The organism is Roseobacter sp. N2S, from assembly GCF_031454055.1.
GTDB lineage: Bacteria > Pseudomonadota > Alphaproteobacteria > Rhodobacterales > Rhodobacteraceae > Amylibacter.
The window spans coordinates 570,596-628,266 of record NZ_JAVDQB010000002.1; the positions used below are offsets into that span (position 1 = coordinate 570,596).

The window sequence follows — 57,671 nt, forward strand, 5'->3', positions numbered from 1 at the left end:
GGCAAATTGTTCGTCAGACGGGATGTGATGCAGATGCCCCAAATGGCCGATACACAGACCCGCCACTTCAAAAATAAAAATCGAATTTCCGTCTGGTTCCTGCCCTGTGAAAGCATTGCGAATGTCGGTTGTGACATTGCGCACCAGCATTTCACCCAGTTCCAATTCGTATTCCGCCACCCCGCCGTCCAGATCCCAGCCCCGCAGCACATGGGGAATGCGCGGGTCTGGGTGATCCGTGTAATGGCTGGAATGACCTTTGTTCATGGTCACCACATCGGGAATTTTTTCAACCTGTCCAATAAAGCCGTTATAATCCGTCACCACCCGCAATCCGCCAAGGGTATCAATGACATACATGGAATGATCGGCATAGGTGATCTGCACTTGGTCGTGGGTCAAAGCCGCCTTGTAAACCCGTGCGCCGCCATCCGCGAAGGCAAGGCAATGGCTTGGTGTGCGTGTTTGCGCAGGCGCGGCATCAGGTAAACTGCCCGCCCAAAACGCCAGACCTATCCCCAGAAATCGCCACATAGCACACCCCTTCGACTCGGTATCATGGGGTGAGTTTAACTTGAGAAACGGCTCTGTGGCGGGAAAATTCGCGTGAACGGCGGTACACGTGCCTTCACACGGCCGGCGCGCGCCCCTAGCCCGCGTCTGTTTTGCCCCGACGATCCCCGCGCAGGTTCGCATATAACACATGGGTCCGCCAGCGCCCTGCGATCTGCAAATAGCTTTGCGCCACGCCTTCATATTTGAAGCCGGTCTTTTCCAACAACCCGCGCGAGGCGGCGTTTTCAGGCAAAGTTGCGGCCTCTATCCGGCTAAGATCCAACTGGTGAAACGCATAATGCACCACCGCCTGAATCGCATCGGTCATATAGCCTGAACGGGCAAAATCAGAGCCGATCCAATAGCCCAAAGTCCCAGCCATCGCAGGCCCGCGCCGAATGTTATCCAGCGTAATAGCCCCAAGCAGAACCTGATCTTCACGGCGAATAATAAACAGGGGCAAGCCCTTACCGGATTCATAGGTTTTACGCGCCCAGAACACCCGATTGTTGAACGCACGGCGGGAAAAATGGTCAGGGGACCAGACAGGCTCCCATGGTTTTAGAAAGGTTTCGCCATCCTGTCGCAAGTGAACCCAAGGCAAATGGTCCGCCATGACCGGCATGCGCAGGGTCACATGCTCGGCTTCGATGATCACTTTAGGTCTGCGTTTAAACATGAATTCCCCAGCGTATTGCGCCTATAAACCGCGCGCTTTGGCGGGCGTCAAGAACGGCGCAGAAAGAGCTGCACATCTGCGACATTTGTACCAGTTCCCCCAACTGTCAGCAAATCGCCAGCCGCCTGTAGGCCGTGATAACTATCGTTATTGTCCAATATGGCCTGCGGGTCCAGTCCTGCCGCCTGCATCCGTTTGATGGTGCCCCGATCCACCAGACCGCCTGCGGCATCCGTCGGCCCGTCGCGCCCGTCGGTGCCGCCACTTAGAAACACCCAATCCCCGTCCAGATGCTGCGCCCCAAGGGCAACCCGCAGCGCCAGTTCCTGATTGCGCCCGCCAAGCCCGTCACCTTTGATCCGCACTGTGGTTTCGCCGCCAAAGATCAGGGTTTGGGGGCCGTCAGAAGCTTCCATCGCCTGCAAAACCCGCGCGGCTGCATCCGCCACATCCCCTGTCAGCTCATCCTCTACAATCTGCGCATCGGTGCAGGCCGCTGCCACGGCATCAAGGCTCACCCGATTTGACCCGACGATCTGGTTCTGCGCCTCTCGCGCTGCAGGGGGGGCCGTGTCCTGCTCCAGATGGTGGCGCACCGCTTCAGGTATGTCATCCCAGACACCTGCTTTATGCAGAACATCCCGCGCCTCGGCTGCCGAGCCGACGCGCCCTACGGTCGGCCCGCTGGCCACAACCCGCAGATCATCGCCGATCACATCGGACAGGATCAACGCGCGAACTTGCGCAGGGGCAGCAGCGGCCAATAGCCCACCGCCTTTGGTGCGACTTAGGCACTGGCGCACCAAATTCATCTGATTGATGTCCAACCCGCTGCCCAACAAAATCCCGTTGGCCTGCTGCTTTTCGGTAAGCGAAATCCCCGCAACAGGCGCAATTGCCAACGCCGACCCGCCGCCTGAAATCAACGCCAAAACCCGATCCTCGGGGCCAAGCCCAGAAACCGCATCCAACAACGCCGCCCCTGCCGCAGCACTGCCCGTAGACGGCACAGGATGTTCGCCAATCAACAGGTCCACCCCGTCTATGTCACGGGCGTTTTCGGCGTTTGTTATTGCAAGTGCGCGGGTTGGCGTGGGCAGATGGCGCAGGGCTTCTTCGATCATGGCACAGGCCGCTTTGCCAAGGGCAAGGACGATCAGCTTTCCCCCAAACGGCGCAATAGGGTCCGCTTTCAAAGCCCGCGCCACGGCGCCCGCGGGATCAGCGGCTTTCACGGCCACTTGGAACAGGTCCACCGCCTGCATGCGTAAGTCTTTGTCTGCCATGATCTTTCCCTATCTGTTCCACCGAACATACCGCCCCATAAAAAATCCGCAAACAGCAACTTGTACCCCCTTGAACATTCCCCAAAACTTGGCGCAAGGTGACGCTATGCCAGACCAAAATAAAATAGACCGCCTGAACGCAGAACTGGATCGTCGTCGTGATGATCTGATTGCGTTGACCCAAGATCTGATCCGGATTCCGACGCTGAACCCGCCGGGCGAAAACTATCGTTTGATCTGTGAATATCTGCGCGACAGGCTTGCCCCGCGTTATTTCCAATGTGAACTGATCCGCGCCCATGACACCCCCGGCGACAGCGAAAAATACCCCCGCTGGAACGTCGTCGCCCGCCGCGAAGGCGCGCGCGCTGGGGAGTGTGTGCATTTCAACAGCCACACCGATGTTGTAGAACTTGGCGAAGACTGGACCCGCGATCCATTTGGCGGGGAATTGGACGGCGACCGGATTTATGGCCGCGGGGCTTGTGACATGAAGGGCGGGCTGGCTGCATCTATTATCGCCGCCGAAGCCTTTGTCGACACCTTCCCTGATTTTGCCGGAGCCGTTGAAATATCGGGCACAGCCGATGAAGAAACCGGCGGCTTTGGCGGCGTGGCCTATCTGGCGGAAAAAGGGTTTTTCGCCCCGACCCGCGTGCAGCATGTGATCATTCCCGAACCTTTGGGGCTGGATTGTATCTGCCTTGGCCATCGGGGTGTGTGGTGGGCTGAAATCGAAACCAAAGGCAGAATTGCCCATGGGTCGATGCCGTTTTTAGGCGATTGCGCCGTGCGCCATATGGGGGCGGTTCTGAACGAAATGGAAACCGCGCTTTACCCCGCCTTGGCGCAAAAACGCACTGAAATGCCTGTGATTCCCAAAGGCGCGCGGCAATCTACGCTGAACATTAACTCGTTTCACGGGGGCCAAGACGAACCCGAGCCCGATTTCACCGGCCTGCCCAGCGCCATGGTCCCCCATAGTGCCAGAATGGTCATCGACCGCCGTTTCCTGATCGAGGAAAATATCGAGGATGTGCAAAAGGAAATCACCGATCTGTTGGAAAAGGTGAAATCCGAACGGGACGGGTTTTCTTATGGAATCCGTGAAATTCAGCGGGTTATTCCCACCATGACAGCCAAAGATGCGCCTGTGGTGACATCCGTGGCCAGCGCGATTCAGAATGTTCTGGGCAAGCCTGCGGAATATGTCATATCGCCCGGGTCATACGATCAGAAACACATTGACCGGATCGGACAGTTGAAAAACTGCATTGCCTATGGTCCGGGCATTCTGGAGCTGGCCCATCAGCCTGATGAATATGTCGAAGTTTCCGCCATGATCGACAGTGCCAAGATCATGGGGCAAAGTCTAATTGATTTGTTGGTAGACTAGGGCCAATCAAATCAGGGGGCGCTGCCCCCAAACCCCCGGGATATTTACCGAAAGAAGAAGCTGTTCAGGCTGAAATCGGCTCGGCTTTTGTGTCTTTGCAAAGAAATGCAGGACTCTCTTGACCCGTCGCGCCAATCCGCGTCAACTGAATCTGCAACTCACGTGCCATTCTATGGAGAGACTTCTAATGACTTTTTTTAAAGCTACAGTGACGGCCACCGCTGTCTTGCTGTCAACGACGGCTTTTGCGAAAACCGATGTAACTGTCGCTATCCAGCTGGAACCGCCCCATCTTGACCCCACATCAGCGGCTGCGGGTGCCATTGACAGTGTGTTGTATTCCAACGTTTTTGAAGGGCTCACCCGTTTTGGGTCTGATGGTTCGGTGAACCCCGGGCTGGCAGAGTCTTGGGATATTTCCGAGGATGGTTTGACCTATACCTTCCATTTGCACAGTGGCGTGAAATTTCATGACGGCACGGATATGGATGCGGAAGACGTTGTTTTCAGTCTGGACCGCGCCCGAGCCGAGGACAGTGCAAATGCGCAAAAGGCGCTCTACACTGATATTGCCTCGGTTGAAGCGGTTGATCCTGCCACGGTAAAAATCACGCTTTCTGTTCCGAACGGGGCGATGCTGTTCAATCTTGCTTGGGGGGATGCGGTAATTGTCGCACCTGAGAGCATTGAAAACATTAAACAAATGCCCATTGGCACCGGGGCTTTCAAATTTGTTGATTGGGTGCAAGGGGATAAGATTGACCTGACCCGCAACGAGGATTACTGGGGCGCGCCTGCCAAGCTGGACAAGGCAACCTTTAAGTTCATCTCGGACCCGACGGCTGGTTTTGCGGCGATGATGGCCGAAGATATTGACGCCTTTGTGGGCTATCCCGCGCCGGAAAACCTGCCACAATTTGAAAGCGATCCACGTTTTCAGGTCATTGTGGGCAATACCGAGGGGGAAACCATCCTTGGCACCAACAATAAACTGCCCCCGTTTGACAACGTAAAAGTCCGTGAGGCCGTGGCCCATGCCATTGACCGCCAAGCGATTATTGACGGGGCGATGTTCGGACTTGGCACGCCAATCGGGACCCATTTTGCACCGCACAATCCGGACTATGTGGATTTGACGGCGAACAGCGCCTATGATCCTGAGTTGTCCAAAAAACTGCTGGCCGAAGCCGGGTTTCCTGACGGGTTCAAAACCACTTTGAAATTGCCGCCCCCGTCCTATGCCCGTCGCGGCGGAGAGATCATTGCTGCCCAGTTGCGCGCTGTCGGAATTGAAGCCGAGATCAGCAATCTGGAATGGGCGCAATGGTTGGAACAGGTGTTCAAAGGCAAAGATTTCGGCCTGACCATCGTGTCACATACCGAACCTTTTGACATCGGAATCTATGCAAATCCTGATTATTACTTTCAGTATGACAACACAGACTTTCAAAAGCTGATTGTTGATCTGAACGGCGAAGCAGACCCTGAAAAGCGGTCTGCCATGATAAAAAAGGCAGAGACAATCATTTCAGAAGACTATGTGAACGCCTATTTGTTCCAACTGGCAATTCCAACAGTTGCAAAAGCGGGCCTGCAAGGGCTGTGGAAAGACGCCCCCACCCAAGCCACCGATCTGACAGGGGTGAGCTGGGCGGAATAACGTAGCATAGCATCTCGCAAAAACCGGAACGCCCTGACCAAAAGTCGGGGCGTTTTTTTTGGGGGGGATGCCGAAAATGAAAGGTGATTTATTTAGAGCGGCCAAATCCTCTGGGACGGGTCATCAACTGTGACACATCCCCAAGAACCGTCAAAGCACTGGGAAGGCTGACGCCAATCGACTCGGGTTTGGGCCGCAAAGTTGCGACCGCCTTATCCGCTTTTGCCACCATTTCTTTCAAGACCGCACTTTTTCGGGCGGTATCAATGCTTTTCAAACGGGTTTCAATGGATTGAGTATTGAGGGGTTTGGGATCGCCGCCCAAAATTTGCGCCACGCCACCAAAGCCCGATGCACTGGCAGATGCGGCCACGACAGGCGTCATTTCTGCAATGATTTGATCCGCTTTTACCTTGGTGATCGGACGGGGGACCATGGCCAGAAAATGGCCGTTGCCTTCATAGGCAATTAACGTGCCGCGCAGACCGATGGCCTTGTTAAAAACAGCTGCGGCTTCTGTGATAAAAGCGCGAAAGGCAGTCGCAGATAGCTTGTTAAACACTGCCTCAACATTGCAAATCCGAACCGCCATCAAACTGCCAGAAAACCCCGCGTCAGGGGATTTCATCAAGATGTTTTCCTGCGCCAAAGTATCAATTGCGCCGTCAAATCCTTGCACCACGAAACTGTCTTCAAGGGCCAATGCATTGAACTGATCCAGTTGCGCGCGCCATTGCAGGGCAATTGTTTCAAACTCTTTGTGATGGTTCACCTGTGCGCTTAAAATATCCGCGGCACGGATTCGCGCGCCCAATTCGAGCCCGTTAAAGGGTTTGGTGACAAAATCCGTGGCCCCTGCCCTATAGGCGCGGTCAATGGACACTTGATCCTTGAGGGCCGTAATCATCACGATCGGTGTGTTCAGATGCGCTTCCATTGCGCGAATACGGCTGCATAATTCCACGCCGTCAATTTCGGGCATCAGGATGTCCAGCAGGAAGCAATCGAAGGGACGGTCAACAGTTTCAATAAGATGCAGCGCGTCAGTCGCGTTTTCGGCGAGGGTCATTTCAGTATAGCCCCCTGCATTCAACGCAGCGCTTAACACGGCGAGGGCAAAGGGATCGTCGTCAACTGCCAGAATTTTCACAACAACGCTCCTTACTCGTGTACTATTTGCGCACCGAAAAAAGGTGATCCGCTCTTGGACAGCGGCGACCTTTTCGCAGTGGATTCAACTTTAAGAAAAGAATCGCCTAAAATTGTGCGGGAATTGTGTTGATATTGCGGTTATCGCGGATTTTTTGGCCGTGCTCGACTGTGAAATGGGCCGTATTGAAAAATGAAAACGGGCGTGCTGCACGTTACAAATCCCCCTTTGGCATCCCCGCTGGAAAAGGTTGCTTCGTCGTGCAATCGTCTCTTTACCACCAGCAAAACCGCCCTTAATCTCGGCCTATGCTGCGCTATACGTTTACCCGGCTTCAGTCCCTGATCCTTAGCTTGATCGTTGCATCCATTGTGATTTTTGCAACTGTAGAGATCGTTCCCGGTGACCCCGCAAGCTTTATGCTGGGGATGAACGCCCAAGAGGACACGGTCGCCGCCCTGCGCGAACAACTGGGCCTGAATGTGCCGGTTTGGCAGCGTTATCTGACATGGGTTGGCGGATTGCTGAGCGGGGATTTTGGTACCTCTTACACCTATCGCACGCCGATTGCGGATATGATTGGCGATCGGCTGTGGATCAGCCTGCCGCTGGCGCTCTACGCGTTGACCCTATCCACAGTTATTGCCTTTCCTGCGGGAATTCTGGCCGCCACACGGCGCGGATCGGCCAGTGATGTGACCGTGATGGGGTTCACCCAACTGGGTGTTGCGATCCCGAACTTCTGGTTTGCCATGCTGATGGTGCTGGCCTTTGCGATCAATCTGCGCTGGTTTTCCGCAGGCGGCTTCCCAGGCTGGGACAATCCGCTGCTGGCGATGAAAGCACTGACCCTGCCCGCCATTTCACTAGCCCTACCGCAGGCATCAATCCTTGCACGGGTGATGCGATCCGCCTTGCTGGATACGTTAAGCGAGGATTACATCCGCACGGCCCGTGCCAAGGGCCTGACCCGCCGCCAAACCCTGTGGCGCCACGCCCTGCGCAATGCGCTTATTCCGGTTCTGACCATCATCGGGTTGCAGTTTTCATTCCTCATCGCCGGTGCGATTATTATTGAAAATGTGTTCTTTCTGCCCGGCCTTGGGCGGTTGGTGTTCCAAGCCATCAGCCAACGGGATCTGATCGTGGTTGAAAGCGTTGTCATGCTGCTGGTTTTTGCCGTGATCCTTGTCAATTTCGCGGTGGATATCGCCTATGCAGTGGTAGACCCCAGATTGCGCGGTAGCCGATGAACGCCTTGTTTACCAACCGGAATTTCCTGATCGGCATGGCGCTGACAGCGGTGTTTGTGATCGGGGCTTTGGTTTCTTTTATCTGGACGCCTTATGACGTCACAGGTGTTGATATTGCCAATAAATTACAGAAACCGCTGACCACTGGGTATCTGCTGGGCACAGATCATTTCGGGCGGGATATACTGTCGATGATCATGGTGGGTGCACGCACATCCATTGCGGTGGCTTTTGTGGCGGTGGGCATCGGCATCCTTGCAGGCGTGCCCCTTGGCCTTGCGGCAGCCGCCAATAAAGGATCGCTTTGGGATGAGGTGATCATGCGCTCTAACGATCTTGTCTTTGCCTTTCCAAGTCTTGTGATCGCTATCCTCATCACCGCGATTTTCGGCCCCTCGGCGATCAATGCGATTATTGCGATTGGCATCTTTAACATTCCCGTTTTCGCTCGTCTGACCCGTGGTGCGGCCCTGTCCCTGTGGCAGCGGGATTATATCCTGTCTGCCCGCGTGGCTGGCAAAGGCCCCGCGCGAATTTCATTCGAACACATCCTGCCCAACGTCACTAACCTGTTGATTGTTCAGGGAACCATCCAGTTTTCTCTGGGTATTCTGGCCGAGGCTGGCTTGTCCTATGTGGGTCTTGGCGCGCAGCCGCCGATTCCGTCTTGGGGGCGCATGCTGGCGGAATCCCAGACGATGATTTCTTTCGCACCGCACATGGCGCTGTTTCCGGGGCTGGCAATTGTGTTCACCGTTTTGGGGCTGAACCTGATGGGCGACGGGCTGCGCGATGTGTTTGATCCGCGCATCAGACGGGGCACACGATGAGCTTGCTTTCAATCACAAACCTGCAACTGGCCATCGGCAAAGCACCAATCCTACAGGACGTGTCCCTTAGCGTGGATGCGGGTCAGATCGTCGGGATTATCGGGGAAAGCGGCTCTGGCAAATCCATGACCGCCTATTGTGTGACGCAACTGCTGCCCGATGGTCTGACGGCTACGGGGCAGATTGCATTTAATGGTACGGATATCCTGTCAGCAAGCGAGGCGCAGATGTGCGCCATTCGCGGCAATGATATTTCCATGGTGTTTCAGGAACCGATGACCGCACTGAACCCAGTGCATACCATCGGCGATCAGGTGGCGGAAACCATTTTGATCCACGAGCCCAACACTACCAAAGCCCAAGCACGGGCCCGTGCGCGCGATGCTTTGAACCGTGTGGAACTGCCCGAAGACCGCTTCCCGCTGTCCCGCTACCCCCATGAAATGTCAGGCGGTCAACGCCAGCGCGTGGTGATCGCCATGGCCATCGCCCTGCGCCCCAAACTGCTGATTGCAGATGAACCCACAACCGCGCTTGATGTGACCACACAGGCGGAGATCCTGACCCTGCTGACCCGTCTGGTGCGCGAAGACGGCATGGGCCTGATGATCATCACCCATGATCTGGCGGTGGTGGCGGATATGGCCGATTACATCCACATCATGCAGCAAGGGCGCATTGTGGAGCACGGGCCTGCGGACAGCCTGTTTCAGACCATGCAGCACCCCTATTCCAAGGCGCTTCTCGCGGCCTCAGCCCATGTGCCGGACCGCGCCCCGCCCGACAGTGACGTGCCGCTGTTACAGGTGAAAAACGTCCTGCGCGACTATGCGCTGCCCCGCACCACGCTGTTTGGCAAACCAGATCATTTTCGCGCGGTAAATGATGTGTCTTTCACCATTAAGAAAGGTGAGAGTCTTGGCCTTGTGGGCGAAAGCGGCTGTGGGAAATCCACGCTCACCCGCGCCATTCTGGGGTTGGAAGAAATCCAGGGCGGGCAGATTTTGCTGTCAGGCGAACCTGTCTTCACAGGCAAGACACCCAACCGCGCCGTGCGGCGCAAAATGCAGGTGGTTTTCCAAGACCCCTACGGCAGTTTCAACCCGCGCCACCGCGTAGATCGTCTGATTACCGAACCCTTCCACCTGCTGGATGCCCCCCCAACAGACCGCAAGGATCGTATCGCCGAGGCGTTGCGATCTGTCGGGCTATCCCCCGAAGACGCGACCAAATACCCCCACGAGTTTTCCGGCGGCCAGCGCCAGCGCATCGCCATCGCCCGTGCGCTGATCATAAAACCCGAGCTGATCATTCTGGACGAGGCCGTATCCGCCCTTGATGTCTCAATCCGCGCGCAAATCCTTGATTTACTTTCGGAACTATCAGAATCACACGGGTTGACCTACCTGTTTATCTCGCATGATCTGTCGGTTGTGCGATCCATCACCGACCGCGTTTTAGTGATGCAACACGGCAAGATCGTCGAACAAGGCGACACCCAAAGCGTGTTTGACAGCCCCGCCGATCCCTATACAAAAACCCTCATTGCTGCAGCGCCACAGCTGCCTGCTGATCTCAGGAATTTCTAATGCCCTTGCTCCCCGATCTCTGGTTTGACCCGACAAAATGTTTCATCAATGGCGCTTGGGTAGCGCCCCTTGGTGGCGATCAACTGGCCCTGACCGACCCGTCCACAGGGGAAGAAATCGGCACAATTGCGCGGGGCACAGCCGCCGATATAGACGCCGCCGTTGCCGCCGCAGACAAAGCCCGCAAAGGCGAATGGGGGCGGATGCCAGCTTTTGAGCGGGGGCGCATCCTAACCAAACTCGGCCAGTTGATCCTGACAAAAGTCGAAGAACTGGCACGGTTGGAATCAACCGACGTGGGCAAGCCCCTGACCCAAGCCCGTGCCGATGTGGTAGCCATGGCCCGCTACATGGAATTTTACGCAGGCGCTGCGGATAAAGTGCACGGTGAAACCCTGCCCTATCTGGATGGCTATACGGTCTATACCCTGCGTGAACCCCACGGGGTGACGGGGCATATTGTGCCGTGGAATTACCCCATGCAGATTATCGGGCGATCCGTTGGCGCGGCCCTGACCATGGGCAACACCTGTGTTCTAAAACCCGCCGAGGAAGCCTGCCTGACCGCCCTTGCCTTTGCCGATCTGGCCCATCAAGCGGGCCTGCCTGCGGGTGTGTTGAATGTGGTTCCAGGCCTTGGGGCCGAGGCAGGTGCGGCCCTATCCGCCCATAAAGGCGTGCATCACATGTCCTTCACAGGATCGGTTGGGACGGGCGTGCTGATCCAGACCGCTGCGGCGCAGAATGTGATTCCGGTGACGTTGGAACTGGGCGGGAAATCCCCGCAACTGGTGTTTGATGATGCGGATATTGATGCCGCCCTGCCGTTTTTGGTAAATGCGGGGATTCAGAACGCGGGGCAAACCTGTTCGGCGGCCTCGCGTATTTTGGTGCAGCGTGGCGTTTATGATCAGGTTTTGACAAAAATGGCGGCGAAATACAGCGCGTTACAGGTTGGGCCTGCCCTGTCAGACCTGAACGTCGGCCCGCTGATTTCGGCCCGCCAAAAACAGATCGTCAACGGCTTTCTGGACCAAGGCAGTGACCTGACAATAGCCGCACAGGGCCAAATCGTCAGCGACGCGCCTGCGGGGGGCCATTACGTGGCCCCGACCCTGTTTGCCGATGTCAGCCCCGATCATACGCTTGCCCAGAATGAGATTTTCGGCCCTGCCCAAGTGGTCATCCCTTTTGACACCGAAGACCAAGCCGTGGCCATTGCCAATGGTACGGATTACGGGCTGGTGGCCTCGGTCTGGTCGCAAAACGGGGCGCGTCAGATGCGTTTGGCCAAAGCGATTGATGCGGGTCAGGTGTTTTTGAACAACTACGGCGCGGGGGGCGGTGTGGAACTGCCCTTTGGCGGCGTTGGCAAATCGGGCCATGGTCGCGAAAAAGGCTTTGAGGCATTGTACGGGTTTTCAAAACTCAAAACCGTAGCGGCGTTACACGGCTGAAGCCGACCACAGAACACACCACTTTGACTGGAATGAACATGATCGACACCCACAGTTTTACCGTCCGCCCCTCTGATTGCGATTTTCTGGGGCATATGAATGTGGCACGCTATCTGGACGGCTGCTCGGACGCGGGGTTTTCCATTCAGGCGCTTTGGGGTCTGACGCCTGACGATGTGCTGAAAGGCCGCCAGATCGCCTTTGTGGTCCTGAACGCAAATTCCACGTTTCAGCGGGAATTGCGAGCCGGTGATTTTGTGCAGGTCAAATCGGAACTGATCAAACTTGGCACCAAATCCGCCAGCGTTACCCACCATTTCTTTCGCGGTGACACCAAAGTGTTTGAAAGCGCCTTTACGCTGGTCTTGATGGATTTGAAAACACGCAAAGCCATTGAAATCCCCGAAGATTTACGCACAACTATAACAGCAGCCCATGAAGCCCCTTAAAATCACGAACAAACAAGCCCGTGCGCTGTGGCTGCACACCAACGGCTTGTCAGCCAGCCCTACGGGACCGCTGAATGTGATGCAGATGATCCATGAACTGGGCTTTGTGCAGATCGACACCATCCGCAATGTTACCCGTGCGCACCACCATATTTTATGGTCGCGCAACCAGAATTATCGCGAAAAACTGCTGTGGCCGCTGTTGGGGAAGCACCGGCAGATTTTTGAACATTTCACCCATGATGCGTCCCTGATCCCGATGGAATTCTACCCCATGTGGGCGCGCCAGTTCCGCCGCTGGGGGGACCGCGTGGCCCGCGCGCCGTGGTATCAATCAGGACTGGCGAAATCCGCAAAGCAGGACATTCTGAAACGGATCGAAGCTGAGGGCGCCCTGTCCACCCACGCATTTGACACAAAAATCGAAGGCCCGCGTGAAATGTGGGCGCGACCGCCCCATAAAAAGGCGCTGGATCAAATGTGGTACGCGGGCGAGCTATCCACCTGTTTTCGTGCGAACTTCACCAAATATTACAACCTTACCCACCGCGTAGTGCCCGACCATCTGCGCGAGCCGACCTGCGATGATGCGGGACAAATCCACTGGCTCTGCCAAAACGCCATGACCCGTTTGTCTTTTGCCACGCAGGGAGAGATCCAGCGGTTTTGGGAGGCGATGGATGCCAAAGAGGCTAAAACTTGGCTGGAAACACAGCGCAATCTGGTGCCTGTGGAAATCGAACTGGCAGACGGTGCAGCATTTGCGGCCCTTGGCACGTCTGACATTGAAACCCGCCTTGCCAATGCGCCCGACCCCAGCAGCCGTTTGCGTATTTTAAACCCGTTTGATCCCGCCATCCGTGACCGCAATCGGCTGAAACGGCTGTTCGGCTTTGAATATGTGAATGAAATGTTCGTCCCCGCCGCCAAACGCCGCTGGGGCTATTACGTCTATCCGTTGCTGGAACGGGACCGCTTTGTCGGGCGGATTGAAGTCAAGGCAGACCGCAGCAAAGACTGGATGCAGGTCACCGGGTTCTGGCCTGAAACGGGTGTCAAATGGACCCCTGCCCGCCACGGAAAACTGGATAGTGAGCTGAACCGTTTTGCCCGTCTTGCCGGGATTTCAAATGTAGGATGGGCCGCGCAGCGTTAATGCGTCGCTTGCGCAGCCCCGTTTTAGTCAAGCGATTTCAATGTCGTCGCGCAACTGGTTCAGGTTCGCTACGCCTTCTAGGGTCAACTCGAACTTGCCGAAATCAAACACCGCGTCGCCGTCCACAACCTTGGCGAATGTGTTGATTAGTTTATTCACAGACAGGCCGCCGCCCCAAAGGGCGTCATCCAGTAAAATGGTGTCCTTATTGTTTTGAAAGTCGGTGATCGTGTCTTTGCCGCCCCTATTGCCAAAGACGAAAACATCCGCGCCACCGCCGCCAGTCAGCACGTCGTTGCCTTTTTGCCCGTCAAGCCGGTCACTGCCAGCGCCGCCAAACAAATGGTCGTTGCCGCCACCGCCCAACACCCTGTCGTTGCCGCCGTCACCTTGCAGAGTATCAGCCCCGCCGCCGCCCAGCAGCTTGTCTTTGCCACCGCCACCGATCAGATCATCGCCGCCACCCAGCCCTTTCAGCGTGTCATTTCCAGCCTTGCCATCTATCACATCCGCCTTTTTCGTTCCCGCCAAAACATCACGGCCTTTGGTGCCTTCAATAGGGTCCGAACCGCTGCTACCGCCACCACTTGCGCTGATTTCCTGAACGTTGCCATACCAGTCAATCATAAATCCCGTACCATCGGCAAAAATATGGCCGTAACCTGCGCCGCCATTGCCAACCACACCTGCGCCCAGTTCCAGCAGATCACCCACAGGTTTTCCATCCGAATCAAACAGTTGCGCATAGGCGCGGGGATCGGTGGCAGGGGCGAAATTCTGATCAAAGGTCACAACAAACCCGCCGCTGTCCAGCGCATGCACACGGGCGTGGTATTGTTCACCCGCCGTGTGGTTCACATTGGCCGTGGATTGGGATTTTGCCACTGTGCCATCCGCATTCAACAGGGTCAGCCAGACTTCTGTACTGTCAGAGCCGTCTGTGCTGTCACTCCAAACCACCGCAACCCGCCCGTCTGTCAGCACTTCGGCGTCGATCCCGCCGTCCAGCCAAACCGCTGCAAAACTGGAGTCGCCATGATCCCCCTGCGAGACAATGAATTCCCCACCGCCCGCTTCTGTGCCATCCAGTTTAAACAACTGCCCATATACCTTATCCGTGGCGGGATTGCGATACAGCGTCATAATCTTATTGCCGACCTGTAACACCTCTAGCCCGTCAACTCCTTGCGAGAATATTCCAACGTTATCAAAGGTTCCCGTCATTGCCGTTAAGGACAGCCGGACCCCTGCTGCATCCAGAATTTCCAGCTTTGTGGTTCGGGTTAACACATCCATATACAACAGCGCGCTTGTGCCGTTGGACAGGTTTGCAGTGTCAGACACTTCGTATTTCATATACCCCGTGCCGACCTCAACCGGATCACCCAACGCGCCCTTACCGTTCATTTTAATGGTCAGGCGATGCTCTTGATAAGGAACGACGGTGTCCCCGACAAACCCGCCATTTGCAAACTCTGACACATGAAACAACAGGCCGAACGGCCCGTCTGCAGACACGTGATACACGTTCTGGCCGAACCCGTTGGGGTAATCTTCAAACGTCAGATGCCCCCCAAGCGAAGTTTTTTCCTGCAACACCGATCCGGTTTTATCCAGGATAGAAAAAAACATCCGCTCGCCATAGATGAATCCAGTCTGTTCAACTTCTTGCCACAGATAAATAATCTTATCCTCAACAACAAAAGTTCTGGCGCGGCCGCCGCCGCCGATCGCAAATACGTCACCGATTTTACTAAGGGGCATTCGTGTCTCCTGCGCGGGCCACAACCAGACGTTTAATGCGGTGTGGCAAGGGTAAAATACTTAAAAAACATCCCCGATAATTCTGGGTGAATTCACCGTAATCAGTCCTATTCACAGGTCAAATGAAATTTGAAACGGCGCGAATTCACGGCAGACCCGCAGCAGAACAGTCGCGCGGGCCTATGTGACGCAACAGCAGGGCTTGCAATTTCCCCGGCACAGGCGGAACCATGTGCGAAAGGGAGTCTGTTATGATCAAAGTCCACCATCTAAACCGCTCGCGCAGTCTGCGCATTCTCTGGCTGCTTGAAGAACTGGGTCTGGATTACGAAGTGATCCGCTATGAACGGGATGCAAAAACCAACCTCGCACCGCCCGAATTGCTGGCCCTGCACCCGCTGGGCAAAAGCCCGATGATCGAAATGGATGGCCGCCTGATCGGTGAATCCGCCGCCATCGTCGAGGCGCTCTGCGCCGCTCATGGCCCGCATCTGGTTCCGGATCGCAACGCAGATGCCTACACCACCCATATGGAGCTGATGCATTTCGCCGAAGGCTCGGTGATGACGCCCATCCTGCTAAACCTCTACACAGGCAAACTTGGTGAAGCCGCAGCGCCCCTGCAACCACGGATTCAAGGCGAATTGACCAGCCATTTCGCCTATATGGACCAGATGCTACGCCCCTCGGGACATTACGTTCTGGATGATCTGTCGGCAGCCGATATCATGCTTAGTTTTCCGGCCACCGTCGCATTACGCATGGGGCGCGGCGCGGATTTCCCCAAACTTGCCGCCTTTGTGGACTGGATGAACGCCCGCCCCGCATTTCAGGCAGCTTTGGCCAAAGGCGGCGGGGATTAACCCGCTGTCAGGCTAACGCAACAGATGCAGCCACATTGGCGGTCAAACAGGCAATACCATTTCACTTTGGGGAGGTATAATTATGAAACTAAACGGTAAAACCGCAATCGTAACAGGTGCTGCATCCGGCTTTGGCACTGGCATCGCCGCCAAATTCATCGCCGAGGGCGCGCGTGTTCTGGTCGCTGACATCAATGGCACAGGGGCCGAAGCCGCGGCCAAATCCCTTGGCGAAAACGCGATTGCCTGTCAGGTGGATGTGGGGTCCGCTGCATCTATCAACGCTATGGCGGAACTGGCGATCACCACCTACGGCAAGCTGGATATTCTGGTGAATAACGCAGGTGTCACCCATCTGCCCATGCCGATGGAAACCGTGACCGAAGATGATTTTGACCGCGTTTATAACGTGAATATAAAATCCATCTATCTGGCAGCCAAAGCCTTTGTTCCCCATATGAAAGCCAATGGTGCAGGCGCAATTTTGAACGTGGCGTCCACCGCCGGGGTCAGCCCGCGCCCAAACCTGAACTGGTACAATGCGTCAAAGGGTTGGGTAATCACCGCCACCAAAGCAATGGCCGTGGAACTGGCCCCCTTTGGCATCCGCGTCAACGCGCTGAACCCTGTGGCGGGTGAAACCCCGCTGCTGAAATCTTTCATGGGGGAAGACACCCCCGAAATGCGCGCCAAATTCCTGTCTACCATCCCGATCGGCCGCTTTTCCACCCCCGAGGATATGGGCAATGCCGCCAGTTTTCTGTGTTCTGACGAAGCGTCAATGATCACAGGGGTCGCCATGGAAGTAGACGGCGGGCGTTGTATCTGATGCAGGTGGGACCGCGTAATCTGATCACTGACGTTCCGGGCCTGCGGGTCGGGAACGCACAGGATGACACCCTAAAATCGGGCGCAACCGTTCTGTTGGGGGATGCCCCCTTTGTGGCCTCTGTCGCGGTGATGGGCGGTGCGCCCGGAACGCGGGAAACCGACCTGTTGGAGCCCGACAAAATGGTTGATCAGATCGACGCGCTGGTGCTGGCGGGCGGCTCTGCTTACGGGCTAGATGCAGCCACCGGCGTGCAAGAACGCCTACGCCAGAACAAGCGCGGGTTTACCATCGGCCCTGCGGTGATCCCCATCGTTCCTGCCGCAATCATCTTTGATCTGTTGAACAACGGTGCCAAGGATTGGGATCGCAACCCTTATTACGATCTTGGCCTGCAAGCCTATGATAGCGCATCTCGAAAATTTGACATCGGCACAGCGGGGGCTGGCACTGGCGCGCTGTCGGCCATGCACAAAGGCGGGCTGGGATCAGCGTCATTCGTGCTCGACAGCGGGTATACCGTCGGGGCGCTGGTTGCCGCCAACCCGATTGGCGCTGTCACCCAACCCAACAGCCGCCATTTTTGGGCCGCACCTTTTGAAATCGACGGCGAATTCGGCGGGCTTGGCCCGAGCCCGCAATCGGGCATCACCAGCCCTGAACCCAGCCTTAAAGTCGCGGCCATGTCGCGCTTTGGCCCGGTCCCACACGCGGCCCCGACCAATACCACCATTGCAATCGTCGCCACCGATGCCCCTTTGACCAAGGCCGAGTGTAAACGGCTGGCAACAGCGGCCCATGACGGCATGGCCCGCGCGATCATGCCCAGCCACACCCCCCATGACGGCGACCTGATTTTCGCGCTGTCCACCAGCAAACGTACAGCCGAACCGCCCGCCGATCTGATGAGCCTTGGCAATGCCGCCGCCCACTGCCTGTCCCGCGCCATCGCCCGCGCGATCTACCACGCAACCCCCGCTGCGGGCGACCTGTTGCCCTGCTGGTCAAAGGAAACCTGATGCCCACTCTGCCGCGCCCAGACGTTGATCTTTATTACGAAATCTCGGGCGAAGGCCCACCCCTGCTGCTAATCCCCGGCATGTTGTCCGACAGCGCCAGTTGGCTGCCCGTCATCCCGCTGCTCTCCCCTCATTTCACCCTGATCCGCGTGGACAATCGCGCCACAGGACGGATGCAAAATTGCGGCCCCTTCACCCTAACAGATTGCGTCAAAGACATCGCGGCCCTACTCGATCACCTAGACCTGAAGGATGTGCATGTGGCAGGGCATTCCATGGGTGGATACCTTTCACTGATGCTGGCCGAACATGCAGCGGACCGGCTTGCCTCGATCAGTCTGATGACATCCGCAGCCACCAACGGCCCACGAAATTTTCTACTGTTTGAACAGGCCCTTAGCCTACGCCAAAACACCAACCTCCCCACGGGATTCTGGCTGCGCAATATGTTCCCCTGGTTCATGTCGCCAAGCTTTTTCACCGATCCCAGCCTGTTAGACGGGGCAATCACCGCGTCGCAAGCCTACCCGTTTGCGCAAAGCGTTGACGCCATGCAGCTGCAAATCAAGGCCCTGACGGGATTTGACGCAGCAGATCACTGCAATCCCCTGCCCTGTCGCGCCCAAGCGATCCTAGGCGCAAATGACCTGCTATTTCCCGAAACCGATGCCAGAAAAGCCCTCGCCGCGATACCTGATCTGACAATCAAGACGATCCCGGACGCTGCCCACTCGATCCATTGGGAACAGCCCCAAAAACTGGCAGAGGCGCTCAAGACTTTTGCCCTGAACGCCCCTTAACTTCTTTTTTCTAAAAATATCCCCGCGCGGAGCGCTGGAAAACCTTAGACACCCAGATTAAACACCCAAACAGTGCCGCATAACGGCCTTTTGGGCATGCAGACGGTTTTCCGCCTCGTCAAAGATTACCGATTGCGGGCCGTCCATCACAACACTGGTGACTTCTTCGTCGCGGTGGGCAGGCAGACAGTGCATGAACAATGCATCAGTCTTGGCCTGCGCCATCAGCGCCTCGTTTACCTGATAGGGGCGCAGCAAGTTATGGCGGCGCTGGCGCGAAGACTGGTCGTCATGCATGGACAACCACGTATCCGCCACAATCAAATCCGCCCCTTCAACCGCTTTGGCCGCGTCCCGTTCGACATTAACCGTGACACCCTGTTCACGGGCCAGCCCGATGAATTCTGCTTCAGGGTCCAACCGTTCCGGTCCTGCAAAGGTGAAATCAAAGCCGAACTGCCCAGCCGCATGCAGGAACGAGGCACAAACATTGTTGCCATCGCCCATCCAGACCACTTTTTTGCCTTTGATCGGGCCGCGATGCTCTTCATAGGTCATCACATCGGCCATGATCTGGCAGGGATGGGTGCGGTCGGTCAGCCCGTTGATCACCGGCACATCCGCATGTTCGGCCAGTTCCAGCAGGATGCTTTCGTCAAAGGTGCGGATCATGATCATATCCACATAGCGCGACATGACTTTTGCGGTGTCCCCGATGGTTTCACCGTGGCCCAACTGCATTTCCGTCCCTGACAGAACAAGCGTCTGCCCGCCCATCTGACGCACCCCCACATCAAAGGAAACACGGGTCCGCGTTGAAGGCTTTTCAAAGATCAACGCGACCATTTTACCGTCCAGCGGCAGGTCGGCATCAGGCGTGCCCTTGGGTTTGCCCAGACGGGCCTGTTTCATCGCTTTGGCTTGATCCAGAATGCTGCGCAAGTCATTGGCACTGGTTTTGTGAATGTCTAGGAAATGGGTCATTGTGCTGCCTCGATTGCTGTTGCCGCTTGGTCCAGCAGATCAACCGCCTGTCCGATGTCCGCGTCCGAAATATTTAAGGGGGGCAGAACGCGGATAACATTATCCCCGCCCGGCACCGTTAGAATGCCCGCGTCATAGCCCGCACGCACCACATCGGTGTTGGTGACTTTGCATTTGATACCGATCATCAGGCCAAGGCCACGGACCTCTTCAAACACATCGGGATGACTGGCGACCAGACCTTCGAGTTTCTGGCGCAACAGGCCGGATTTGCCCGCCACTTCGGCCAAAAACTCAGGCTGCGCAATGATGTCCATTACGGCACCGCCGACGGCGCAGGCCATCGGGTTTCCGCCATAGGTGGACCCGTGGGTGCCTGCAACCATGCCACTGGCAGCGTCTTCTGTTGCCAGACAAGCGCCCAGCGGAAAGCCCCCGCCGATGCCCTTGGCCACGGCCATAATATCAGGCGTCACGCCAGACCATTCATGGGCGAACAGCTTGCCCGTACGCCCCATACCACATTGAATTTCATCAAAAATCAGCAGCAACCCGTGTTCATCACACAGCGCACGCATGGCTTTCATCTTTTCGTCAGAAACCGGCACAATGCCACCTTCGCCCTGTACAGGCTCGATCAGGATCGCGGCGGTTTCGTCGTCAATAGCCGCCGACAGTGCCGCGTCATCCTTAACGTTGACATGCACAAACCCGGGCAACATCGGACCAAAGCCTTTGGTTAGTTTTTCCGCACCAGCAGCCGAGATCATCCCCAGAGAGCGCCCGTGAAAACTGTCGTTAAAAGCGATGATTTTATGCCGTTCAGGCTGGCCCTTATGGCTGAAATACTTGCGCGCCATCTTCACCGCACATTCCATGCTTTCCGTGCCGGAATTGGTAAAAAATACCGTATCCGCAAAGGTCGCATCCACCAGTTTATCCGCCAGCGCCTGCTGGTTGGGGATCTGGTACAGGTTCGATGTGTGCCACAATTGCGTCGCCTGATGCTGCAATACCTCGACCAGTTTGGGATGGGCATGCCCTAGCGCATTCACCGCGATGCCAGCGCCCATATCCAAATAGCGTCGGCCCTGTTCGTCCACCAGCCAGCTTCCTTCGCCTTTGACGAACGTCAAGGGCGCGCGCGCATAAGTGGGCAGAATTGCAGGGATCATCAGGATATTCCTTTTGTTAAAAAACGAAGCCAATCCGTGCAGGATTGAAAGCGTCGAGTCAATTGTGGATAGGGGGTTGGTTCAAACAAACGAAAGCTGGCCCTGAACGGGGCCTGAAAATCAGCGTCGGCGTCGCGACGAAAGGATTTTGTTTGTTTTGAACATGGCACTGCGTTTAGGGCAGCTTTGCCGTTATGTCCAGCCTGTGTTTGCCCCGCTCTGTTCAAAATGGCTGCCCTGTTCAAAATAACTATCGGACGGAATAAACCGCGCCAGCTTGCCCGCCATCGCCAAGTCCCGTTCAACCTCACGGGTGCCGATCAGAACCACTGCCCCGCTGGGCACTTTGATCGGGTCCAACACAGCACGAACGGCTCTGCGGGCTTCGGGCCAGTTTAACACCCGCTCAGGTTCTGGCGCACTGCTTTTAAAGGTCAGCCCGGTCTGTTCCGTCAATTCAGCACGAAACATATCCGGAGACTCTCCGGATGGTGCAAAGGCAAACAAATCCGCGCCCTTCAAGCCTTGCAACTTTTCCTGCACAGGCTCCGGCATGGAAAGCTGCTTTTGCAGGCGCAGGTGCAGCCCGTCTACGGTGAACAAAAAACCCACAATATCCCGCCCGCTGCCCAGCAAGATCGATGCATATTGCGGATAGGCCAGACCCAGTTCTTTGGCCCGCCGCACCCGCGTGCGTACCACCTCTATAGGCAGGGTCTTGCCCAGCAAATCCTTACGCGCCTGTTTCCAGCAATGCGCGTGCCAGCCGCGCCCCTGACGCAAACGCGGCCCGTTGTTATGTCCGATGCCTGCCATTTCAGCCCTCTGCACTGGTTTGAAATCATTACAAACACTATTTCGCGCTGTAAAAGAACTGTCAACGACCGCCAGCCCTTGCGGCCTCTGCCATACAAGGTTAGGCCCTGTTGTGACCCGTTTTTAGGCACGTTTCATGTCCCCCACTGTTCACAATCCCAAACGCGCGGCGGTGATGATTTTGCTGGCCAGTTCGCTTTATGCGGCCACCACAATCATCGCCAAATACCTTGGCACCACAGAAAACCCGCTGCACCCGTTTCAGGTTTCGGCGGGGCGGTTTGTGTTTGCCTTTGCCGCGCTACTGATATTTTCCGCCATCACCCGCCCCAAGATTTCAAATCCACATATTGCCTTGCATGTTGGACGGTCCCTGACCGGCTGGATCGGTGTGACATTGATGTTCACTGCCGTGGCCCGCATTCCCATTTCCGATGCCACAGCCATCAGCTTTTTGAACCCTGTGTTCGGTATGCTGCTGGCCATCCCCATTCTGGGTGAAAAAGTCGGCAAATGGCGTTGGTCCGCTGCCGTGATTGCGTTGATAGGCGCGGTGATCCTGCTGCGACCGGGCACGGGCAGCTTTGAACCTGCCGCCCTATTTGCCTTGGGCGCCGCCTGTGTTTTCGGGCTAGAGGTCACGCTGATCAAACTTTTGTCGGGGCGTGAACCGCCCATGCAAATTCTGTTGTTCAACAACGCAATCGGCGCAACGCTGGCGGCTGTCGCGGCCTGTTTTGTCTGGACCACACCGTCCTTGGTGCAGTGGGGCGGGCTGGCGGCCATCGGGTTAATCATGGTCTGCGGCCAAGCCCTGTTCATCCAAGCCATGCGCAATGCCGAGGCATCTTATGTATTACCCTTTTCCTATGCCACACTGGTCTTTGCCACTTTTTACGATTTCTGGGTGTTTTCCACCCACCCCGACGGGGTTTCCGTGCTCGGCGCTTTGGTCATTCTGGGAGGGGCGGCCCTACTGGCGTGGCGCGAATTAAAGGTCAAAGGTTAGAATGCCCTGTACTTTCGCCCCGATCGACACAGTTTAGCAGTGAAATTGGTCTAGATCGGCCATAAAACACCCAGCACCTGCCTTTCGGCTTGTCACCGACCTGTGACAAGTTAGAATAGCGTCTGATCATGAAAACAGTGCTGGCCTTGGCTTGCGCGGGGGGCGTGCCCCCGAAACATACTCTGGAGTACCACGATGTCCTGGACAGACGACCGCGTCGAAATGCTGAAAACCATGTGGGGTGAAGGCAAAAGTGCTAGCCAGATCGCCAAGGAATTGGGCGGTGTAACCCGCAATGCTGTAATTGGTAAAGTCCATCGCCTGGGCCTGTCCAACCGTGCAGCTCCGGCGAAAACAGCCAAGGAAAAACCTGCTCCTAAAGAGGCGGTAAAGCCAAAAGTCGTGCCAAAGCCCGCAGCAGAAACCGCAACAGCGGCGCCAAAACCTGCGGAACGGCCCGCCAATCTGCCTATGCGCAAACCAATCATCACGGCTGGCCAACCTCTTCCACCACAGCCATCAAATTCGGAAATCAGCGCCGAGGCTTTGGCCACCGTTGCCGAAGTTGAAAAGAAGGCCAAAAAGCTGGTTCTGATGGAATTGACCGAAAAGACCTGCAAGTGGCCAATCGGTGATCCGGCAACTGATGACTTCTGGTTCTGCGGGCTGGGCGTGCAACAGGGCAAACCCTATTGCGAGGCGCATAACGCCGTTGCCTTCCAACCGATGTCTGCCCGCCGCGACCGTCGCGCACGCTAAGACATACAATCCCAAGAATACCCTGCCCCCGCCTGACAGCGTTATCGGGGGCAGGACACATCGGCAGGACTTCCGGGAATCTTCCCTTAAAACTGCTGCCGCCAAGACTTCATAACTTGTTAACCGAAGATTGACAGTTCCTGTGCATCATGGGCATTGTTGACACCGTAGCTGCATTTTTCCTGCACGTACGAACAAGCAAAATACGATCCAATGATTAACTATACGCTAAAATGTGAACACAATCATACGTTTGACAGTTGGTTCCAATCTGCCGAAGCGTTTGACAAGCTCTTGGCCGCTGGCATGGTGACATGCGCTGTCTGCGGCGCTTTGGGTGTGGAAAAGGCAATTATGGCCCCCCGTGTGCGCACGGGACGCACAACGGACCGCACCGCTGCTCACACCGATCACACCCCTGCCCCCACATCGCCTAAACCTGCGGGTCCACTGACAGCGCCGGCCTCTGCCGCAGAGCAAGCATTGGTTGAAATGCGGCGCATGGTGGAAAAACACTCTGAAAACGTCGGGGATGATTTCGCCACCGAAGCGCGCAAAATGCACGAGGGTGAAACCCCGGAACGCTCTATCTACGGGCGCGCCAAACCGGATGAGGCAAAGGCCCTGATTGACGAAGGTATCCCCGTGACCCCGCTGCCGTGGGGAAATCGGCGTACCAACTAGACCAAACGCCTTTCCTCTTTCCCTTGACGGCCAACCCGCGTAAAAGACGCGCGAATTGTTAATAGCCGTGGAACCATCCCGATATGCCCCGTTTGGTAATGAAATTTGGCGGAACATCCGTGGCCGATCTGGCCCGTATCGCAAACGCCGCAGATAAAGTCCGCCAAGAAGTTGAAAACGGCTATGAAGTCGTCGTCATTGTTTCTGCCATGTCAGGAAAAACCAACGAGTTGGTCGGCTGGGTCCGTGACAGCGCCCCTGAAAACGGGCTGTATGATCGCGCTGAATATGATGCCGTAGTGTCGGCGGGGGAAAACATCACCTCTGGCTTGATGGCGTTGCGGTTGCAGGAAATGGGCATTGCCGCCCGCAGTTGGCAAGGCTGGCAGATTCCGCTGAAATGCACAGGTAAACACGAAAGCGCACGGATTGATGCGATCCCGTCGGAAAATCTGGATGCCTCTTTTGCCGCTGGCTGCAAAGTCGCAGTTGTTGCGGGATTTCAAGGCGTTATGGAAGACGGCCGCATCGCCACATTGGGGCGCGGCGGGTCTGATACCACAGCCGTGGCCTTTGCCGCCGCCCTAGAGGCCGAACGCTGCGACATTTACACAGATGTGGACGGGATCTATACAACCGACCCGCGGATCGTATCAAACGCCCGTAAACTGCATAAAATTTCATACGAAGAAATGCTGGAACTGGCCTCGCTTGGCGCAAAAGTCCTGCAAACCCGTTCTGTAGAACTGGCCCGCTCCTACCGTGTGCGCTTACGGGTTCTATCCAGTTTTGAAGACGATATCTCTGCCGAGGTCGGCACACTTGTTTGTTCAGAGGAAGAAATCATGGAAAATATTCGCGTTGTTAAAGGCGTCGCTTACTCTCGGGACGAAGCCAAGATGACACTCGTTTCTGTGGCCGACCGCCCCGGTGTGGCCGCCGCTATCTTTGGCCCACTCGCCGATGCAGGGGTCAATGTGGATATGATCGTTCAGAACATTTCCGAAGATGGCCGCACGGATATGACGTTTTCCTGCCCCACGGATCACGTGGCTTTGGCACAGGCCGCAATGCAAGCCGCAGCAGATGCGGGCGAACTGGATTACCGCGATCTGATCACCGATAAAGACGTGGCAAAAATCTCGATTGTGGGAAACGGCATGCGCTCGCAGGCTGGGGTCGCCAAGAAGATGTTTAAGATTTTGGCGGATGAGGGCGTTAACATTCGCGTGATCACCACGTCGGAAATCAAAATTTCTGTCCTTGTAGACCGGAAATATATGGAACTCGCTGTCCGCGCACTGCATGATGAGTTTGAACTCGCAGTGGAATAGGCAAAATCAGTGGCAGATACACGGCTTGACAGCAGACAACTGCTAACCAGACTGCGCGATACCTTGGCCGAAGACGGCGACGGGCAGCAACGGCTGGACCACATCACCCAACTTGTCGCGCAGGGTGTTGGCACTGAAGTATGCTCTGTCTATCTGCGGCGGGATCGCCAGACGCTGGAACTTTGTGCGACCGAAGGGTTGAAACAGGAATCCGTTCACGTCACCCGTCTGCGCTACGGCGAGGGTCTGGTGGGCCGTGTCGCCAAAGAAGCCCATCCGATCAACGCTGAAAATGCGACCGTGGAACGGGGCTTTCGTTACATGCCCGAAACCGGCGAAGAACTGTACAGCTCGTTTCTGGGGGTTCCGGTACAACGTCTGGGCGAAGTTCTGGGCGTTCTAGTGATTCAAAGCCGCGAACAGCGCCTTTACACCGAAGACGAAGTCTACGCCCTTGAAGTGGTTGCAATGGTGCTGGCTGAAATGAAAGAGCTCGGCGCATTTGTCGGCGACGGAGAGGCGATGACCGCCCCCCACCAGCGCCCGATCATGTTTGCCGGCGGTTCAGCCCAAGAAGGCGCGGCCCGAGGTACAGTTGTGCTGCACGATCCCAAAATCGTCATCACAAACCCTGTCGCAGACGACCCCGAGGCGGAAAAACAACGGCTGAACGACGCAATGGACAGCCTTCGCATTTCGGTCAACGATCTGCTGAACGCCACGCAGAACGACAATAACATCGAACAGCTAGAGGTGATGGAAACCTACCGGATGTTCGCCAATTCCAAAGGCTGGCGCGCCCGACTTGAAGCCAGCATTGACCGCGGTCTGGCAGCCGAAGTTGCGGTAGAAAAAGAGCAATCCGCAACCCGCGCCCGCATGGCTCGTGTGCCCGATCCATATCTACGCGAACGGCTGCATGATCTGGACGATCTGTCCAACCGCTTACTGCGCATTCTGACGGGTCAGGGGCGCTCTGTCGGGGATGAATTGCCGGATCGCCCCGTGCTGGTAGCCCGCAACATCGGACCTGCCGAATTGTTGGAATATGGCAAGAATCTTCGTGGTATTGTGCTTGAACAAGGCTCTGTTGGTTCGCATGCTGCAATTATTGCGCGGGCTTGGGCGATCCCTATGGTGATCCACGCTGAAAATGTGACCCGCGAAGCCCTGAATGGCGACCAGATTTTGGTGGATGGCGATCAAGGCATTGCCCATCTACGGCCTGACGACAACGTGGCCTCTGCATTCAACGATAAAATCGCCATGGCCAATCAAGCCCAAGAGCGGTTTTCAGCCATTCGCGACAAGCCAGCCGAAACCATCGACGGGGTTAAAATCAACCTGCTGATGAACGCTGGCCTTCTGGCTGATCTGCCAAGCCTGGAAAGTTCCGGCGCCGAAGGTGTTGGCCTGTTCCGCACCGAATTGCAGTTTCTAGTGCGCAGCGAAATGCCCAAGCGGACCGATCTTGCCCATCAATACGGGCGGGTGTTTGACGCGGCGCAAGGCAAGCCTGTGACCTTCCGCACTTTGGACATCGGGTCGGATAAAGTCGTGCCCTTTATGAAGCCAGAAGATGAACCGAACCCCGCGCTCGGTTGGCGGGCCATTCGCATTTCACTGGATAAACCCGGCATCATGCGCATGCAGCTAGAGGCGATTTTGCGCGCAGCCAAAGGGCGGCCGGTCAACATCATGTTCCCGTTTGTGGCCCAATTTGACGAGTTCAAAGCCGCCAGAGTAATCCTTGATAAAACCATAGAAAACGAACTTCGCCTTGGTCACATCATTCCAAGCGACATTAAGGTCGGGGCTATGCTGGAGACCCCCAGCCTGGCCTTTGCGCCGAACCAGTTCTTTGAAATGGCGGACTTTATTTCCATCGGCGGCAATGATTTAAAGCAGTTTTTCTTTGCAGCAGACCGCGAAAACGAAAAAGTTCGCCGTCGCTATGACACACTGAATGTCAGTTTTCTGACCTTTCTGGAATTGATCTGCAAACGTTGTTTTGAATTCGATACCCCGGTCAGCTTCTGCGGCGAAGACGCAGGTCGCCCGCTGGAAGCCATGTGTTTTGCCGCCATTGGCCTGCGCACCTTATCCATGCGCCCTGCCTCTATTGGCCCGGTCAAAGACCGTTTGCGATCCATTGATCTGGCAGAGGCAAGACTGGCCATAAATGACGCCCGTATGTCAGGGGATCAATCGGTCCGTGACCGCGTGCGAAAATGGTATTCTGACGAACGGTCAAACCGCTAACATCACAGTTGCGCTAAAAAATCGGCCTTTTAGTCGTGTGAAACCGCTTAAGAGCGGCGCGTTAACAAGGTGCGTGCGGCGGCTTCGGCCTCGGGGGTGATCACATCACCCGCCAACATACGTGCGATTTCACGGGTTCGCTCATCCACATCCAATTTGGCCACTGTGCTACGGGTTTCGCCCTTGGCCACGGATTTTGACACCTGCCATTGGTGCGCCCCTTGTGCAGCTACTTGCGGCGAATGGGTCACAACCAGAATTTGCGCGCTATTGGCCAAAGCAGCCAAACGCCGCCCCACAGCATCCGCGGTTGCGCCGCCTACACCACGGTCAATCTCGTCAAAAATCAGCGTCACGCCTTCACTGCGTTTGGTCAAACAGACCTTCAGCGCCAGCAAAAACCGCGACAATTCCCCACCAGATGCGATCTTGTCAATCGGACCCGAGGGCGCGCCCGGATTGGTAGCAACTGTAAAGGCCACCTGATCGCGCCCTTCACGGCCTGCTTCAGCGGTTGTGATTTCTGTTGTGAAAACAGCACGTTCCATTTTCAATGGGGTCAATTCCGCCAGCATCGCCTTATCCAGCCGCGCCGCAAATTTGCGTCTTTGCTCGCTTAGCTTTTCGGCGAGACTATCATACTGGGCTTTGGCAGATTGAACTACGCCTTCCAAACTGCCGATCTGATCTGCACCGCCATCAATGGCCGACAAGCGTTCGCGCAAATCATCGGCAAAGCCAGCTAAAGCATCCGGCACGACCGAATGTTTGCGGGCCAAGGCACGGATTGCAAAAAGCCGCTCTTCGGTATTTTCCAGCTCTAACGGGTTAAAATCAAGCGCATTTAGGCAATCTTCAACCCCCCGCTGGGCGTCCGCCAGCTCGGACAAAGCCCGCGACACGGCAGCTACGACAGGTTCCAGCTGACCTTCGGCGTGATCTGCTGCGCCTTCCAGCCAGCGCAGCGCGTCGGTCATGGCACCCTCTGCGGCATCCCCACCTAAAGCATTGGCTGCCTTGGCAATATCGCCGCGAATACGTTCGGCGCCCTGCATCATCCGACGCTGGGTATCAAGGGTCGCCTCTTCGCCCGATTGCGGTGCAAGCGTGTCCAGTTCGTTAACGGCATGGCGCAAGTATTCTTCGTCTGCCTGCGCAAGTTTCAGGTCTGCCCTCGCCTTATCCAGCGCAGTTTGCGCCGTTCGCAATTGCGCCCAAGCGGTCTGAATCGGACCTAAGTTCACGCCTGCAAAGGCATCCAGCAGCGCCCGATGCCCCCGCGTGTTCAACAAGCCGCGATCATCGTGCTGGCCATGTAATTCCACCAGCTTGTCCGAAAGGCTGCGCAATGCTTCGCCTGAAACACGGCGGTCATTCACAAAAGCCGTCTTGCGCCCGCTCGGTGTATTGGTCCGGCGCAGGATCAATTCACCGTCTTCAAGCGCCAGATCCTGTTCAGCAAGAACAGCTTTGACCGGATGCCCGTCAGGGATGTCAAAAACGGCCGTCACCTCGCCCTGATCGGCCCCACTGCGCACAAGATCGGCACGGCCGCGCCACCCAAGCACAAACCCCAGACTGTCCAGCAGAATGGATTTACCCGCGCCGGTTTCGCCGGTCAGCACGTTCAGACCCGGCTGGAAATCAAGGTCCAGTCGGTCGATCAGCAACATGTTTCGAATGTGAAGGCCACGCAGCATGGCAGGTTATATTCCGCAACCGCAAAGGGTCATACGACCCGGTGAACCCGTTAGAGCGCCTTTATTAGTGCCAGAAACCATAGCTCAGAGCCATTCGCCCCGTGCAACCTGCCGCCAGATTTTCTTTAGCCAGCCCTGACTGTCTTCGCTGGCTGCATCCGTCGAAATCCCCCGCCCTGTCAGCAGAACATGGCTGTCTTTATACCAGTTCGTTCCCTGAAAGTTATGCCCCAGAATCGCGCCTGCGGTCTGTGCATCTGCGTCCAGACCCAGTGACAAATACGCCTCAACCAAACGGTGCAGGGCCTCGGGGGTGTGGGTGGTGGTTTGGAAGTCTTCGACCACCACACGAAAGCGATTGATCGCCGCGCCGAAATGGCCTTTTTTCATGTAGAACCGGCCGATATCCATTTCTTTACCCGCCAAATGATCCAAGGCAAGATCGAATTTCAACAGTGCCGAAGAGGCGTATTCGCTGTCTGGATAGCGTTCAACAGTGGTGCGCAGCGCCTGCAAGGCTTGGAACGTGATGCCCTGATCGCGGCTGACATTGTCGATTTGGTCATAAAAACTAAGCGCAATCAGATATTGCGCATAGGCGGCATCTTCGTCTGTTGGATAGAAATCCAGATATCGCTGAGCTGCACCGCGGCTTTCTTCGTATAGTTTGGCTTGGTGATAGGAATACGCCGACATGATGATCGAGCGTTTTGCCCATTCGGAATAGGGGTAAAGCCGCTCTACTTCCGTGAACAACTGTGCGGCATCTTCTGCACCGCGCCGCTCGGCCAATTTGGCCTCGGCTTGTTGATAGATCATTTCGGGTGGCTGATTTTCCAGCGACACTTCTTGTTCGCGACGCGCACAGCCCGCCGTCAGAACAACAGACGCTGTCAAAGCCCCCAAAACCGCCTTCTTGCCAAACTGCATCATACCCGCATTACCCTGTCTCGCTCGCCAAACAATAGGCTGCATGTTGCAGGTTCACTAGCACAAAATCACCCGAGTAAAAACGCTTTCGCACCGTTTTGGCGCAAGTTTTGTGATTTGCATGTCACAGGTCAGGCTTGCACGAAATCCGAGGGTTTAATATGTGCCCCTGGAAGATCTTGCCACTGTGCTTCGCTACACTCGATCATTTCCCAAGCATCCGGACGGGCGAACAATTCGCGCAGTAACAGGTTGGTAGCTCGGTGTCCGGCCTTATCGCCAAGGTAACGACCGATGATCGGGCTACCAGCCAGTGCCAGATCACCCAAAGCGTCCAGCATTTTGTGGCGTACACATTCGTCTTCGCGGCGGAACCCTTCGGGATTAAGCACCAGATCGCCATCCACAACGATGGCATTTTCCAGACCGCCACCCAGTGCAAGCCCTGCGGATTGCATCATATCCACGTCACGGCGACGACAGAATGTGCGACAATTGCTCAGTTCACGCACAAAGGCACCATTGGACATTTGCAACGTTTTTGACTGTTTACCAATGGCTGCTTCGTCAAAATCTATGGCAAATTCGATTTCGATCTTATCCGCTGGGGATAGGCTGGCCGAAAATCCATCTACATTAATGCTGACTTCTTTCAGGATGCGGATCGCCCGCAAAGGCGCGTCCTGTTCCAACAGACCAACCTTTAGGATCGCGGCCACAAACGGAGCAGAACTGCCGTCCATGATCGGGATTTCAGGACCGTCGATTTCAATCATTGCATTGTGGATGCCTGTGCCTGCCAAGGCGGCCATCAGGTGTTCAACGGTCGAAACCTCGACCCCTGCACTGTTGGCCAGCCGTGTGCACAGCCGTGTATCGTTCACATGATCATAGAGCGCCGGAATCAGGTTATCCCGATCCGTCACATCCACGCGCCGGACCCAAATCCCGAATTCAGCCGCAGCCGGAGACACGCGTACGATGGCACGTTTACCAGAATGAAGGCCTTTGCCCACGATCTCGATAGGATGTTTCAGTGTTCTTTGCATAATGCACCTGTGGCTTTGCTTAACAGAATATGTAGGCAATGCCGTGCAGAAGCTCAATTCACGCTTTGTGACGCTATGTGACAGGGATGAAACAAAAAAGGCACGTCTGAAACGTGCCTTTTTCTAAATCTGTGATCCGTTTAAGGATTAATTGGCTTGGCGCCGCAAAAATGCAGGGATTTCAATGCGTTCCTGCTCTGGATCCACATGTTCTTCTTCTTCGGCATATTGCGGTTGCGCCGCGCTGACCTGTGGCTGTTCACGGTGTGCGGGATGTTGCCCATCCCCGTGGCCTGTCATCCGCGAGATCAGGCTGTTCAGGCGAAACCCCTTTGGTTTTTCGGCCCGTGCTTCACCGCTAAAGAACTTTGGAGTTTCTTCAGCTGCCTGTTGGGCGCGCGGTGCTTTTGCAACGGCCGTTTCCAAACGCTGCATGGTTTCCTGACTTGGACGACCAAGCGTTGCCGCTTGCGGGGCCACATAACCGGAGCGTTGATCAAAGAAGCTGTCTGTTGCCTCAACAGATTCAACATAAGCTGGTTGTGGCTGATAGGCTGGAACAGGCAGGCCGTCTTCGGTTACCGGCTCTTCGATAACTTCGTCGTGCTGTTCAAATGATGTTTGCTCAAACAGGCTTGGCTCTGGTGCGGCTTCCGCAGCAACAGGGGCTGGCTGATGAACCGGTTCAGGCGCCGCCATTGGTGCGGGTTGCACCTGAACGGGGGCTTCGACGACTTCTTGCACAACAGCGGGTGCCGCTGTTGGTGCTGGTGCCGCAACCCGTGTTTCACCGGTATTTTGCGGCAAAGGCTCTTTCAAAGAACGGCGTGGTACAGGGATATCCCCTGCCCCGATTGCAGCATCAATACCCGTTGCAACAACGGAAACACGCATCACGTCTTCCATGCTTGGGTCCATAGTGGAGCCCACGATGATGTTGGCTTCCGGATCAACCTCTTCGCGGATGCGGTTGGCGGCTTCGTCCAGTTCGAACAATGTCAGATCGTTGCCACCAGTTACGTTGATCAGAACGCCCCGTGCGCCTTTAAGCGAGATTTCGTCCAGCAGCGGGTTGGCGATGGCTTTTTCTGCGGCCTGAATGGCACGATTTTCGCCAGTGGCCTCGCCAGTGCCCATCATGGCTTTGCCCATTTCGTCCATCACAGAGCGAATGTCAGCAAAGTCGAGATTGATGATACCCGGGCGAACCATCAGGTCGGTCACACCTTTAACACCTTGATACAGAACATCATCTGCAAGGCTGAAGGCTTCGGTGAATGTGGTTTGTTCGTTGGCAATGCGGAACAGGTTCTGGTTTGGAATGATGATCAGCGTGTCCACAACTTTTTGCAGCGCCTCAACACCTTCTTCGGCCTGACGCATGCGGCGTGTGCCTTCAAACTGGAACGGCTTGGTAACAACACCCACTGTCAGGATACCCAATTCGCGCGCGGCCTGTGCCACAATTGGCGCGCCACCCGTACCAGTACCACCACCCATACCAGCGGTGATGAAACACATGTGGCTGCCCACCAGATGATCGACGATTTGTTCAATACTTTCTTCGGCAGCGGCAGCGCCAACACTTGGCCGTGCGCCTGCACCCAAACCTTCGGTGATTTTTTCACCCAGCTGAATCTTGCACGTTGCCTTGGTGGATTGCAGCGCTTGCGCGTCTGTGTTGGCCACAACAAAATCCACGCCATCCAGCGCCTTATCGATCATGTTGTTAACCGCGTTACCGCCAGCCCCACCAATCCCGAATACGGTGATCCGAGGTTTCAAATCTACCATCTCTGGCATGCGCAAATTCAGTGTCATGTTCTATCCGCCTGTAATTTTTTGTTTCGCCGTCTGATCAACGGTCGCATTAGCCCTGATTCGCTATGCTAAACGACTGATTCGCTCAGGTCACGAAAAATCGTCGGAATCCTCTGGTATATTGTACAGTTTATGGGCAGATCCGCAAGATTTCGCCACCCGAACCATATCTCGTTTACCAGTTATCTTTGAACCACCGCATGGCGCGTTTCAAGGGTTGTCTGCCATGTCCAGCCACTGGAAGGTGGAAATCCCAGCATTCGTCTTGGGGATGGGCTGCGTGCAGCGCCAGCCCAACACTCGCCGCAAAAGCCGGACCTGTGGCCGCTTGGGGCAGGCCTTGAATCCGCAATGGCTTACCCAGACGCACTTGTTGCCCAAGGATACGGCTGGCCAGCCCTTCCAGACCCGGAATTTGGCTGCCGCCGCCCGTCAGAACAATCCGTTGTCCCGGCAGGTGGTCAAAGCCTGCAGCATCCAGACGGGCGCGAACTTCTTCCAGAATTTCCTCAACCCGAGGCCGCATGACCCCGATCAATTCGCTACGGCTGATCCTGCGCCGGTCGTGGTCGAAATCCCCCGTGTCCCCTCCGATTTCGATCATGTCTCGGTCATCCATCCCCGTGGCCATAACGCCGCCGTGAAAGGTCTTGATCCGCTCTGCCGTGGTGGTGGCCACCTGCAAGCCCTGACTGATATCAGAGGTCACAAGATCGCCGCCCATCCGCACAGAATCTGCAAAAATCATGTGTTTTTTCAAGAAGATAGAAACCGATGTCGCGCCGCCACCAAAGTCGATACACGCGCCGCCAAGTTCCTGTTCATCTTCGACCAAAGCCGACACACCGGACACATATGAAGACGAGGCAAAGCCCGCCAGTTCCAGATCGCAACGTTTGATACATTTCAAAAGGTTCTCAATCGCGCCGGTGTCGATGGTCAGCAAATGCATGTCCACAGACAAGCGATTGCCGATCTGACCGCGTGGATCCGACAGACCAGAGCGATGATCCAGCGCGAAATTCACCGGCATGGCGTGGATCGCTTCGCGCCCCATACCGTAATCCGGCACATCACATTCCGCCAGAACCCGACCGATATCGTAATCCATAACAGAGCCGTTTTCCAACTGCACCCCGCCCGTCACCCCATAAGAACGCGGATCAGCACCAGACATACAGGCAATCACGTGATCAACCCGAGTGTTGGCCATTTTCTGCGCGGCCTGAACGGCTGTACGAATGGCCCGTTCGGTTTCTTCCATGGTGCTGACTTCACCAAAGCGCACCCCGCGCGAGCGGGTTGTTGCCACCCCGATCACCCGAAAGGCACCGTGATTTGCCATGGCGGTCATGCCCTCTTGGGCGTTCATTTGTACCGATGGATCGAACTGCAAAATCATACAGGCGATCTTGGAAGTGCCCACGTCCAGAATGGCCACCACCCCCCGTTGCAGGGCGGCGCGGCGGCGTTGTCTCATAGCACGTTGTGTTTCGTATAAATGTGTCATGTCAGGTTTTATCTTCCCCATCGGCTATGGCCCGCAGCCGGTGCAGTTCTTCGACTGCTGCTACAGACAAACGAAGAACCGGGCGGCGCCCGTCTCTCATATCTACTACAGTTACATCCCGCCCCAGCAGGTCGCGCGCGCTTTGTAATGCAATGACGCGCTCGAATGCGGGAACCGGGTTTTTTACTGGCAATTGAATGATTTGCCCACGATCCAGCATCACATCCCAGCGCCGTTCACCCATACGGCGCAGGCCCCTGACACGATCCGCAATCGGCCCCGCTGCGGCGAGGATTTTCAGGGCCTCGGCGGCGTTTTTCTGCGCACCTTTACCTAGTATTAGCGGCAGATCGAAATAGCCGTCGCGCGCCAGCAGAACCCCTGCCCGTGCCCCGACTTCGTCAACCAGCTCCAGATAATTCGCGCCGCGCCACACCAAAGCGGGCACACGTTCGACGATTTCAACGTCCAACACACCGCCGCGTAAGTATATATCGGCAGTTTTTACCGCATCCACAGCTTCGATTTTTTCTTTCAGCGTGGCCAGATTCAGCTGCAAGGAACTGACAGGGAACTCCATCGGAATGGCTTCGCGAACCTGTTTTGACACAACAGGACTGCCCCCTTGAATCTGCATTAGGTTGACGGCGAATTCGGGGCGTTCCTCTATCATGGTGCGCGCATTTGTGATGCTTTGCGCCAAGCGGGCCTGAATTTCGGGGTCGGAAAAATGGTTCGCGACCAGTCCAACCACGATGGCAATCGGCAGGCCAGTGCGGATAAGTGAACGATAAAGCGGCGTCAGCCAAATCCGTTCCAGACGGTATTTGATCCGGCTTGGGCTGGGGTCGCGGCGTGCTGTGTCTTGGGTCGCTTCAACCCCGCTGTCCAAACGGTCCAGTCGGTGACCGTGCCCCATCGGGTCGCGGTATACCAATCGGGGGCGCGGGGCGTCTATCGCTGACATGACGCATCCTCAACCAGCCAGGACACCAGCTTGCCAAAATCAATCCCGCAGATTGCGGCCTGTTCAGGGGCCAGTGATGTGGGGGTCATACCGGGTTGCGTGTTAGTTTCCAGCAGGATCAACCCGTCCAGACCTTTGGTGTCATCCCAGCGGAAATCTGTACGGCTTAATCCGCGACAGCCCAAAGCGTTATGGGCACGCAGAGCGTAATCAAGACAGGCCTCAAACACATCCGCAGGCACATTTGCAGGCACTTCGTGACGTGACCCGCCAATTTTGTATTTCGCATCGTAATCATACCAGCCTTCGGTGATGATATCTGTCACCGTCAGCGCCTTATCCCCCATCACAGTGGTGGTCAGTTCACGCCCGGGTACAAATTTTTCCACCATCAAAAGGTCAGGCATATCTGCACTGATCTGGGCGGGGCCATTTGCCGATTCATGCACCAGATACACCCCGACGGAGGAACCTTCATTATAAGGTTTCACCACATAAGGCGGTTGCATCGGGTGGCTGCGTGACACGTCGGCCTTGGGAACCAGACGCCCCTCAACAATTGGCAATCCTGCGGCGGCAAAGGCTTGTTTGGACTTTTCCTTATCCATCGCAAGCGCCGAGGCGAAAACCCCCGAATGGGTATAAGGCACCCGCATCCATTCCAGAACGCCCTGCACACAGCCATCCTCGCCCCAACGGCCATGAAGCGCGTTAAAAACCACATCGGGATTGGTTGCACGCAAATCAGCCACCAGATTCGGACCCGCGTCCAGTTCGGTGACTTCGTAACCCTCAGTGCGCAACGCCTTGGCGACTTCGTGACCGGACGAAAGGGATACCTCACGTTCAGCCGAAGGGCCGCCTTGTAGAACTGTTACGCGGTGAAATGCCCTGCTCGACATGACCGCCTCGTCTTTTGCCCTTGGCCATTTTCGGCTCTAACGGGCTACCGCTTATTGTGCGGCCGGTTTCCCGACACGCATGATTTCCCATACTAGGGATATTCCACTGTTTTCGAAAACCCTTTTTCGCACCAATTCACCTAAATTTTCCAAATCTGCGGCAGAAGCGCCACCTTTGTTGATCAGAAAGTTCGAATGCATCTCGCTCATTTGGGCATTGCCAAGTGATGCACCGCGCATGCCTGCATCGTCAATCACTTTCCACGCTTTCAGGTCATGAACATCATCCGCCTGCCCCGTAGACGAAAATCCCGCTGGATTGCGAAAGGTTGACCCGCAGGAACGTTCCTTCGTGGGCTGTGTGGCTTCGCGTTTGGCCAACGCGGCAGTCATGTTGGCATCCAACGTATCAGGATCACCTAAACCGCCTTTTAACAGGACCGAGGTCAGGATCATCCCGTCGGGCAAATCCGTGGACCGGTAGCTAAAGCCCATGTCCTGTGGCGTCAGCGTGACCAGTTCGCCCTGACGCGTCACGGCTTGGGCCTCAACAAAAACATCCGCTGTGTAGGTGCCATAACACCCCGCGTTCATCTTGGCCGCACCGCCGATTGCGCCCGGGATTGTACGCAAAAACGTCAGATCAATCCCCGCTTGCGCGGCCTTGCGCGCCACATGGGCATCCAGCGCCCCAACGCCGGCCCGTACATGGGTGTCGTCAAGGATTTCAATGCCGTTAAATCCGCGCCCAAAGCGGACCACCACCCCGTCCAACCCGCCATCACGGATGATCAGGTTAGAACAGACCCCAATAGGGAATACTGGAATGGCGGGATCAAGAGCCGCCAGAAATCCCTGTAAATCCGCCAGATCAGCGGGTTGAAACAAAACCTCGGCAGGGCCGCCGACCCGCAGCCAACTTAACCCGTCCATCGGCTTTTCAAAGGTCAACGCGCCGCGTACAGGCGGCAGGGTATCAATATTCAGGCTCATTCGGGTTCGCCTCGCCTTCTTTCAATCGGTGTTCTTCCAGCCAGACAAAGGGTTTACCCGTGATCCGCGCCCAAGTGAACCGCCCGATGTAATACAGCGGCCAACGCATGATCGACCCAACGCCCGCCACAAACATCACCGCAATAAACGGGTTTCCTGCGATCCACAGATAGGGGATCAGCGGCACCAGCAACAACAGCAACAAAAACGCACCGGGCGGGTGATAGGGACGCCGACACAGTGCCACAACCGTGCCCATTCCCACCCAACAGGCGGCAAAGACAATGGCAGAGTTCAAACCCACCTCAAGCATATGACAATCCAGAAAATATCTTAATAAAAGTCAAACTTTGGCCCCTGAAACGGTTCACCTTTGAATTTCGCGCGGATAAAGCGCCCCAAATAGACGATTGGCCAGCGCAGTAATGACCCGACGCCCGCCAAAAACAGCAGCGCCAGAAACGGGTTTCCCGCGACCCACAAATACGGCACCAGCGGCACCAGTAGCAGCATCAACAAGAAGGCTCCGGGGGGAATATAGCGGGCGGGCAACAAGGCTACAACGGTTCCAATGCCAATCCAACAGGCGGCGAAAACGATTGCAGAGTTTAGCCCGACCTCTAAAATTCCGCCCAACACTACCCCAGTGCTTTCGGCAGATTATTAGCCCAAGCACTGATTGTCCCTGCGCCCAGACAGACCAGTAAATCACCAGACTGGCAGTGCTCCTGAACAAAGGCTTGCAGCGCAGCTTCATCCGCCACGGCCACAGCCTTGCGATGCCCGTGTGCGGTTAATCCTGCCACCAGACCATCACGATCCGCCCCTTCAATAGGCGGCTCGCCCGCGGCATAGACATCGGAAATGCCCACAACATCTGCGTTGTTGAAACAGGAACAGAAGTCTTCGAAAAGATCATGTAGGCGGGAATATCGGTGCGGCTGATGCACTGCAATCACGCGTCCCTTGGTTGCTTGTTTGGCCGCTGACAATACGGCGGTAATTTCAACGGGGTGGTGGGCGTAATCGTCGATAATGGTGACGCCGTTGATTTCCCCAACGCGTGTAAAGCGGCGGTTCACGCCTTTGAAATTCTTCAACGCCTCACGAATTTCGGCCCGTTTCAAACCCAGATGCCGCGACACAGCGATGGCCGCCAGCGCGTTTGATACGTTGTGATCCCCCGGCATCGGCAGGACGACATTCTGAATGAAAGTATCTTCAGCTTGCAGGTAAACATCAAAATAGGCCTGACCGTTTTCATAGCGCAAGTTATCTGCGCGCACATCGGCCTGTTTGTTAAAGCCATAGGTGATCACACGGCGATCGCCCACACGCCCGACCAGCGCCTGTACTTCCGGATGATCGGTATTGCAGATGGCCACGCCGTAAAACGGGATGTTGGACACAAAGGTGTAAAACGCCTCGCGCAGGTTATCAAACGTGCCGTAGTGCTCCATGTGTTCAGGGTCGATATTGGTGACCACGGCGATTGTGGCGGGCAGACGGTTGAACGTGCCGTCGCTTTCATCCGCTTCAACCACCATCCACTCGCCCTGCCCCATCCGCGCGTTGGACCCATAGGCGTGGATGATCCCGCCGTTCACCACAGTCGGATCAATGCCGCCTGCATCCAACAGGGTCGCAACCATGGTCGTGGTGGTGGTTTTGCCATGGGTGCCCGCAATCGCCACATTGGATTTCAGGCGCATCAATTCGGCCAGCATTTCCGCGCGGCGCACAATAGGCAGACCACGGGCGCGTGCGCTGTCCAACTCGGGGTTGCCGGGCTTAATGGCGCTGGAAATCACTACAACTTCGGCATCTTCAAGGTTTTCCGCCATCTGCGGAAAAGAAATCCGCGCGCCCATATCGGCCAGACGATCGGTGATCTTAGAGGGCCGCAGATCGGAGCCTTGCACCGTGTAGCCGTGATTGATCAGAACCTCGGCAATGCCGGACATGCCAATCCCGCCGATGCCGACAAAATGGATCGGACCAAGCTGGGTTGGCAGTTTCGTTGCTGAATTCATCTTACTCTCCTGCCAGTTGGGCCACCAGATCTGCCAGATCGCTTGCGGCCTCTGGTTTGCCCTGCGTCAGGGCGGCGTTGGCCATTTGGGTTGCCCCGTTTGCGTCCGTCAGGACTGTGTAAATATGATCCGCCAGAACATCCGGAGTTAACTGGGATTCAGGGATCACAATCGCTGCCCCCGCAGCAGACAAACCCTTGGCATTGGCGGATTGTTCGTCCCGTATGGCAATCGCCAGCGGGACCAGAATGGAAGGCCGCCCGATGATGGAAATATCTGCCACACTGGACGCACCAGAGCGGCTGATCACCAGTTGGCATTCGGACATGCGCGCGGGGATATCGTCAAAAAAGCGACTCACATCCGCGTTCACCCCTGCAGCCGCATATGCAGCAACCGTGTCATTATAATCTTCGTCGCGGGCTTGTTGGGAAACACGCAACTGCGTTTTCAGGTTGTCAGGCAATAACGCCATGGCCTGAGGAATAGTCTGTGACAGGATGCGGCTGCCTTGACTGCCACCAATCGCCAGCACGGACATCGGCCAATCGCCAGGTGCAATATAGCCGGCCCCTGCCCGTTCCAGAACTGCGCCGCGCACGGGATTGCCGGTGAAAACACCCTCAACCCCTTCGGGCAATTCGGTCGGCCACGTGCCACATGCCACCACGTCAACACGCGTGGCAAACACCTGATTGACCCGCCCCAAAACCCCGTTCTGTTCATGGATCAGCCGTGGCGTTTTGGTCAGCATCGCCGCAATCATCGCAGGCAGCGCGGGGTATCCGCCAAAGCCTGCCACCACGGCTGGCGGGTCTTTGCGCATCTGCTGCCATGCGGCCAACGCGCCACCCAAAATACGCAACGGCACGCCAAGTTTCGCTGCCAAACCACCGCGCGCAAAGGTGCCTGAATTCACCACCTCGACCTGCACAGCCTCTGGAAAGCCACCCGTATAGCGTGCGCCACGCGGGTCAGTGCTTAGTTTCACACGCCAGCCGCGCGCTAACATTTCCTCGGCCAAAGCCTGTGCGGGAAACATATGCCCGCCTGTGCCACCTGCTGCTATAACCAGTAATTTATCTGTCATAATACCCCTTATCCGCCTCGGTTTTCGTTACCGAAAACGTCGCTGATATCCCCTTGGGGTCGGGTCCGTGTAAAGGCCAAAAGAAATCCTAGGCCGATTCCTGCCGCCACCAAAGATGACCCGCCGTAGGATACAAATGGCAGTGTCATACCCTTGGCCGGCAGCAAACGCACGGCCACGCCCATGTTGATCAAGGCTTGCATGCCGAATAAGGCGGCCAACCCTGTGCCTGCAAAGCGGATGAACGGGTCCCGTTCGTGGATCAATCGCAGGAAAGAACGCACGGTGACGATCATGAACAGGATGATAATCGCCAGCACAAGGATCAGGCCGTATTCTTCGGCGGCCACAGCGATGATAAAATCAGTGTGCGCATCAGGCAAAGACCATTTCACCCGCCCCTCGCCCACACCGACACCAAAAAAGCCGCCTTCTTGGATGGCGTTGGTGGCATAGCCGATCTGGGTGCGCGGGTCGATTTCGGGGTTCAGATACCCGTCAATCCGACGGGCGAAGTGTTCAGAGGAATTATAGGCCACAAATCCCGCGCCTACCACACCGCCAGCCATGCCCAGCAACAACAGCATCGGCGCGCCTGCCACGAAATACATCAGCCCCCAGCTTGCAAGGATCAGACAGGCCTGCCCGAAGTCGGGTTGCAGCGCCAACAAAAAGGCCACCAGAACCGCCACCGCAAAGGACATACGTTTCCCCGGAGGACCACCTACTTCAAAACTGGCCGCCATCAGCCATGCAGAAAACACCACAAAGCCGGGCTTTAGAAATTCAGACGGCTGCACCGAGGCGAAGCCCAGCGATATCCAGCGGGTTGCTCCTTTGCCAAAATCAGTGCCGATAAACGGCAGCGCACAAATCGCCACCAAACAGCAAACAAAGCCGAAAACCCCCAAACGGCGCACCATTTTGGGCGACATCATCGACACAAGGATCATCGTCGCAAGGGCAATCGAGCCAAAGAACAACTGCTTGTACACATAATAAAACTGGGTCAACCCGTTGCGTTCGGCCAGCGGAACCGAGGCCGCAAGCCCCAGCAAAATCCCCACCAAAAACAACATCAAAATGGCCGACAAAGCCCATTTATCCACCGTGCGCCACCACTTTGGCAACACAGGTTCACCGGGCCTTGAAGCCACAGTGCCAAACACCATTTCCGTCATGCTAAACGCCTGTCCTTGCCGCTACTCTTGCCATGCCCCGCGGCCTCGTTATTCGGGCCTGCGTGGACGTATGCTGACTTTAGTTAGGATTGGATTAAAAAGCTAGTGGCGATTCGTATGGCTGGGCTGACTGTGTGGTTTGCCCCCTATCGCAGAGGCGCAAAGCCGCGCGGGCCATGAAAAAGGCCGTTGGTGAACCCACCAACGGCCTAAAATCCGACAGGATATTTTTCTTAGGCAGCCGCAGCCGCGCGCCCGACAAGGACTTCGCCAATACGGGCTTGGGCCTTCATTTCGTCCGCGCCGTCCACAGCGGCCACTTCACGGGTCAGCCGCTCAAGCGCTGCTTCATAAAGCTGGCGTTCAGAATAGGACTGCTCGCGCTGGTCGTCGTTGCGGTGCAAATCGCGCACCACTTCAGCGATGGAAATCAGATCGCCAGAGTTGATCTTTTGCTCGTACTCCTGCGCACGACGGGACCACATGGCGCGTTTCACACGGGCGCGGCCTTTGAGTGTTGTCATACATTTGGCCACAACCTCTGGGCTGGACAAGCCACGCATACCAACAGCAATCGCTTTGGCGGTGGGCACCCGAAGGGTCATCTTGTCTTTTTCAAAGGCGATCACAAACAACTCCATATGAGTGCCGGCGATTTCCTGCTCTTCGATGCTGACAACCTTGCCAACGCCATGGGACGGATAAACGACAAAATCGTCTGGATTAAAGTCTAGATTCTTTTTCTTAGCCATAAAAACCATGGTCCTTTGTTCGTGGCCGTATGCTTTGACACAACGAAAACTGCTACCTTGGCAGAACGAATTCGCCAATGCATCAGAATATCCAAGCGGCAAAGAGTGCGGGTGCAGGGCAGCACCGGCACAGTACGGGCCTATTTCAGATAAGTATCATACCACAAAAACAGCCCCTTTCCTAGAGGCTGTTAAAATTGCAGATATTTGGCGGTATTACTCGCCTTTACCAGGGTTTTCAGAGAAGTATTTCTCCATCTTACCCTCTTCACCGTCACGGGCTTCGGCCTCTGGCAGAGCGTCGATCTTGGTGATCAGCACAGGCCATTTTTCCGAATATTCACGGTTGAATTCAACCCATTTTTCCATGTCCGGCTCGGTGTCCGGACGAATGGCATCCACGGGGCATTCCGGCTCGCAGACACCGCAGTCGATGCATTCATCCGGATGGATAACAAGCATGTTTTCCCCCTCGTAGAAGCAATCTACGGGGCAAACCTCGACGCAATCGGTGTGTTTGCAGGCGATGCAGTTTTCGATAACCACATAAGTCATTAGTATACTCTCGAACTTTGGGCGTTACTCGCGTTATATGCCCGTTTTGATCGCGCGGCCAGAGCGAATTTTTTACTGCGAATGCCCGATTTGGGGGATCAAACGGGTCGGATTCACCGCTTAGATAGCATCCTTGTCCTTGAAGCGCTCCATCGCAGCCCGTTCACTGCGGTTTGGCCGTCCGCTGCGCATGGCTTCGGGATTCGGGGGATGATAGATTTTGTCCTTAGGCTGCGGCGGCGACAGATCCAGATACAGCGCCTGTGCTTCGGGGGCGGGACCGCGGCGTTCGCCCAAGGCAACCACCTCAATCACCCGTACATGATCCCCTTGTGGAAAGGTCAGAACATCCCCGACCCCGACACCGAAACTGCCCTTGATCACCCGCTCGGAATTAACCCGCATATGACCGCCCGCAACCAGTTTGGCACTGAGGCTGCGCGATTTGAAAAACCGCGCAAACCACAGCCATTTATCAATCCGGATTGTCGGGCGGGATGCTGTCAAAGGCGCCGACTCAGCTTTTGTTTTTCAGCGCCATCAAGGCTGCAAATGGATTGTCCGGATCAATCGGCTTTTCCTTTTTCGGAGCAGGCTTGTTGGTGCGCGGCTTGCCTTTGTGGTCAGATTTCTTACCCTGCCCACGGGGTTGGCCCTGAGATTGCCCGTGCGCCTTGCCCTTTGGCCCAGCATTTCGCGGACGCGACTGCTCGGCTGGCCGTTTTTTCGGAACCCAGCGGAAGGTGTAGAACACTTCCATTTCGGCTGGCACTTCAGCGGGTGCTTCTGTTGGTTCAACAGATGTTTCTTCAACAGGTGCGGCCTCGGATACAGCCGGCTCTGGAGTAGCTTCTGCGGTGGTTTCGCCAACCACTTCTGCTTCTGATTCTGCAACCGCGTCACCCTCTGGCGCAACAACTTCAGCCTCAGCCGTTTTGGCAGGTGCAGCCTCAACAGCTTTCACCTTAGGCCGCTCGCCTTTTTCCGCACCATATCCCAATCCGCCCATAAGATCGGCGAATTGATCCAGTGTCATACCGGTGATCGACAGCATATCACCCGTGGCTTCAAACCCGCCCCGCGTATCCACACCGCGCAGCATATCCGCCAGACGTTCCAGCATATCAATCCGAATGGCCCGTTCACCCGCCAAACGATAGCCCGCACGGGGGTAATAGCCTTTAGGCGCATCAATCACGGCCGGAATTGTCACCAATCCCGCAGGGGGGGATTCGGGGAATTCGCCCAGACCCTCTTGCAAAGACCACAGCACCAAGCGCAAACGGGTCGGCGCAGGTTTCAGCATCAAGTGCTGGAAAATCGTGAACTGGCCAAAGCGGATACCATGTTTGCGCAGCAAGCCACGGGCATCCTGATCCAGCGACTTTACATCATCCGCAATCACCGAGCGGGGAATAACCCCAAGGGATTCAACCAATCGGAACGCCACACCACGGGCCAGCCCAGTGACGGCCTCATCTTTTTTCAAGGCGATAAGCGGTTCGAATGCAGCTTCGATCTTGCGGTTGATAAAATGGCTCAGACGGCGGCGCAGCTTTTCGGCAACCTCGGCTCCGGCTTCTTCATCCACAAAAGGTTCTACAATCGGTGACAGCGCATCCCCGCCGGCAACCAGCTTGCCTACGGCATATTCGCCCCACATCAAGCCGCCCTGTTCAGTGAAATCAAATTCTGTGTCTGGCGCGTTGTAAAAACGATCCGACATCAGCTTGAACTGTGGCTGCAACGCCTGCAACGCTGCGGAGCGCAGGGTCTTTGCCTCTTCACCGGTGGCTTTTGGATCCAATTGGAACCGGAATCCTGTCAATTTACCGGCGAATTGGCCCTCGACGGTCACTTCACCCTTGTCGTTCACTTCAGCCACAAGGCTCTCCTTCTGCTTCAACCGCCGCATCAAAACACTGGTGCGCCGATCGACAAATCTCTGTGTTAATGCCCCATGCAGCGCATCTGATAGGCGATCTTCTACTGCACGGGTTTCCTCGCGCCAATAGTTTTCGTCCTGAACCCAGCCCTTTCGTTGGGCCACATAGGTCCATGTGCGGATATATGCCAGTCTTTTGGACAAAGCATCAATATCCCCGACAGGTTTATCAATCCGCGCGACACGATCCTGCAACCAGCCCTGGCCGATCTGACCGTCCTGATGCAGGAATTCGAAAATTTGCTCCACAATCGAATTATGCTCGTTGAATGACACCTGACGGAAATCGGGAATCTGGCAGACGTCCCACAACAAACGCACCGCCGCGGGGTCTCGCACCCGCGCCGCAATTTCTGGGATCTGGCTGAGCGCCTGCAAGGTCCGATGGTCATCCGCATCCCGCGAGCGGGACAGGATCGGTTCCCCTGACGGGGCAGACAAAGACGCAAGCAGCGTGTCCAGCGTGCCAAATTCCAACCGGTTGTTGCGCCATTGCAGCTTTTTGATCGGGGTAAAGCGATGGTTTTCAATCGCCTCAACCACCTCAGGCTCTAACGGAGGCGCTTCCCCCGTCACACCAAAGGTGCCATTGTTGGTGTGACGCCCGGCCCGCCCCGCAATCTGGCTTAACTCGTTTGGCATCAAATGCCGCATCTTGCGGCCGTCAAATTTGGTCAGACTGGAAAACGCCACATGGTTCACATCCAGATTAAGCCCCATGCCAATGGCATCCGTAGCAACCAGATATTCCACATCGCCGTTCTGATACATTTCCACCTGCGCATTGCGCGTGCGCGGCGACAAAGCCCCCATCACCACAGCCGCACCGCCTTTTTGGCGGCGTAACAATTCTGCGATGGCATACACATTTTCGACCGAAAACCCGACAATCGCAGACCGCGCGGGCATCCGGCTGGTTTTCTTCGGCCCTGTGTAACTGAGCTGCGAAAACCGCTCACGGCGCATGAATTCAGCCTTGGGCACCAGTTGCGCAATCACACTGCGCATGGTTTCAGCCCCCAAAAACAAGGTCTCATGACTGCCGCGCATGTGTAGCAAGCGATCGGTGAACACATGGCCCCGTTCGGGATCAGCGCACAGCTGCACTTCGTCGATCGCCACAAAATCCGCACCGATTCCCTGCGGCATCGCCTCAACCGTGCAGACCCAATAGGCAGCACGGGGCGGCACAATCCGCTCCTCACCAGTGACCAAAGCCACCACAGAGGGGCCACGCAGGGCGACGATCTTGTCATAAACCTCGCGCGCCAACAGCCGCAGCGGCAGGCCGATGACCCCCGTGCGATGGGCCAACATGCGTTCAATCGCATAATGGGTTTTACCCGTATTGGTCGGCCCCAGAACCGCACAAACGCGCGCAGGCAAATTGCTCATGATTAACGGCTCTCAAAGTCTCGGGCGTCACCCCTATACCAAAACACCGACCAGCCTCAACCACAGACCACGCCACCGCTTCAATGTTCTAAAAATACTCGCGTTCAGCCCCACACAGAAAAGCAGCGCTCTGCTGTTACAGCTCTACACCCTCGACACTGTCGCTTAACCGCTGGATGCCTTGTTGCACTTCAGGCCGGTTCGGGTGGATATCTTGCACCTGCTGATAGATTTTCAACGCATCTTTAGGGCGTTCCAGCTGCATCAAAATCGTCGCCAACCCGGACATAGCCCCGAAATGGCGGGGTTCCAGCAATAAGGTCTGGCGAATATCCACCATGGACAGACCATAGCGTTCCAGTGCGAACCAAGCAGAGGCACGGGCATTCCAGCCCTCGGCAAATTCCGGCGCATGGTCGATCAGCGCGGAAAAATGGTTCACAGCTTCTGTATAATTGCCCTTTTCCATCTCTGCCTTACCCCGCTCCAGCAGCAAATCCATCGCGTTGGAACCAGATTTCGACCACTGTGCCCAGATTTTCTTTTCTACAGCCTGCCAGTCGTCGGCAGTGGCAACCTTCAGCTCGGCAAACAGCGCATCCAAACTTTCAGTTTGCGCCGCAGCCGAAGTTGCGGCAAGCTGCACCCCAAGCGCGATTACCCCCAAACCCATTAGGAATCTATTGATTAACGCCACGGCACGGTTTGCAGTTTTCATCAAGTGTCACCATGTTTACTCTCGACTCTCAAACTAGGTCAAAATCAGAAAAATGAAACCCGAAAGGATCAAACATGAGTGATGTTATCAATCAGGCTGTGGAAGCGTTGAATGCAAAACTGGGCGGCGACGGCTTTGACGGCTCTGTCAAAGTGGAAATCACCGGCGAGGGATCCTTGATAGTGGATTCCAATGGCGCACGGGTTGGCGACGAAGAAACCGACTGCACCCTGACCGCAGATGCCGAAACATTCATCGGCATGATGGACGGCGACGTGAACCCGACTTCTGCCTTTATGACCGGCAAACTGGCTGTGGACGGCGATATGGGTGCCGCAATGAAACTGGGCACTTTACTGGCCTGAACCGACACGATGGTCCTGCCCCTTTGACCCGAAAAATGCTGGTTTAAAGGGCAGGACACAGACGAAAGTGGAACCGCCAACATGAAACCTGCACCGCTTTATTCCGATCTGGAAGGCATGCCCGACGGAGGGCAAGCCTATTGGCGCGTCTGCAGCGATGGCACGCGGATTCGTGTAGCGGTTTGGCAGGGTGCTGGCGAAAAAACGGTGCTGGTCTTTCCGGGCCGCACGGAATTTATAGAAAAATACGGCGATGTGATCGCCCGCCTGCTGGATCGTGGCTATAGTGTTGCGGTGGTAGACTGGCGCGGTCAGGGCATGGCAGATCGCCACCCGACGCGGCCTAAAATGGGTTGGGTTAAAGAATTCGACGACTATCAGCAGGATGTGGCCGAACTACTGGCCACCGTCCAAGAAGCGGGTCTACCCGACCCCTTTGCCATGATCGGCCACTCCATGGGCGGCGGCATCGGACTGCGCAGTCTGTTGAACGGGCTCAAGGTGAAAAAAGCCATTTTCAGCGCGCCGATGTGGGGCATCTATGTGGAACCCCATATGCGATTGCTGGCTTGGGTTGTGGCAAACTTCGGGCCTTTTCTGGGATTTGGGCAGAAATTCATCCCAACGGGGGGGCCTGAAAACTATGTTCAGGAACAACCGTTTGAGGGAAACGCCCTAACCAATGACAAGCGCAGCTATGAAATCATGCAAAGTCACATGAACCAGCATCCCGAACTGGGGCTTGGCGGACCATCAATCCACTGGCTGAACCGCGCGCGCCGCGAGACCAGCGCCATCGTAAAGGCGGCCCCTGCCCCCCATGATTGTCTGTGTTTTCTGGGCAGCAATGAATCTATAGTGTCAAAACAAGCGGTGCGCCGTGTGATGGGCAAATGGCCCAACGGGCTGCTGGTGGATATCGACGGCGCCCAACACGAGGTTTTGATGGAGCAGCCCCACGTGATAGAGCAACTTTGGCTTGAAATAGACGCCCATCTGGCCGAATAACCCTTTTCAACCGCGCCATTTCACACTAGAGCGGCGTCTTGAACTTTGCTGATCCAAGGAGGATCTGTTATGCCTACTTTGAAACCTGGCGATTTGGCCGCACTGATTTCCGGCTCCCCCCGTATGGCGGTTGAAGCTGTTGACGGGGATAATGTCTCTCTGGTGTGGTGCAATGAGGGCGTGATCTACCGCGATACCTTTGCAAACCTGCTGCTGAAGAAATGGGAAACCCGTGACGGCGGCTTTGATGACCGCCCCAAACGTCCCTTTGACAAAGGCGGCCGTGATGGTGGTCGTGACGGCGGCCGTGGTTTTGGCGGCGGAGACCGTGGTGGAGATCGCGGCGGTGATCGTGGTGGAGATCGCGGCGGTGATCGTGGTGGCGACAAGGGTAAAACCGGTTGGCACGGCAAACCCCGTGAAAAATCACACTTCCGTAAAGACTAAATCGTCTGAATATACTGTGCTGGCTGGAGAAATTTAAAAGCCTGCGGCGCGGATATTTTTAGAAAGAAGAAAGCCGGACTTATTGGGTCCGGCTTTTGTCTGTCTGCTGTTCAAATGTAGCGGGTCAGGTTCAGTTTTTGGCATTCACGCGGTGAAACAGATGGGTGAATGTGGCCACGCCCAGCACAGGGATTACCAGATTAAGGATCGGCACCGTCAACGGGATTGCCATCAATGCACCCGCAAACCAGATTTGCCCCCGATTGCGCGCGCGTAACTGTTTGGCCCCTGCCCGCCCGAGGCGGCGCATGGCCACCATTTGAAAATACTCCCGCCCCAGCAGCATACCGTTCACCGCCCAGAACACCAAAGGGGCTGCCAGGGTGGACAAAAGATAGACGATCAGCGCCAGCAGGTTGACCACCACCAGAACCCCCAGAAATCCGAGTGCGTCGATCAGGGTTTCGCCAAAGGACACTGAATTTGCAGGTTCCAGACCAGGGTAATGTTTGGTTTCAACCGCATCCATCACCTGATCGAGGAAAAAACCCGTGAACAGGGAGGCAACAGGCACCATCAGGATCACCGACAGGCCGATCATAGCCACCAGAATAAAGCCTGACAGAAGGGTCGAGAGCCAGACGATTTCTCCGAACCAAGGCAGGCTGATGCTATCGGGCAGCAGGAATTGCACGCCCCAAGTGACCCCTGCCAACAGCAGAACTGTCAGCCCGATCCCCCGCAGCAAAACGCTGCGAAATTTTGGATCCCCCATCTGGCCCAGCGCCTTGAAGAAATCGTCAAATATCATTCTGTGACCCAAGTTGTAATTGCATCAAGTTCAGGGCGTTTGCGGTCTGTGGGTTCTGTTTTAGCAGTACCGATAAAAATGAAACCAGCCACATATTCATCTGCGCTTAGCCCCATGTGGTCTTGTAGAAACGCCGTTTCAAACGCGGTCCAGCCGGTGATCCAGTTCGCCCCCCAGCCACTGGCCAGTGCTGCGTTCAGCACGCTCAGACAACAGGCGCCAACGGCAAGGGTCTGCTCCACCTCGGGGATCATATCGGTGGGTTTCAGGCTGGCCACCACGGCAATACACAAAGGCGCGTTGGTGAAATTGAACACGGCTTTTGCAGTTTTATCGGCGTCTTGCCCGATCTGATCCCCATAAATTTGCACCACCCCCCCCAAACGGTTCAGCGCGGCGTCCCCCAGCACGATAAAGCGGAAAGGTTCCAACATCTTATGGTCGGGAACCCGCGCACCTGCGGTCAGGATGGCGTCGATTCCGGCGCGATCCGGCACAGGAAAGGACAGGGTTTTATGGGATACAGAGCGCCGTTCCAGCAGGAATTTCAGCGCATCGAGATTGGCCTGTGGCATTAACGCTCCAGTGTTGGGTCAGAGGCCACCCGCACCAAAGCGGTCAGATTGCCCAGCGAGTCGATCTGCTGGCCTGTTTCGGTGAAATTGTTTGGATGAAGCCAGGCTTGAAACGCCGCTTCCAGAGCAGGCCATTCCTTGTCGATGGCGGCAAACCAAGCGGTATCGCGGTTGCGCCCCTTGTACATTGTGGCCTGACGGAAGGTGCCTTCATAGGATAGACCCAAACGCTGGGCTGCGCGGCGCGATCCGTAATTCAGCGCATCGCATTTCCATTCATAGCGGCGATAGCCAGCTTCAAAGGCCCATTTCATCATCAGATACATCGCCTCGGTGGCGGCGCGGGTGCGCTGTAAGGCGGGGGCGAAATTGATATGGCCGACTTCTATCGAGCCTGCATTCACATCAATCCGAAGATAGGATGCGATGCCACAGAAACGGCCCAGCTCCTTGTTCTTGATGGCGTAGAAATAGGGGTCATCAAGGGCTGCCATTTCGCGCAGCCATTTGTGATAGGTGGCCTGTGCGTGATAGGGGCCATAGGGCAGATAATCCCAGATCCCTTCGGTGGTGTCTTCGGAGTTGGCTTTGAACAGATCGCCGCTGTGATCCTCGGCGTTGATCCGTTCCAGCCGCGCATAACGGCCTTCTAGGGGTTCGCCTTGGGGCGCAGGCGGCGCAACCCAGTCTTTTACTTCAAAACCAACCGGTTTCGCCATCACTTCACACCCTGTTTTAAGTAAACTTCTGCCAATTCACATAAACACGCCTGCGAAAATGTCCATAACCAGCGGCAAAATTCATCTCAGCGGATGAAGCGGGGATTGTCGAGCATATCGACCCCCGGAAACACCGAGCTTTCGATCTGCGCCACCGACAGGCCGAACAGATCGTGGGCCGCCCAGCCCGCATAGCGGCGCAAATCGGCGGTGGGCATCAGGTCGCGGCGTTCATAAAGCTGGGCTTCGTTCAGGCCCGGCCAATCGCCATAAACCTTGCGCCCTTTGATCGCGCCGCCCGCCATGATCATCGCCCCCCCCGTGCCGTGATCCGTGCCTCCAGAGCCGTTTTCTTGCACGGTACGGCCAAATTCGGTCACACAAAGCACACATGTTTTATCCCAAACAGGGCCGAGCTCGCGGTACAGGGTCAACAGGGCGGATTGCAGTTCCTGTGACGCATTGCGGATGCTGCGGTCTTGGCGTTGATGGGTATCCCAACCGCCAATGGAAAACGTGGCAAAGCGGGTGTCCTCTTTCAGACGTGCGGCAGAAAACGCCGCCAGACCGCTGGCATTTTGCGCGGCCTGCGCTTCTTTCATGCTTTTAAGCATTTCTGCCATCATTTCAGTGTCTTCTTCATCCACGCTGTCCACCGCTTGCAAGGAAAGTTGCGCTGCCAGCGTCAGTGCGGTCTGGCCTGCTTGGGAAAACAGCGGGTCTTTGGCATAGATCGCATCCAGCAACAGCCGCCCCTGCGGAGACATATCCACACGGCTTTCAGGGGCCCAACTGGTCACAGGGAAATCCCCGCGCAGGATCAGCATATTTTCCCGCCCCACCGAAAAGGCGCTGTCTTGTTCCGCACCCGGAATAAGCGCGAGCATCCGGTTCATCCACCCTGTGTCCCGCACATTGCCGTTCACATTCATCAACCCCGCCTCTAACAGGTCCTGCCCGTCAAAATGGCTGCGTTTATCGCGGTACGGCGTTGAAACCGCCTGAACAAAACCCAACTGACCCGCCTTCCACAAAGGCATCAGTTCGCTTAAGTTTTCATTCAGGCCAAAGAACCCGTCCAGATCGGCGAAATTGCGCTTCGTCAGGCTGGGGCGGTATTGGCGGAGCATCGGCTCGGCCAAGGGCGCGCAGATATCCAGACCGTCCATCGCCCCGCGCAGCACGATCACCACCAGCCGGTTGTCTGAAGGGATCGAGGCAAAGGTGACGGGCGTAATAAACGGGCTGGCCGCAGCGGAACAGCCAAGGGCGAAGGTCTGTGCCAGAAACTTACGTCGGGAATGGTCCATAGCGCCTATCTCCTGTTAAATTCAGGGGACGCCAGAACCAGCGTCAAACCCTCTTCGCGCCGCTCTGCCCCTGAAACGGCAAATTGCAACGTCTGCCCCGCCAGTTCCCGCAGCGAGGTTTGGATGAATTGCCGTGGGTCCGTATCCTCGCCCCAGCGAATGGCAGAGGTCAGCGCCCATTGCAGCCGCCCCGCCAGCCCTTGCGGGGTGATCCACGCCTCGGCTTCTTCGGGCCAACCGTTTGGACCGGGGGCCGTGCGCAAGGGCTGGCCCATAAATTGAATGGGCTGGCTCAACTGCTTGGCGATCTGCCCGTTGGGGGGCTTAATAAAAGCCTCGGACGAGACCCCAAGAGCACGGTAACTCGACACCATAAAATCAAACGGCTGTTTGGCCTTTTGTCCCAAATCCCCCCAAGAGGATGGATGTTCCAGCAAGGCCCAATACACTCGCAGCAAATCCCCGTCGGTTTGGCTGAAGGTCTGGGCCACATGGGCCACCAGTTGTTCATCGGGCGTATCGGACACAAAATGTGTCGCCAGCTTGCGGGCCACATTATGCGCGGTGTCAGGATGGCGGGCTACATCCCGCAAGAACAGTTCAATATCCGCCTGTTTCGCAGGATCACCGCCATAGGTTTTGCCCAAAACCGTTTCCGCCCCCGGTTCCGCCTTGTTCTTGTTAAAATGCGGGCCGTTGCGGTTGAAATCCAGCCCCGTCAGTAGCTCGGCAAACTGGCGCACATCCGATTGTTTATAGGCCCCATCCACCCCCATCGTGTGCAGCTCTAAAACTTCACGGGCCAGATTTTCGTTCAGTCCCAGCTTCTTGCGCTTGCCCACTTTGGAATTGGGACCGGTTGAACCCACCTGATCCAGATACAACAGCATCGAAGGATGGGTAACAGCCGAGACCAACAGATCGCCAAAGCTGCCCGTAATATGGGGGCGGATCGCCTGTTCCAGATAATTCCCCCACAGCGCGTTGGCATTCAGACCTTTGGGGATGATTGTGAAATGATCGCTCCAGAAAAAGGCCAGACGTTCGCGAAAACCCTGATTGTTCATCATCGCACGCTGGAACAAATGGCGCATGTCATCGCCGCGCATCCAATTGCGCTTTTTGATGGCGGCCCGATATTCAGTTTTGACCGAAGTATCGCCACTTTTCATGATGTTGCGCAACTCGCGAAAGGTCTGCATCTCTGCAAGGCGATCTTCAAGCGATAGTCCTGCATAGGTGGCCGCGCCCAGATCAGGCCCCTGCACCTGTTGCAGAATCTGTTCAATACCCGCCAGATCCCGTTCGCCCGTCGCAAAACCGTAGCCAAACCGAAACGCTGCCTTGGTTGCAAAACTCTGTGTCATCTCTGGCCTGACCCTTCCCTGACGGCGGATTTTCCCCTGCCGCGAAACGCAATACCGTTCCTTATAACTAGGCTTATACGGAGCTTTTACAATTCTTCGTTCAAATTTTCGACATCTCTGGTTTTTAGGCGGAATTCAGGTCATCTTGGCACAAATTCCAACCACAGGAGTCCCCCTTGGAACTGTTCCATTCTTCCGGCACCGTCGCCGTCGCCAGCCTGATCGCCCTACATGAAGCCGATCTGCCTTTCACCGCAACCGCAGTTGATTTCACCACAGCCGAGCAGCGGGGCGCCCCCTATCTGCGCACCAATCCCAAAGGCCGCGTGCCCGCACTTGTGTGCGACCACGGCATCCTGACGGAAACCCCCGCAATTTTAGCCTATATCGCAACCCTCGCGCCCGCCCGCAATCTGGCCCCAAGCGATCCGTTTGAATATGCCAAGATGCAGGAATTCCACAGTTATTTGGCCTCAACCGTGCATGTGAACCATTCCCACAGAATGCGCGGTCCCCGTTGGGCCAGCGCGCAGTCCAGCTTTGACGATATGGCGTCAAAAGTGGCGCAAAACATGACCGAATGTTTTGAACTGATCCAGAGTGAATACCTGAAAGGGCCTTGGGTGATGGGCGATCAATACACAGTGGCCGACGCCTATCTGTTCACCGTGACCAACTGGTTGAAAGGCGACGGGGTGGATGTGAACACCCTGCCCCGTATTGCCGAACATTTTGCCGCCATGCACGCGCGCCCCGCCGTGCAAAAAGCCCTATCCTACTGAAGCACGGGCTTACTAAGGTGCGGGTTTACTGAAGCGCAATACCATTACGCGCCAGCCAAGCCCGCCACACATCAGGCGAGCCGTCAAAGACGTTCAAATCAATGTTCCCGGGCGATCCGGGAACACGACCCGTGCCGGAATATTGCCAGAACAACCAGCGCTCGCCCGGGTAGGTCTTGGACGGATGATCCGCAACCGAACGCAGCCAGAACGGATAGCCGTTCAGCTTTGACAGATCGTTTTCGTGATAGAAATCCAGCGTGGTATAGATCAGCGGCGTCTTGCCATAGTGATCCCCGACAATGCGCAAAAAGATCCGCATATTATCGCGCACGGTTTCTCCGTCTGGCCGCATACGGCAGGTGCGTGACTGGTGGTTCCATTCAATATCAAGCACGGGTGGTAAAGCGCCTGCCTCATTGGGGACGTGTTTGATAAACCATTCCGCCTGTTCCTGGGGCGTGCGGCAGAAATAATAGAAATGATACGCCCCGCGCGGAATCCCTGCACGGGCGGCCTCCCACCAATGGGTGCGGAAATGCGGGTCCGTGTGATCGCCCCCTTCAGTCGCCTTGATATACCCGAATGAAATATGGTGGGTGCGCAATTGCGTCCAATCCAAGCCTTCTTGATACCGCGAAACATCAACCCCGTGCACCGGATAATGCCAAGGCTTTGAACCCGTCCATTCCACCGGATCACTGTCGGCATATTTTGGATTCCCCGACACCATAGTCGGCGCAGGCTGAACCTTTTGCGTCTTTGGCACCCTTTGCTGACGATTACTGCCGCAACTGACCACCCCCAAAACAATAAGACAAACTAATAGATACCGCACAAAAGCCCCCACGCCGGATTTAATCCCACAATCTAGTGCAACCGCGCAAAAGGCCAGACGAAAATCTGATCCAATTTCCGCTTAGGCGGGAAAGCCCCCACAGCTCTTTTTGGGAAAATATCCAAATCCCATCCTTGAAAGACGCGCCAGCTCCGCCACGCAAATGTAGCCCTCATCGCGCGTACGCTTTCAAAACCTTACGGCTCGTCTGGAATAGGTTTTGGCGGCCCGCTTGGCCCTTGAACAGCATCTTGCGCCGCCCCTGCAACCGCCTGTCTGGTCTCCTCGGACAGGTGTTCCCCACCTGCGATTTCCACTTTCACATTGCGTTCCGCCATGCGGATGCCATTGGCTTCAAAAATATCGCGCACCTTTTGATAGGCGTCGCGGCGCACCAGCCATTGTTCCCCCGGTTTGGTCATGAATTTCACGCCCACAACCATGTTGAATTCCTCCATCCGCCGCACGCCTTGGGATTTCAGCGTGGACAGAATGCTGGGTCCGTAATGTTCATTCGCCGCCAGTTCGGCCCCGACCTTTTTCACCAGCTTCTTGACCAGCATCAAATCGGTGTCAAACGGCACGCGGAATTCCAGCTTCATAATCACCCAATCGCGGGAATGGTTGGTCAGGGATTTCAGCTCTCCGTAAGGCACTGTATGCACCTTGCCGCGGTGGTGCCTGATCCGCATGGAGCGGATGGAAATTCCCTCAACCGTGCCGACCAATTCACCGATTTCGATGTATTCCCCCAAACGAAATGCATCATCAATCAAAAAGAAAATTCCCGCCACAATATCACGCACCAGCGATTGGGTGCCAAATCCGATGGCAATGCCCAATATGCCCGCCCCCGCCAAAATCGGCGCGATATTCACCCCGAGCGAGGTTAACACGCTGAGCGAAACCATGGTCAACAGCGTGACCAGCAGAATGGTACGCAACAAAGGCAGCAGCGTGATCATCCGCGCCTCGGGTCCGGGTGCCTGCCCATCCACGGGCGGTTCGTAATCCGCAAGCCGCTTGTCGATCACGGTTTTCGCCCAGGTCCAGACCAGATCAGCGAACAGCAAGGCGACGAAACTGTCCACCAACACCTCTAGCGCACGCCCCCCAAGCGAGCGGTCTTCGCTCAGGGCAAAAATATTCACGCCCCAAGCGGCAGCCAAAGCAAAAACCGCGCCCAGCAAGACCACAAACCGCGCCGCCCGCTGCACAATCGGGCGGGTGGTGGCATAGGGATCGTGGAATTCAGGCTCAATTGGCGGGATCGGGGCAATTTCTGTCATTGCTTGCGCATCGCCTGCAACGTCCTCGCCAGAAACCGTATCCGCTTCTGCGGCCTTTTCTGCCTCAGCCGCCATAAACGCATCCAGTTCCGCCTGCGCTTTAGCCTTATGCGCCTCGTAGAGTGCGGTTGTGGATTGATCGAAGAAATGGTCGATCCAGAGCACCAGCAACTTTACCCCTGGCACCGTCATCCCGATGACCAGAATAGCCCACATCAGGCCAAATGCACCAATCAACCATGTGCCAAACACCGCCGCCACCAACAGCGTCAGATAGTTGCGCCAGAAGCGCATCAAGCGCGGCTCGCACCCGCTTTGCGCCAATATCTGCGTGCGGCGGAACCCGACCCAGATGCAGCCCCAACTGACCAGAACAACCACAATCGCCAGCGCCACAGTTTGCGCCAGAAACACCGCAGGCAGATCGCCCGCCATATCCTGAAACGCGGTCAGCCGCGCCAGCACAAAAGACAGCGCAATGGCCAGAACCACCGTCAGCGCCAACACCCGCGCCAGCCAGTGCAGATGTTTGGCCACAGGTGTCGAATAAGGCACCAGCCGCAGTTCGGGGGCATAAGGCGCCTGAAAAAACAACGACACCGCCAGAATGATCCGCAGCATCAACACCATGGTCAGGAAATCCAGCACCAGACCTTCGACCAGCGGGTGCCATTCAAAGCTTTGGAATGCGCCGATACTGCCGATGGCGAACACCAACAGGCCGCCAAAGATGATTACCGCCCGCGTCGCCGCCCCTGTCAGCTTTTCCAAGGGCGCATCTTTGGGGGCCTGTTCCAGCCGCAACAATGGCAGGTCCATAAAACGGCGATACAGCCACTCCAGCCCAAAACCGATCAGCAA

The 57,671-nt window shown here is 56.1% G+C and carries 54 protein-coding genes (2 of these 54 running past the window's edge); 21 read left to right on the forward strand and 33 right to left on the reverse strand.

From position 1 onward, the window contains the following. The 3 genes from GGE09_RS08535 to GGE09_RS08545 all read right to left on the reverse strand — a co-directional run. On the reverse strand, positions 1 to 534 hold the 5' portion of the coding sequence (locus GGE09_RS08535; RefSeq protein WP_309745680.1) for an MBL fold metallo-hydrolase. It extends 279 nt beyond the left edge of the window; 534 of the gene's 813 nt are visible here — the first part of the coding sequence; the start codon lies at positions 532 to 534; the stop codon falls past the left edge of the window. A gap of 115 nt (positions 535 to 649) precedes the next feature. Then, entirely contained in the window at positions 650 to 1,234 is a 585-nt protein-coding gene (locus tag GGE09_RS08540; RefSeq protein WP_309745681.1) for a GNAT family protein, read from the reverse strand. Positions 1,235 to 1,281: 47 nt separating this feature from the next. Further along, the gene (locus GGE09_RS08545) at positions 1,282 to 2,520 is read right to left on the reverse strand and encodes a DUF4147 domain-containing protein (RefSeq protein ID WP_309745682.1); all 1,239 of its coding nucleotides are present in this window, start codon (positions 2,518 to 2,520) and stop codon (positions 1,282 to 1,284) included. A 106-nt stretch (positions 2,521 to 2,626) separates the two neighbouring features. On the opposite strand from GGE09_RS08545, the gene GGE09_RS08550 reads away from it, so the two are divergent. Both GGE09_RS08550 and GGE09_RS08555 read left to right on the forward strand, forming a co-directional pair. Further along, positions 2,627 to 3,916, forward strand: a complete 1,290-nt coding sequence (locus GGE09_RS08550) for an acetylornithine deacetylase/succinyl-diaminopimelate desuccinylase family protein (RefSeq protein ID WP_309745684.1) — start codon at positions 2,627 to 2,629, stop codon at positions 3,914 to 3,916. A gap of 187 nt (positions 3,917 to 4,103) precedes the next feature. Further along, a complete protein-coding gene (locus GGE09_RS08555; protein ID WP_309745685.1) occupies positions 4,104 to 5,576 on the forward strand; it encodes an ABC transporter substrate-binding protein in 1,473 nt (490 codons plus the stop codon). 88 nt (positions 5,577 to 5,664) lie between these two features. Here GGE09_RS08555 and GGE09_RS08560 read toward each other — a convergent pair whose 3' ends face one another. Further along, positions 5,665 to 6,726: a response regulator gene (locus tag GGE09_RS08560; RefSeq protein WP_309745686.1), complete on the reverse strand. Its 1,062-nt coding sequence runs from the start codon at positions 6,724 to 6,726 to the stop codon at positions 5,665 to 5,667. Positions 6,727 to 7,034: 308 nt separating this feature from the next. On the opposite strand from GGE09_RS08560, the gene GGE09_RS08565 reads away from it, so the two are divergent. From GGE09_RS08565 to GGE09_RS08590, 6 genes are read left to right on the forward strand one after another with little or no spacing between them, the layout of a single operon-like run. Next, positions 7,035 to 7,979, forward strand: a complete 945-nt coding sequence (locus GGE09_RS08565) for an ABC transporter permease (RefSeq protein WP_309745687.1) — start codon at positions 7,035 to 7,037, stop codon at positions 7,977 to 7,979. Beyond that, entirely contained in the window at positions 7,976 to 8,809 is an 834-nt protein-coding gene (locus tag GGE09_RS08570; protein WP_309745688.1) for an ABC transporter permease, read from the forward strand. Before GGE09_RS08565 ends, GGE09_RS08570 begins: the two co-directional genes overlap by 4 nt. Beyond that, positions 8,806 to 10,398 carry a dipeptide ABC transporter ATP-binding protein gene (locus GGE09_RS08575; protein ID WP_309745689.1) on the forward strand — a complete coding sequence of 531 codons (1,593 nt, stop codon included), beginning with the start codon at positions 8,806 to 8,808 and terminating at the stop codon, positions 10,396 to 10,398. Before GGE09_RS08570 ends, GGE09_RS08575 begins: the two co-directional genes overlap by 4 nt. Then, positions 10,398 to 11,855, forward strand: coding sequence for an aldehyde dehydrogenase family protein (locus GGE09_RS08580; RefSeq protein ID WP_309745690.1), 1,458 nt, complete (start codon positions 10,398 to 10,400; stop codon positions 11,853 to 11,855). The genes GGE09_RS08575 and GGE09_RS08580 overlap by 1 nt, the downstream gene beginning before the upstream one ends. Positions 11,856 to 11,893: 38 nt before the next feature. Next, positions 11,894 to 12,304: a thioesterase family protein gene (locus GGE09_RS08585; RefSeq protein ID WP_309745691.1), complete on the forward strand. Its 411-nt coding sequence runs from the start codon at positions 11,894 to 11,896 to the stop codon at positions 12,302 to 12,304. Next, positions 12,291 to 13,460 (forward strand): DNA glycosylase AlkZ-like family protein, encoded by a 1,170-nt coding sequence (locus GGE09_RS08590; protein ID WP_309745692.1) that lies wholly within the window; start codon positions 12,291 to 12,293, stop codon positions 13,458 to 13,460. The genes GGE09_RS08585 and GGE09_RS08590 overlap by 14 nt, the downstream gene beginning before the upstream one ends. A 27-nt stretch (positions 13,461 to 13,487) precedes the next feature. On the opposite strand, the gene GGE09_RS08595 is transcribed toward GGE09_RS08590, so the two are convergent. Next, a complete protein-coding gene (locus GGE09_RS08595) occupies positions 13,488 to 15,224 on the reverse strand; it encodes a calcium-binding protein (RefSeq protein ID WP_309745693.1) in 1,737 nt (578 codons plus the stop codon). 251 nt (positions 15,225 to 15,475) lie between these two features. Here GGE09_RS08595 and GGE09_RS08600 point away from each other — a divergent pair, with 251 nt between their 5' ends. From GGE09_RS08600 to GGE09_RS08615, 4 genes are all read left to right on the forward strand, one after another. Next, a complete protein-coding gene (locus GGE09_RS08600) occupies positions 15,476 to 16,087 on the forward strand; it encodes a glutathione S-transferase (RefSeq protein WP_309745694.1) in 612 nt (203 codons plus the stop codon). Between the two features lie 82 nt (positions 16,088 to 16,169). After that, positions 16,170 to 16,916, forward strand: coding sequence for an SDR family oxidoreductase (locus tag GGE09_RS08605; protein WP_309745695.1), 747 nt, complete (start codon positions 16,170 to 16,172; stop codon positions 16,914 to 16,916). Beyond that, complete coding sequence (locus GGE09_RS08610; protein WP_309745696.1) at positions 16,916 to 17,935, forward strand: P1 family peptidase; 1,020 nt, start codon at positions 16,916 to 16,918, stop codon at positions 17,933 to 17,935. Before GGE09_RS08605 ends, GGE09_RS08610 begins: the two co-directional genes overlap by 1 nt. Continuing rightward, positions 17,935 to 18,735 carry an alpha/beta hydrolase gene (locus tag GGE09_RS08615; RefSeq protein ID WP_309745697.1) on the forward strand — a complete coding sequence of 267 codons (801 nt, stop codon included), beginning with the start codon at positions 17,935 to 17,937 and terminating at the stop codon, positions 18,733 to 18,735. Before GGE09_RS08610 ends, GGE09_RS08615 begins: the two co-directional genes overlap by 1 nt. Before the next feature lie 57 nt (positions 18,736 to 18,792). On the opposite strand, the gene argF is transcribed toward GGE09_RS08615, so the two are convergent. The 3 genes from argF to GGE09_RS08630 all read right to left on the reverse strand — a co-directional run bounded on the left by argF (position 18,793) and on the right by GGE09_RS08630 (position 21,710). After that, positions 18,793 to 19,719 (reverse strand): ornithine carbamoyltransferase, encoded by a 927-nt coding sequence (argF, locus tag GGE09_RS08620; protein ID WP_309745698.1) that lies wholly within the window; start codon positions 19,717 to 19,719, stop codon positions 18,793 to 18,795. Continuing rightward, complete coding sequence (locus GGE09_RS08625) at positions 19,716 to 20,894, reverse strand: aspartate aminotransferase family protein (RefSeq protein ID WP_309745699.1); 1,179 nt, start codon at positions 20,892 to 20,894, stop codon at positions 19,716 to 19,718. Before GGE09_RS08625 ends, argF begins: the two co-directional genes overlap by 4 nt. A gap of 192 nt (positions 20,895 to 21,086) precedes the next feature. After that, on the reverse strand, positions 21,087 to 21,710 hold the full coding sequence (locus GGE09_RS08630; RefSeq protein WP_309745700.1) for a hypothetical protein: 624 nt from the start codon (positions 21,708 to 21,710) through the stop codon (positions 21,087 to 21,089). A gap of 136 nt (positions 21,711 to 21,846) precedes the next feature. Here GGE09_RS08630 and GGE09_RS08635 point away from each other — a divergent pair, with 136 nt between their 5' ends. The 5 genes from GGE09_RS08635 (at position 21,847) to ptsP (ending at position 27,758) form a co-directional block, all read left to right on the forward strand. Continuing rightward, positions 21,847 to 22,719 (forward strand): DMT family transporter, encoded by an 873-nt coding sequence (locus GGE09_RS08635; RefSeq protein WP_309745701.1) that lies wholly within the window; start codon positions 21,847 to 21,849, stop codon positions 22,717 to 22,719. Between the two features lie 195 nt (positions 22,720 to 22,914). Then, entirely contained in the window at positions 22,915 to 23,478 is a 564-nt protein-coding gene (locus GGE09_RS08640; RefSeq protein WP_309745702.1) for a GcrA family cell cycle regulator, read from the forward strand. A gap of 213 nt (positions 23,479 to 23,691) precedes the next feature. Then, positions 23,692 to 24,162, forward strand: a complete 471-nt coding sequence (locus tag GGE09_RS08645; protein WP_309745703.1) for a DUF1178 family protein — start codon at positions 23,692 to 23,694, stop codon at positions 24,160 to 24,162. Positions 24,163 to 24,245: 83 nt separating this feature from the next. Beyond that, positions 24,246 to 25,496, forward strand: coding sequence for an aspartate kinase (locus GGE09_RS08650; protein WP_309745704.1), 1,251 nt, complete (start codon positions 24,246 to 24,248; stop codon positions 25,494 to 25,496). A 9-nt stretch (positions 25,497 to 25,505) separates the two neighbouring features. Next, entirely contained in the window at positions 25,506 to 27,758 is a 2,253-nt protein-coding gene (ptsP, locus tag GGE09_RS08655; protein ID WP_309745705.1) for a phosphoenolpyruvate--protein phosphotransferase, read from the forward strand. A 47-nt stretch (positions 27,759 to 27,805) separates the two neighbouring features. Here the strand turns inward: ptsP and recN are convergent, their stop codons facing one another. From recN to GGE09_RS08745, 18 genes are all read right to left on the reverse strand, one after another. Continuing rightward, positions 27,806 to 29,458, reverse strand: a complete 1,653-nt coding sequence (gene recN, locus GGE09_RS08660; protein WP_309745706.1) for a DNA repair protein RecN — start codon at positions 29,456 to 29,458, stop codon at positions 27,806 to 27,808. Positions 29,459 to 29,542: 84 nt separating this feature from the next. Further along, the gene (locus GGE09_RS08665; protein WP_405048540.1) at positions 29,543 to 30,388 is read right to left on the reverse strand and encodes an outer membrane protein assembly factor BamD; all 846 of its coding nucleotides are present in this window, start codon (positions 30,386 to 30,388) and stop codon (positions 29,543 to 29,545) included. 131 nt (positions 30,389 to 30,519) lie between these two features. Next, a complete protein-coding gene (lpxC, locus tag GGE09_RS08670; protein WP_309745708.1) occupies positions 30,520 to 31,437 on the reverse strand; it encodes a UDP-3-O-acyl-N-acetylglucosamine deacetylase in 918 nt (305 codons plus the stop codon). A 147-nt stretch (positions 31,438 to 31,584) separates the two neighbouring features. Continuing rightward, positions 31,585 to 33,258 (reverse strand): cell division protein FtsZ, encoded by a 1,674-nt coding sequence (gene ftsZ / locus GGE09_RS08675; RefSeq protein WP_309745709.1) that lies wholly within the window; start codon positions 33,256 to 33,258, stop codon positions 31,585 to 31,587. Between the two features lie 175 nt (positions 33,259 to 33,433). After that, entirely contained in the window at positions 33,434 to 34,768 is a 1,335-nt protein-coding gene (gene ftsA, locus GGE09_RS08680; protein ID WP_309745710.1) for a cell division protein FtsA, read from the reverse strand. 1 nt (position 34,769) lies between these two features. Beyond that, entirely contained in the window at positions 34,770 to 35,735 is a 966-nt protein-coding gene (locus GGE09_RS08685) for a cell division protein FtsQ/DivIB (protein ID WP_309745711.1), read from the reverse strand. Then, a complete protein-coding gene (locus GGE09_RS08690; RefSeq protein WP_309745712.1) occupies positions 35,723 to 36,637 on the reverse strand; it encodes a D-alanine--D-alanine ligase in 915 nt (304 codons plus the stop codon). The genes GGE09_RS08685 and GGE09_RS08690 overlap by 13 nt, the downstream gene beginning before the upstream one ends. Positions 36,638 to 36,688: 51 nt before the next feature. After that, positions 36,689 to 37,630, reverse strand: coding sequence for a UDP-N-acetylmuramate dehydrogenase (murB, locus tag GGE09_RS08695; RefSeq protein ID WP_309745713.1), 942 nt, complete (start codon positions 37,628 to 37,630; stop codon positions 36,689 to 36,691). After that, positions 37,614 to 37,943 carry a DUF2484 family protein gene (locus tag GGE09_RS08700; protein ID WP_309745714.1) on the reverse strand — a complete coding sequence of 110 codons (330 nt, stop codon included), beginning with the start codon at positions 37,941 to 37,943 and terminating at the stop codon, positions 37,614 to 37,616. The genes murB and GGE09_RS08700 overlap by 17 nt, the downstream gene beginning before the upstream one ends. 20 nt (positions 37,944 to 37,963) lie before the next feature. After that, positions 37,964 to 38,266, reverse strand: a complete 303-nt coding sequence (locus GGE09_RS08705) for a DUF2484 family protein (RefSeq protein WP_309745715.1) — start codon at positions 38,264 to 38,266, stop codon at positions 37,964 to 37,966. Between the two features lie 2 nt (positions 38,267 to 38,268). Then, positions 38,269 to 39,663, reverse strand: a complete 1,395-nt coding sequence (murC, locus tag GGE09_RS08710) for a UDP-N-acetylmuramate--L-alanine ligase (protein WP_309745716.1) — start codon at positions 39,661 to 39,663, stop codon at positions 38,269 to 38,271. 1 nt (position 39,664) lies between these two features. Next, the gene (locus GGE09_RS08715; protein ID WP_309745717.1) at positions 39,665 to 40,753 is read right to left on the reverse strand and encodes a UDP-N-acetylglucosamine--N-acetylmuramyl-(pentapeptide) pyrophosphoryl-undecaprenol N-acetylglucosamine transferase; all 1,089 of its coding nucleotides are present in this window, start codon (positions 40,751 to 40,753) and stop codon (positions 39,665 to 39,667) included. An 8-nt stretch (positions 40,754 to 40,761) separates the two neighbouring features. Beyond that, entirely contained in the window at positions 40,762 to 41,934 is a 1,173-nt protein-coding gene (gene ftsW, locus GGE09_RS08720; RefSeq protein WP_309745718.1) for a putative lipid II flippase FtsW, read from the reverse strand. A 233-nt stretch (positions 41,935 to 42,167) separates the two neighbouring features. Next, positions 42,168 to 42,686, reverse strand: coding sequence for a CarD family transcriptional regulator (locus tag GGE09_RS08725; protein WP_309745719.1), 519 nt, complete (start codon positions 42,684 to 42,686; stop codon positions 42,168 to 42,170). Positions 42,687 to 42,902: 216 nt separating this feature from the next. After that, the gene (gene fdxA, locus GGE09_RS08730; RefSeq protein ID WP_309745720.1) at positions 42,903 to 43,241 is read right to left on the reverse strand and encodes a ferredoxin FdxA; all 339 of its coding nucleotides are present in this window, start codon (positions 43,239 to 43,241) and stop codon (positions 42,903 to 42,905) included. Between the two features lie 120 nt (positions 43,242 to 43,361). Continuing rightward, the gene (locus GGE09_RS08735) at positions 43,362 to 43,748 is read right to left on the reverse strand and encodes an RNA-binding S4 domain-containing protein (RefSeq protein ID WP_309745721.1); all 387 of its coding nucleotides are present in this window, start codon (positions 43,746 to 43,748) and stop codon (positions 43,362 to 43,364) included. A 10-nt stretch (positions 43,749 to 43,758) separates the two neighbouring features. Further along, entirely contained in the window at positions 43,759 to 46,581 is a 2,823-nt protein-coding gene (locus GGE09_RS08740) for a helicase-related protein (protein WP_309745722.1), read from the reverse strand. Positions 46,582 to 46,717: 136 nt separating this feature from the next. After that, entirely contained in the window at positions 46,718 to 47,299 is a 582-nt protein-coding gene (locus GGE09_RS08745; RefSeq protein WP_309745723.1) for a tetratricopeptide repeat protein, read from the reverse strand. A 74-nt stretch (positions 47,300 to 47,373) separates the two neighbouring features. Between GGE09_RS08745 and GGE09_RS08750 the strand changes: the two genes are divergently transcribed. From GGE09_RS08750 to GGE09_RS08760, 3 genes are all read left to right on the forward strand, one after another. Next, complete coding sequence (locus GGE09_RS08750) at positions 47,374 to 47,664, forward strand: SCP2 sterol-binding domain-containing protein (RefSeq protein WP_309745724.1); 291 nt, start codon at positions 47,374 to 47,376, stop codon at positions 47,662 to 47,664. A gap of 81 nt (positions 47,665 to 47,745) precedes the next feature. Then, positions 47,746 to 48,672 (forward strand): alpha/beta hydrolase, encoded by a 927-nt coding sequence (locus tag GGE09_RS08755; protein WP_309745725.1) that lies wholly within the window; start codon positions 47,746 to 47,748, stop codon positions 48,670 to 48,672. A 69-nt stretch (positions 48,673 to 48,741) separates the two neighbouring features. Continuing rightward, positions 48,742 to 49,119: a hypothetical protein gene (locus GGE09_RS08760; protein ID WP_309745726.1), complete on the forward strand. Its 378-nt coding sequence runs from the start codon at positions 48,742 to 48,744 to the stop codon at positions 49,117 to 49,119. Between the two features lie 130 nt (positions 49,120 to 49,249). Here the strand turns inward: GGE09_RS08760 and GGE09_RS08765 are convergent, their stop codons facing one another. The 5 genes from GGE09_RS08765 to GGE09_RS08785 form a co-directional block, all read right to left on the reverse strand. After that, entirely contained in the window at positions 49,250 to 49,927 is a 678-nt protein-coding gene (locus tag GGE09_RS08765; protein ID WP_309745805.1) for an EI24 domain-containing protein, read from the reverse strand. Then, positions 49,927 to 50,505 carry a nitroreductase gene (locus tag GGE09_RS08770; protein ID WP_309745727.1) on the reverse strand — a complete coding sequence of 193 codons (579 nt, stop codon included), beginning with the start codon at positions 50,503 to 50,505 and terminating at the stop codon, positions 49,927 to 49,929. Before GGE09_RS08770 ends, GGE09_RS08765 begins: the two co-directional genes overlap by 1 nt. Then, a complete protein-coding gene (locus GGE09_RS08775; protein WP_309745728.1) occupies positions 50,505 to 51,224 on the reverse strand; it encodes a GNAT family protein in 720 nt (239 codons plus the stop codon). Before GGE09_RS08775 ends, GGE09_RS08770 begins: the two co-directional genes overlap by 1 nt. A gap of 86 nt (positions 51,225 to 51,310) precedes the next feature. Then, a complete protein-coding gene (locus GGE09_RS08780; RefSeq protein ID WP_309745729.1) occupies positions 51,311 to 52,534 on the reverse strand; it encodes a DUF1501 domain-containing protein in 1,224 nt (407 codons plus the stop codon). 5 nt (positions 52,535 to 52,539) lie between these two features. Continuing rightward, a complete protein-coding gene (locus GGE09_RS08785; RefSeq protein ID WP_309745730.1) occupies positions 52,540 to 53,901 on the reverse strand; it encodes a DUF1800 domain-containing protein in 1,362 nt (453 codons plus the stop codon). 176 nt (positions 53,902 to 54,077) lie between these two features. Between GGE09_RS08785 and GGE09_RS08790 the strand changes: the two genes are divergently transcribed. Beyond that, positions 54,078 to 54,683, forward strand: coding sequence for a glutathione S-transferase N-terminal domain-containing protein (locus GGE09_RS08790; protein ID WP_309745731.1), 606 nt, complete (start codon positions 54,078 to 54,080; stop codon positions 54,681 to 54,683). 25 nt (positions 54,684 to 54,708) lie between these two features. Here GGE09_RS08790 and GGE09_RS08795 read toward each other — a convergent pair whose 3' ends face one another. Then, a complete protein-coding gene (locus tag GGE09_RS08795) occupies positions 54,709 to 55,521 on the reverse strand; it encodes a GH25 family lysozyme (protein WP_309745732.1) in 813 nt (270 codons plus the stop codon). Positions 55,522 to 55,718: 197 nt separating this feature from the next. Next, a protein-coding gene (locus tag GGE09_RS08800; protein WP_309745733.1) for a mechanosensitive ion channel domain-containing protein crosses the window boundary here: on the reverse strand, positions 55,719 to 57,671 show its 3' portion. 417 nt of this gene lie beyond the right edge of the window; the window shows 1,953 of its 2,370 coding nt (coding positions 418-2,370); its start codon lies off the right edge, out of view — the gene reads right to left on this strand; the stop codon is at positions 55,719 to 55,721.

What these genes read in the sequence shown, in the direction of transcription:
- GGE09_RS08630 (WP_309745700.1), bottom strand. Translation starts at nt 21,710, where the DNA reads ATGGCAGGCATCGGACATAACAACGGGCCGCGTTTGCGTCAGGGGCGC.
- GGE09_RS08540 (WP_309745681.1), bottom strand. Translation starts at nt 1,234, where the DNA reads ATGTTTAAACGCAGACCTAAAGTGATCATCGAAGCCGAGCATGTGACC.
- GGE09_RS08725 (WP_309745719.1), bottom strand. Translation starts at nt 42,686, where the DNA reads ATGGCTAAGAAAAAGAATCTAGACTTTAATCCAGACGATTTTGTCGTT.
- murB (WP_309745713.1), bottom strand. Translation starts at nt 37,630, where the DNA reads ATGAGCCTGAATATTGATACCCTGCCGCCTGTACGCGGCGCGTTGACC.
- GGE09_RS08760 (WP_309745726.1), top strand. Translation starts at nt 48,742, where the DNA reads ATGCCTACTTTGAAACCTGGCGATTTGGCCGCACTGATTTCCGGCTCC.
- GGE09_RS08615 (WP_309745697.1), top strand. Translation starts at nt 17,935, where the DNA reads ATGCCCACTCTGCCGCGCCCAGACGTTGATCTTTATTACGAAATCTCG.
- ftsA (WP_309745710.1), bottom strand. Translation starts at nt 34,768, where the DNA reads ATGACACATTTATACGAAACACAACGTGCTATGAGACAACGCCGCCGC.
- recN (WP_309745706.1), bottom strand. Translation starts at nt 29,458, where the DNA reads ATGCTGCGTGGCCTTCACATTCGAAACATGTTGCTGATCGACCGACTG.
- GGE09_RS08585 (WP_309745691.1), top strand. Translation starts at nt 11,894, where the DNA reads ATGATCGACACCCACAGTTTTACCGTCCGCCCCTCTGATTGCGATTTT.
- GGE09_RS08610 (WP_309745696.1), top strand. Translation starts at nt 16,916, where the DNA reads ATGCAGGTGGGACCGCGTAATCTGATCACTGACGTTCCGGGCCTGCGG.
- fdxA (WP_309745720.1), bottom strand. Translation starts at nt 43,241, where the DNA reads ATGACTTATGTGGTTATCGAAAACTGCATCGCCTGCAAACACACCGAT.
- GGE09_RS08575 (WP_309745689.1), top strand. Translation starts at nt 8,806, where the DNA reads ATGAGCTTGCTTTCAATCACAAACCTGCAACTGGCCATCGGCAAAGCA.
- GGE09_RS08690 (WP_309745712.1), bottom strand. Translation starts at nt 36,637, where the DNA reads ATGTCGAGCAGGGCATTTCACCGCGTAACAGTTCTACAAGGCGGCCCT.
- GGE09_RS08665 (WP_405048540.1), bottom strand. Translation starts at nt 30,388, where the DNA reads ATGCAGTTTGGCAAGAAGGCGGTTTTGGGGGCTTTGACAGCGTCTGTT.
- GGE09_RS08775 (WP_309745728.1), bottom strand. Translation starts at nt 51,224, where the DNA reads ATGGCGAAACCGGTTGGTTTTGAAGTAAAAGACTGGGTTGCGCCGCCT.
- GGE09_RS08595 (WP_309745693.1), bottom strand. Translation starts at nt 15,224, where the DNA reads ATGCCCCTTAGTAAAATCGGTGACGTATTTGCGATCGGCGGCGGCGGC.
- GGE09_RS08605 (WP_309745695.1), top strand. Translation starts at nt 16,170, where the DNA reads ATGAAACTAAACGGTAAAACCGCAATCGTAACAGGTGCTGCATCCGGC.
- GGE09_RS08755 (WP_309745725.1), top strand. Translation starts at nt 47,746, where the DNA reads ATGAAACCTGCACCGCTTTATTCCGATCTGGAAGGCATGCCCGACGGA.
- lpxC (WP_309745708.1), bottom strand. Translation starts at nt 31,437, where the DNA reads ATGCAAAGAACACTGAAACATCCTATCGAGATCGTGGGCAAAGGCCTT.
- GGE09_RS08770 (WP_309745727.1), bottom strand. Translation starts at nt 50,505, where the DNA reads ATGCCACAGGCCAATCTCGATGCGCTGAAATTCCTGCTGGAACGGCGC.
- GGE09_RS08785 (WP_309745730.1), bottom strand. Translation starts at nt 53,901, where the DNA reads ATGACACAGAGTTTTGCAACCAAGGCAGCGTTTCGGTTTGGCTACGGT.
- GGE09_RS08650 (WP_309745704.1), top strand. Translation starts at nt 24,246, where the DNA reads ATGCCCCGTTTGGTAATGAAATTTGGCGGAACATCCGTGGCCGATCTG.
- GGE09_RS08625 (WP_309745699.1), bottom strand. Translation starts at nt 20,894, where the DNA reads ATGATCCCTGCAATTCTGCCCACTTATGCGCGCGCGCCCTTGACGTTC.
- GGE09_RS08580 (WP_309745690.1), top strand. Translation starts at nt 10,398, where the DNA reads ATGCCCTTGCTCCCCGATCTCTGGTTTGACCCGACAAAATGTTTCATC.
- murC (WP_309745716.1), bottom strand. Translation starts at nt 39,663, where the DNA reads ATGAATTCAGCAACGAAACTGCCAACCCAGCTTGGTCCGATCCATTTT.
- GGE09_RS08700 (WP_309745714.1), bottom strand. Translation starts at nt 37,943, where the DNA reads ATGCTTGAGGTGGGTTTGAACTCTGCCATTGTCTTTGCCGCCTGTTGG.
- ftsZ (WP_309745709.1), bottom strand. Translation starts at nt 33,258, where the DNA reads ATGACACTGAATTTGCGCATGCCAGAGATGGTAGATTTGAAACCTCGG.
- GGE09_RS08685 (WP_309745711.1), bottom strand. Translation starts at nt 35,735, where the DNA reads ATGTCAGCGATAGACGCCCCGCGCCCCCGATTGGTATACCGCGACCCG.
- GGE09_RS08740 (WP_309745722.1), bottom strand. Translation starts at nt 46,581, where the DNA reads ATGAGCAATTTGCCTGCGCGCGTTTGTGCGGTTCTGGGGCCGACCAAT.
- GGE09_RS08645 (WP_309745703.1), top strand. Translation starts at nt 23,692, where the DNA reads ATGATTAACTATACGCTAAAATGTGAACACAATCATACGTTTGACAGT.
- GGE09_RS08600 (WP_309745694.1), top strand. Translation starts at nt 15,476, where the DNA reads ATGATCAAAGTCCACCATCTAAACCGCTCGCGCAGTCTGCGCATTCTC.
- GGE09_RS08750 (WP_309745724.1), top strand. Translation starts at nt 47,374, where the DNA reads ATGAGTGATGTTATCAATCAGGCTGTGGAAGCGTTGAATGCAAAACTG.
- GGE09_RS08640 (WP_309745702.1), top strand. Translation starts at nt 22,915, where the DNA reads ATGTCCTGGACAGACGACCGCGTCGAAATGCTGAAAACCATGTGGGGT.
- ftsW (WP_309745718.1), bottom strand. Translation starts at nt 41,934, where the DNA reads ATGACGGAAATGGTGTTTGGCACTGTGGCTTCAAGGCCCGGTGAACCT.
- GGE09_RS08745 (WP_309745723.1), bottom strand. Translation starts at nt 47,299, where the DNA reads ATGAAAACTGCAAACCGTGCCGTGGCGTTAATCAATAGATTCCTAATG.
- GGE09_RS08780 (WP_309745729.1), bottom strand. Translation starts at nt 52,534, where the DNA reads ATGGACCATTCCCGACGTAAGTTTCTGGCACAGACCTTCGCCCTTGGC.
- GGE09_RS08570 (WP_309745688.1), top strand. Translation starts at nt 7,976, where the DNA reads ATGAACGCCTTGTTTACCAACCGGAATTTCCTGATCGGCATGGCGCTG.
- GGE09_RS08565 (WP_309745687.1), top strand. Translation starts at nt 7,035, where the DNA reads ATGCTGCGCTATACGTTTACCCGGCTTCAGTCCCTGATCCTTAGCTTG.
- GGE09_RS08550 (WP_309745684.1), top strand. Translation starts at nt 2,627, where the DNA reads ATGCCAGACCAAAATAAAATAGACCGCCTGAACGCAGAACTGGATCGT.
- GGE09_RS08590 (WP_309745692.1), top strand. Translation starts at nt 12,291, where the DNA reads ATGAAGCCCCTTAAAATCACGAACAAACAAGCCCGTGCGCTGTGGCTG.
- argF (WP_309745698.1), bottom strand. Translation starts at nt 19,719, where the DNA reads ATGACCCATTTCCTAGACATTCACAAAACCAGTGCCAATGACTTGCGC.
- GGE09_RS08635 (WP_309745701.1), top strand. Translation starts at nt 21,847, where the DNA reads ATGTCCCCCACTGTTCACAATCCCAAACGCGCGGCGGTGATGATTTTG.
- GGE09_RS08555 (WP_309745685.1), top strand. Translation starts at nt 4,104, where the DNA reads ATGACTTTTTTTAAAGCTACAGTGACGGCCACCGCTGTCTTGCTGTCA.
- GGE09_RS08545 (WP_309745682.1), bottom strand. Translation starts at nt 2,520, where the DNA reads ATGGCAGACAAAGACTTACGCATGCAGGCGGTGGACCTGTTCCAAGTG.
- GGE09_RS08715 (WP_309745717.1), bottom strand. Translation starts at nt 40,753, where the DNA reads ATGACAGATAAATTACTGGTTATAGCAGCAGGTGGCACAGGCGGGCAT.